Raw genomic sequence first — 57,671 nt, 5'->3', positions numbered from 1 at the left:
CCGAGCCCGTCCTCCTGGACCCAACGGGCGACGGCCCCGCACAGGAAGGCCTTGCCCGCGTAGTACACGTCGGCCCCCGCGTGAGGCGCGAAGGCCTCGGCGAAGGCATCGCGGAACTCGCGGGCGCGGGCGCGGAAGTCGTCCTCGTCGAGGACGAAGGCCGGGGTCCCGACCTCCTCGGCGATGCGCCGCACATCCACGCCGCCCACCTCGACCGCGCCCTCGGCGTTGCGCCGCGTGGTCTGCGACCACAGACCGTCGATCAGCGTGTTGACGTCGGCGGGATACGGGAGCCACGTGGGGGCGGCGTCGTTGCCGTGAAGGGCTCCGGCCTCATGGGCGCGCATGTCTGCTCCTGGGGTGGTGCGGGTGGGGTGGTGCGGGGGTCCGGCCGGGGCCGGACGGGTTCGGGCTGCTGGTCGACCTTAGACGGGGCCGCGCCCCCCGTGACGCCGTGTCCGGCGTGCGGTCGCCCCCGCCCGTCGGCGACGGCCGCCTGTCCGCCCGGTCAGCACCCCTCCGCACAGGTCAGCGTCCCTGGTGAGAGCGCTGCGGGGTCCAGACCAGGCACAGCGGGTGATCGATCGCACTTGGTAGTCTCGGGGCATCGGCCCGAGAGACCTCGCGGCATCCTGTGGTGGCACGATCGCGCCGCCTCGCCGCGCAGCTCCCGTCGCCCGCCCCACCCGACCGTCGTCAAGGAGTTCTCGTGCCCGGTCCTGCTTCCCATCCTTCGTCGAGTTCTGCGTCCGTCGCTGATCCCGATCCTGCCTCCGACACCGTGCCCGGTCCTGCATCCGCATCCGCATCCGATCCTGCGTCCGAACGGGCGTCGGCGGCCGCCGCCGAGGGCCACGACCTCGTCGTGGTCGCGAACCGTCTGCCGGTCGACTCCCGCACCCTCCCCGACGGCGCGACCGAATGGGTCACGAGCCCGGGCGGGCTCGTCACCGCCATGGAATCGGTGATGCGCACCGTCGACTCCGGCGCATGGGTGGGCTGGGGCGGTTCGCCCGGCGAGGCGCCCGAGCCCTTCGAGGCCGACGGGATGAGCCTGTACCCCGTCCGTCTCGACCAGCAGGACGTCGAGCGGTACTACGAGGGCTTCTCCAATGCCACGCTGTGGCCCCTCTACCACGACGTCATCGTCGATCCCGAGTTCCACCGCACGTGGTGGGACTCGTACGTGACGGCGAACCGGCGCTTCGCCCGCGCCGCCGGGGCCGTCGCGAGCAAGGGCGGCACGATCTGGGTCCACGACTACCAGCTGCAGCTGGTGCCGCGCATGATCCGCGACGACCGCACCGATGTGCGGATCGGCTTCTTCAACCACATTCCCTTCCCCTCGGTCGAGCTGTTCTCCCAGCTGCCCAAACGCAATCAGATGCTGCGGGGACTGCTCGGCTCCGACCTCGTCGGCTTCCAGCGCGAGAGCGATGCCCAGAACTTCCTGGGCGCGGTGCGCAAGCTGCTGGGCTACCAGGTCGATGGTCAGGTCATCTCGGTGCCCGGCCTCGGCGCAGCGCCGGTGCGCGAGGTGCTCGTGCAGACCTTCCCGATCTCCATCGACTCCGAGGCGGTCTCCGCGCTCACCGAGGACGCGGAGGTCCGTGAGCGCGCGGTCCAGCTGCGTCGGGACCTCGGCGATCCGCACAAGGTCGTGCTCGGGGTGGACCGGCTGGACTACACCAAGGGCATCCGCCATCGCCTCAAGGCCTGGGGGGAGCTGCTCAACGACGGCTCGATCGACCCGCACGACACCGTGATGATCCAGGTCGCGACCCCGTCGCGCGAGCGCGTCGAGGCCTACCGCCAGCTGCGGGACGAGGTCGAGCTCACCGTGGGTCGCATCAACGGCGACCATGCGCCGATCGGCCGTCCGGCGGTCTCCTACCAGCACCGTTCCTTCGATCGTCGCGATATGACCGCCCTGTTCATGGCGGCCGACGTGGTGCTCGTGACCGCGTTGCGCGATGGCATGAACCTGGTGGCCAAGGAGTACGTGGCCTCCCGGCCCGATCTGCGCGGGGTGCTCGTGCTCAGCGAGTTCGCCGGGGCGGCGGATGAGCTGAGGGCGGCCGTCATGGTCAATCCCCACGACATCGACGAGCTGAAGTCCGCGATCCTGCGTGCGCTCGCGATGCCGGAGGAGGAGCAGGAGGACGCGATGCGGTCCCTGCGCCATCAGGTGATGGAGAACGACGTCCAGGCCTGGGCCCACGACTTCCTGCAGCACCTGGAGCAGTCGGGGGATCCCGCGTACGGGACCCGGCCCACGGTGCGGCTGGCGGGCGACGACTCCACCGACCCGGAGGCCTTCGACCAGGCGCTGGAGGACTTCTCCGACGTGCCTCGGATCCTCATCGCCTCGGATTTCGACGGTGTGCTGGCTCCGATCGTGGACGATCGCGATGCCGTCCAGCCCGATCCGCGAGCGCTGTCGACCCTGCGCGAGCTCTCCGAGCTGCCGGGGGTCGCCGTCGCCCTGGTCTCCGGACGGGCGCTGGAGGATCTCGACTCCCACACCACGATGCCCAGCTCCGTGGTGCTGGTGGGTTCCCACGGCGCCGAGGTCGGCGCGCTGCCGCCGTGGATGCAGTCCGAGGTGCTCGACTCCGCGGCGCTGTCGATGACCCCGGAGAAGGAGGATCTGCTCCGGTCCATCACGGAGAACCTGCGGAGGATCGCGCGGGCGCACCCCGGCGTCGAGGTCGAGACCAAGCCCTCGGCCGCCGTGCTGCACACCCGCAACGCGAAGGGCCGCGGGTCGCTCAACGCGACCGACTCTGCGCTCGAGTACGCGGTCACGCTGCCCGATGTCACGGTCACCCCGGGCAAGGAGGTCGTCGAGTTCTCGGTGGTCCACACCTCCAAGGGCGCCGCGATCGATGCGCTCGCCCGGGCGAGCGCGGCCGACGCGTGGCTCTACCTGGGTGACGACGTGACCGACGAGTCCGTCTTCGCCCGACTGGGCGACCGGGACGTGGGCATCAAGGTCGGCGAGGGCGACACCGCCGCCGGCTACCGCGTCGCGGGGACCGACGAGGTCGCCGCGGCGCTGAAGCGCCTCAGCGAGCTGCGCCGGGAGAGCTGAGCACGGCGGGCCGCCATCCACGCACCGAGCTGAGCAGTGCGATGCGGGAGGCGGCCCGCAGCTCGGCGACGGTGATCTCGCGCTCGCGGACCTGCCCGGCCTCGAGCGCGAGGCGCCGCCCGACGCCGGCCAGGCAGCCGTCCTCGACCGGTGGCGTGCACCAGCTGCCGTCGATCTGGACGAGCAGGGTCGCGATCGTCGTCTCGGTGACGCGGCCGTCGCGTCCTCGCAGCACGACGTCGTCGACAGCTGCAGGTCCTCGGGCGTCTCCGTCGCGGCCGAGGTCGCCAGCACGAGCACGAGCACGGGCGAGCGCTGCCACGAGGTGGGCCCTGTCGGTCGTCTTATGACGTACCGCCGGCGCACCGGGGTCCTGGGTCCGGTCGTCCAGCGCGAGGACCACGGGGCCGGCGCCGGCCACCGGGATCGGGCGATCGGTGAGATCGAACTGGCCATCCATCCCGAGGGCGAGGCGCAGCACCGCATCGCGTCCGCCTGCCGCGAGCTGCGACGCCCGTGCTCTCACGGCATCACGCACCTGCTCGCGATCGCACGGAAGGGCGAAGGACCTCGCGGAGTCCTCCAGACGGTCCAGATGCTCCTCGAGGTTGCGGGGCAGTCCGTCGACGACCGCGAGGGTCTCGAGCAGGGCGAACTGCGTGGAGTCCCGGGAGGGGTCCGGTGCACGAGTCGCGTCGTGGCCCGGTCTGTCCCGACGGTCCAGCCCGTCCTGCCTGTCCAGTCTGTCCAGGACTCGCATCTTGACTTCGAGCTCGGCGTGCTCCGCCGCCGCCTCGGACGGCCAGGTGATCCCGCTGCCCACGCCGTACACGGCGGAGCCGTCGGACCGGTCGACGACCAGAGTGCGGATCGCGACGCTGAACGAGGACGACGCCGGCACCGGACCAGTCGAAGTGCTGCGAGCCGGGGCGAGCCATCCGATGGCACCGCAGTACACGCCGCGCGGGCCGGTCTCGAGGTCGCGAATCAGGGCCATGGTCGAAGCCTTCGGGGCGCCGGTGATGGAGCCGCACGGGAACATCGCGGCCATCGTCTCCTCGAGGCCGACGCCCGGGGCCGCCTCCGCCGTGATGGTGCTGGTCATCTGCCAGACGGTCGGATACCGCTCGACGTCGAGCAGAGAGGGAACGGCGACCCCTCCGGGGCGTGCGAGGCGAGCGAGGTCGTTGCGCAGGAGGTCCACGATCATGATGTTCTCGGCGCGTTCCTTGGCGCTGCTGAGCAGGTGGGCGCGGGATGCGGCATCCGCGGCAGGGCCGGGCTGCCGGGCCGCGGTCCCCTTCATCGGCGCCGTCGTGAGCAGATCTGCGCTGCGCGATATGAACAGCTCAGGGCTCGCGCTGAGGACCGTCGTGCGCCCCAGGTCGAGGTAGGCGCCGTACGGGGCCTCTTGCGCGGCGATCAGATCCAGATAGCAGGAGAGCAGGTCCCCGGTGATGTGCCCACGGCGTCGGGTGGTGAGGTTCGTCTGATAGGTCTCCCCCGCGGCGATCGCGGCCTGCACCGTCGCCATCGCCGCGGCATGCTCCGCAGGGGTCCACTCGTCGGCCCACGGGCCGACCTCGTAGCCTCCCCGCTCGGACGACGGCGCACCAGAGGTGCCGAGAGGATCGGGAACATCCGGAGCATCCGCGATGCCGAACCACAGCAGGGGCAGGCCCTCGCTCGGCGTCTGCGTGGCCAGGGCGGGATCGAGCCCGGAGGCGGCCTCATAAGTGATCAGCCCGGCCGCCCAGCGGCCGGCGTCGACCCGGTCCTGCACGGCGCGCAGGGCAGGACGGACCTCGTCCGGGGTGCGAGCTGTGATCTCCTCGCGGAAGGAGGAGAACTGCCGTGAGGTGCCGCCAGGGATGTCGTCGAACCGGACGAACGGGCGGTGCGTGGGCATGCGATCCTCCCCGATGCATGAGCCGGAACGACGACGTCCCCGGTCAGGGGCCACAAGGGCCTCGGACCGGGGACGTCTGACGTGCCCGCGACAGGATTCGAACCTACGACCTTCTGCTCCGGAGGCAGACGCTCTATCCACTGAGCTACGCGGGCCGACCGTGCGAGTCTAGCAAGTCCTCGGGGCCCGGCGGGACACCGCGGCGGCTGGTGAGCCGAGGTGTGAGGCGGACCTCACCTCAGGCGGTCCTCATCTCAGGAAGTCCTCATCCCGGCAACGGCAGCTGAGCCCCGTGCAGGACCGCCGAGGGGTCCGCGGCGATGCGCAGGCCGCTGGGGTCCGCGCCGAAGCGCACCAGGAGGTCTCCGACGGCACCGATCATGGCGCCGTTGTCCGTGCACAGCGCGGGCGGCGGGATCCGCAGCTCGATGCCGGCGGCATCGCAGCGCTCCTGTGCCACGGCGCGCAGCCGGGCGTTGGCCGCGACGCCGCCGACGATGACCAGGGTGCTCAGGTTCCTCTCGCGCACGGCCCGGAGTGCCTTGGTGACCAGCACGTCCACCACAGCCTGCTCGAAGGAGGCCGCGATGTCAGCGACGGGGACCGACTCGCCGGCGCGCTCGATGCGTTCCACGGTGCGGGCGACGGCGGTCTTCAGCCCGGAGAACGAGAAGACGAACGGCGCATCGCCGGATCGCAGCATCGCGCGCGGGAACCGGAAGGCGGTCGGATCCCCGCCGACCGCGGCGCGGGAGATCGCCGGCCCCCCTGGGTACCCGAGACCCAGCAGGCGGGCGACCTTGTCGAAGGCCTCCCCGGCGGCATCGTCCAGGGTGTCCCCGAGATGCTCGATCGGATCGCGCACGAGGTCCCCGACCGCCAGGATCGAGGTGTGGCCGCCGGAGACGATCAGCACGATGCTGCGTTCGGGGAGCGGGCCGTGCTCGAGGGTGTCCGCGGCGGCGTGGCCGGCGAGGTGGTGGACGCCGTACAGCGGCTTGTCCAGCGACCAGGCCACAGCCTTCGCGGCGGCGAGGCCGACGTGGACCGCGGTGGCGAGCCCCGGGCCGGAGGTGACCGCGACGTGGGTGATGTCGCCGAGCTCGACCCCGGCGTCCTCGAGGGCGAGGTGCAGCGTGGGGACCGCGGCATCGAGATGAGCTCGGGCGGCGATCTCGGGGACGACTCCCCCGAAATCCGCGTGCTGAGAGGCGCTGGAGGCCAGTCCCTGACCGAGCAGGACTCCCTCGGAGACGAGCCCGAAACCGGTCTCGTCGCACGAGGACTCGACCCCGAGCACGAGGGGTGCCCCGGAACGGATCACCGCAGGATCGACATCGGGTTGGAGTAGTTGCCCGCCTCGTCCATCGTCGCGAAGTGCAGGTGGCAGCCGGTGGAGCGGCCGGTCGACCCGACGTAGCCGACGGTGTCGCCCTGCTGCACGGTGGCACCCACCGAGGTGTTGAAGCCCTGCAGGTGGTAGTAGCCGGTGATGACGCCGTTGCCGTGGTCGACCTTGACCCGATTGCCGGAGGCGGAGTTGTACTCGACGGCCACGACCGTGCCGGCCTTGGCAGCCTTCACAGGGGTACCGCAGGACGCACCGAAGTCGACACCGTTGTGACCCTTGAAGTAGCCGAGGACGGGGTGCATGCGGCCGCCGAAGCCGGAGGTGATCGGGGCGTTCACGGGGTCGATGTAGCCGCCGCTGGAGGCCGGCGCGGCCGCGCCTTCTGCCGAGGCGTCCGCGGACGCGCCCTCCGCGACAATAGGCTCGGGCTCGGGGGCCGGGGCTGCGACCTCGATGCCGGTGCTGCCGGCGGCCTCCGCCTTCGCCGCGTCGGCCTTCGCGGTGTCAGCCTTCGCGTCGTCTGCAGACTTCTCGCCCTTCGCGGGGGAGGTGCGGTCCGTGCTGCGCGTGGAGTCGGAGTCGTCGGTGCGGGTCTCGAGCGCAGCCGTCCCGGCGTTCGCGGAGAGGTCCGCGGTCGGCAGGGAGACGGGCGCTGCAGGGACCTCTGCGGGCTCGGCGACCGACTGCGGCGCCGGCGCTGCGGTGGCGTCTCCGACGGCGGCGGTCTCGTCGATGCCGGCAGCGGCTGCCGCCAGAGGTGCGGCGATCGTGGCGGTGGCGAGGACGCCGAGCACGCCCACCTTCACCGCGCTGGCGGGAAGGGCGGCGTCACGGTGAGTGCCTCCGATTGCTCGGAGCTTGCGCACCGAGGCGCGTCCATCGGCGCGGTGATTCGCCACGTGAAGACCTGCTTCCAGTTCGACTGCGTATTCCGGTTCGTACGTCTGTCCGAGCGCGACGCCGGACAGGGGAAGGACGCGTCGCCGAACAACCTCGAACAACCTACGGCCCCGTCGCCCGAATGGACCAGCAGGTCACCCGTGACATTGCCAAGTTTTTGCCCTAAAGCCCCAAAGGTTGCCCGGTCTTGACGGGAGCGGGTCCTCGACGTGCGCCGCGCCACCTGTGGAAGCGACCAGAAGGCGTCGACGGTCATGTCGCCGGCGGCGCGGAGCACGCGCCGTGCGTCGTGATATCAGGGTCGTCGCAGACGCCGCGCACTAGAGTGGCGGCATGTCGAACCCGGACCAGGCAGCATCCCCATCGGCCCCGCCGCGCGTCGTGGTGATCGAGGACGAGCCGACGATCACCCGTGCCATCGCCGACCGGCTCACCGCCGAGGGCTGGGAGGTCTCCACCGCGCTCGACGGGCCCTCCGGGGTGCGGACGGTGGCCGAGGTGCGCCCTGACGTCGTCGTCCTCGACGTCATGCTCCCGGGCTTCGACGGCCTCGAGGTGTGCCGTCGCATCCAGGCCGACGAGCCGGTCCCGGTGCTCATGCTGACCGCCCGCGACGACGAGACCGACATGCTGGTCGGTCTCGGCGTCGGCGCGGACGACTACATGACCAAGCCGTTCTCCATGCGCGAGCTCGCCGCCCGCCTCAAGGCCCTGCTGCGGCGGGTGCGCCGCACGACTCCCCCGCCCACCTCGGAGACCGAGCAGAACGTCGCTCTGCAGTTCGGTGACCTGGTGATCGACCGAGCCGGCCGCCGTGTGATGCGAGCGGGCGTTCCGGCCCACCTCACGCCGACCGAGTTCGACCTGCTGCTGTGCCTCGCCAACGCCCCCGGCACCGTCCTCACCCGGGAGCAGCTGCTCGCGGACGTCTGGGACTGGATCGACGCGACAGGCACCCGCACGGTCGACTCCCATGTCAAGGCGCTCCGACGGAAGCTCGGCGCCGATCTGGTGCGCACGGTCCATGGCGTGGGATACGCCCTGGAGATCCCGGAGGACGACCTCGATGAGGACGGCACCCTCGCTGAGGATCCCGCGGACATCTCCTCCCTGCGCACTCCGGCCGACCCCCCGACCTCCCCGTGACGACGGAGCATCCACCGGCCGACGGGTCCTCGCCGCCGGTCGCACGCCGCAGGGTCCCCGAGCGGCTCGACGTGCGCCCCCTGGACCGCTTCCGCTCCTTCAAGGTCAAGCTCGGGATCCTGGTCGGTGCCGTCGTGCTGGTCGCGGCCCTGCTGACCCAGGTCAGCATCCGCGCCGGCATCGAGCCCCTGCTGGCCATCCCTCTCGTCGTGATCGCCGCGCTCGTCTTCACCCAGCTGCTGGCCCGCGGTATGACCTCTCCGCTGCGCGAGATCACCGCGGCGGCGCGCGCCATGGCACGTGGCGACTACACCCAGCGGATCCGATCCAGCAGCCGCGACGAGATCGGCCAGCTCGCCGAGGCCTTCTCCACCATGGCCTCGGAGCTGGAGCAGACCGATCGCATGCGCCGCGACCTCGTCGCGAACGTGTCCCATGAGCTGCGCACCCCGGTCGCGGGCCTGCGCGCCCAGCTGGAGAACCTCGTCGACGGCGTCACCGAGCCGGACCCTGCGGCGCTCGAGGTGGCCCTCACCGAGACCGAACGGCTCTCGCTGCTGGTGAACCATCTCCTGGACCTCTCCCGGCTGGACGCCGGGGTCGTCGAGCTGGACCTCGAGGACATCGAGCTCACCCCCTTCCTCCATGAGGTGGTCGACGCGGCGACGCTCGCCTCCGGCGGCCGCGACGTGCGCTGGATCGTCGACGTGGAGCCGGCCGACCTGATGGTCACAGCCGATGCGGCCCGCATCCATCAGGTGATCCACAACCTGCTCGAGAACGCCGCCCGCCACTCCCCCACCGGCGGCCGGATCCACATCAGCGCCGCCTGTCTCGAGGACGGCGACGGCGTACGGATCGATGTGCACGACGAGGGTCCCGGCATCGCCCTCGAGGATCGCTCCCGGGTGTTCGAGCGCTTCCAGCGCGGCGGATACGCGGACAGCTCAGGAGGAACCGGGCTGGGATTGGCGATCGCGCGCTGGGCCGTGGGACTGCACGGCGGCACGATCGAGGTGCTGGACGATCCGCGCACCGAGGTCGACGGCGACGGCCGCTCCTCGTTGATCCGGGTGGTCCTGCCCCAGGCCCGCCCCACGACGTGACGTCCCACACCACAGGGCCGTCAATCACCCCCGGGACCCCCGAGCGGCGCATGCGAGGAGTCCTGCTCCGTTAGGCTGTGGCTATCCGTATCACTCGACCGTGAGAAGGCTGGCGATCTCAGAGTGTCACAGCAGACACAGGGCCCCGAGAACTCGGAATTCGGCCCGAATCAGTGGCTCGTGGACTCGCTCCGCGAGCAGTGGCAGCAGGATCCCTCGAGCGTCGACCCCAGTTGGGCGGAGTACTTCTCCTCCCGTGGTGACCTGACGCCCGCGGCACCCGCTGCCGACGAGCCCTCCCCGGGCAGTCCTCCCGCTGCGATGGAGCAGCAGGAGAAGACCCCGGAGGACGCGTCACCGCAGGCGGCCCCCGCCACGCAGGCCGACCCTCCGCCGGCCGCTCCCGAGCCGGCACCGGCTCCCGAAGCACCCTCATCCCAGGCCGCGCCCGCCGCGGCATCCCCTCAGCGCGCGAAGGAAGCTGCTCCTGTGAACGACGAACCCGCGAAGGCCGCACCCCAGCCGACGCCCTCCGTGTCGACCACCTCGGACCGCCCGGCGAAGATCCCCACCACCACCGCGCAGATCCCCGTCGTCGAGCTGCGCGAGCCGGAGACCGTCAAGCTGCGCGGCCCCGCCGCCGCCGTCGTGCGCAACATGAACGAGTCGCTCGAGGTGCCCACGGCGACCTCCGTGCGCGATGTGCCCGTGAAGCTCCTGTTCGACAACCGCATCGTCATCAACAACCACCTCAAGCGCAATCGCGCCGGCAAGGTGTCGTTCACCCACCTCATCGGCTGGGCGATGATCGAGGCGATCACCGAGATCACCGACATGAACAACGGCTTCGCGGTCGACGAGAAGGGCAAGCCGCTGCTCCTCAAGCGCGAGGACATCAACTTCGGCCTCGCCATCGACATGCCGCGCGCCGATGGCAGCCGCGGCTTGGTCGTGCCCAGCATCAAGGGCGCCCAGCGCTTCGACTTCCTGGGCTTCTGGAAGGCCTACGAGGAGGTCGTGAAGAAGGCCCGTGGCGGCAAGCTCACGATGGACGACTTCGCGCACACCACGGTGTCGCTGACCAACCCCGGCGGCATCGGCACCGTCCACTCGATCCCCCGGCTCATGCAGGGCCAGGGCACGATCGTGGGCGTCGGCGCGATGGACTATCCCGCGCAGTTCCAGGGCGCCAGCCCCGCCACCCTCGCGGACCTCGCGGTCTCGAAGGTCATGACGCTGACCTCGACCTATGACCACCGCATCATCCAGGGCGCCGCCTCCGGCGAGTTCCTCAAGCGCATGGGCGACAAGCTCCTGGGCAAGGAGGGCTTCTACGACCGCGTGTTCGCGGCGCTGCGGATCCCGTACCAGCCGATCCGCTGGGTGCCGGACAACCCTTTCAAGGACTCCAAGTCCGAGCGTCTCGCACGGGTCATGGACCTCATCCACTCCTTCCGGGTGCGCGGCCACCTCATGGCGGACACCGATCCGCTGCAGTACCGGGTGCGCAACCACCCCGACCTCGACGTGGAGACCTATGGACTCACGCTGTGGGATCTCGATCGCACCTTCCCCACGCGGGGTCTGGGCGGCAAGGACGAGATGCCGCTGCGCGACATCCTCGGGGTGCTGCGCGACGCGTACAGCCGCACCATCGGTGTGGAGTACATGCACATCTCCGATCCGGACGAACGTGCCTGGATCCAGGACCGGATGGAGACCCCGCGGCGTCCCTTCGACAAGGTCGAGCACACGCACATCATGGATCGCCTCAACGCCGCCGAGGCGTTCGAGACCTTCCTGCAGACCAAGTTCGTGGGTCAGAAGCGCTTCTCCCTCGAGGGCGGCGAGTCGGTCATCCCGATGCTCGACGCCGTCCTGCACGGCGCAGCGCATGCCGGGGTCGACGAGGTCTGCATCGGGATGTCGCACCGCGGCCGCCTGAACGTCCTGTCCAACCTCGCCGGGAAGAGCTACGGCCAGATCTTCCAGGAGTTCGAGGGCAACTTCGGCCAGAACCCCGGCTCGGGCGACGTGAAGTACCACCTGGGCACGGAGGGCACCTACACGTCCCACGACGGGGAGACCACCAAGGTGTACCTCGCCGCGAACCCCTCGCACCTGGAGGCGGTCAACCCCGTCCTCGAGGGCATCGCCCGGGCGAAGCAGGACCGCCTCGAGCGCCCCGAGGAGTTCCCCGTGCTGCCGATCCTCGTGCACGGCGATGCGGCCTTCGCCGGCCAGGGAGTGGTCACCGAGACCCTGAACCTGTCCGAGCTTCGCGGGTACCGCACCGGCGGCACGGTGCACGTGGTCATCAACAACCAGATCGGCTTCACGACGCTGCCGGACTCCTCGCGCTCGTCGTTCTACTCGACCGATGTCGCGAAGTCGACCCAGCTGCCGATCTTCCACGTCAACGGCGATGACCCCGAGGCCTGCGTGCGCGTCGCGGAGATCGCCTTCAGCTACCGCCAGAAGTTCCACCGCGATGTCGTGATCGACATGGTCTGCTACCGCCGCCGCGGGCACAACGAGGGCGACGACCCCTCGATGACGCAGCCGCAGATGTACTCGCTGATCAACGACAAGCCCTCCACGCGCAAGCTGTACATGGAGGCCCTCATCGAGCGGGGCGATCTCACCGAGGACGAGACCGAGGGCCTGGTGCGCAACTTCCAGGAGCACCTCGACGAGGCCTTCGCGGCGACCCGCGCCGGTGCCTCCGAGGTCGATCCGGACTCGAGCGTGCAGGGCCTGGAGCTGCCGGCCTCCCAGCGCATGCCGAGCTCCGAGCACGGCGCCGTCGAGACCGCGGTCAGCACCGACGTGCTCTCGCACATCGGCAGGTCGTTCGGCGAGGTGCCGGACTCCTTCTCGGTCCACCCCAAGCTCATGACCGTGCTCACGCGCCGCCAGCAGATGTCGACCGACGGGAAGATCGACTGGTCCTACGGCGAGCTGCTCGCCTTCGGCTCGCTGCTCATGGAGGGCCGACGGGTGCGCCTGGCCGGTCAGGACTCGCGTCGCGGCACCTTCGTGCAGCGCCACAGCGTGCTCATCGACCATGAGAACGGCGACACCTGGACGCCCCTGTCGTACCTGTCCGACGACCAGGGACGCTTCAACGTCTACGACTCCTCGCTCTCGGAGTTCGCCGCGCTCGGCTTCGAGTACGGCTACTCGGTGGAGAACCCCGAGTCGCTCGTGCTCTGGGAGGCGCAGTTCGGCGACTTCGTCAACGGCGCACAGACCATCATCGACGAGTTCATCTCGGCCTCGGAGCAGAAGTGGGGCCAGAACTCGAGCGTCGTGCTCCTGCTCCCCCACGGTTACGAGGGCCAGGGACCGGACCACTCCTCCGCACGCATCGAGCGCTTCCTGCAGATGTGCGCCGAGAACAACATGCGGGTCTCGGCCCCGTCGACCCCGGCGAGCTACTTCCACCTGCTGCGCCGGCAGGCCAAGCTCGAGCCGAAGCGACCGCTGATCGTCTTCACCCCGAAGTCGATGCTGCGCAACAAGGCCGCCGTCAGCTCCGTCGAGGACTTCACCACCGGTGGCTTCGAGCCCGTGCTGGCCGACACCACCGTCGACCCCTCGGCGGTCAAGCGCGTCCTGCTCACCTCGGGCAAGGTCTACTGGGATCTCGCCGCCTGGCGGGAGAAGCAGGAGGTGACCGATACCGCGATCGTGCGCATCGAGCAGCTCTACCCGCTGCCCACCGAGGAGATCCTCGAGGTGCTCGCGGCCTACCCCGACGCCGAGCTCACCTGGGTCCAGGAGGAGCCGCAGAACCAGGGCGCCTGGACCTTCATGGCCGTGAACTTCGCGGTCGAGGTGGGGCGCACGTTGAAGGTCGTGGCGCGTGCCGCCTCGGCCTCCCCGGCGACCGGCTCCAACGCCACGCACAAGGCCGAGCAGGAAGACTTGATCGTCCGAGCTTTCGAGTCCTGAGCGCCGGGTGGGGGTCGCGGGTTCGCCCGCGACCCCCACCGTCGTTACAGTTGACGTTCCCGTCCCAGGCCCAGGAGGTCCCGGTGCAGACTGTGCCCACATCGAACGCCACGGATCCGGATCCCCGGATCCGGATCATCGCGCTCGGAGACGAGCTCCTCGCCGGAATCGGTGACGCCCGCGCTCTGGGCTGGCTCGGCCGTGCCGTCGCCAGCGAGCAGGGGGCACGCAATCGCATCGACGTGTTCACCTCTGCCCTGCCCGGCGAGTCCTCCGCATCCCTCGCGGACCGCTGGGACGACGAGGTGCAGCGTCGGATGGACCAGTCCGCGCAGTCCGACGGCAGCATCGACCACCGCATCGTGCTGGCCATGGGGCGCGCCGACGTCGGCGCCGGGCTCTCCCTGGCCCGTTCCCGCCTCAACCTGGCCAAGGTGCTCGACGGTCTCGAGCGGCTGCGGATCCCGGCGTTCGTGGTCGGCCCGCCGCCCAGCAGCGATCCGGGGATCACGCAGGGCGTCCGGGAGCTGTCGGGCGCCTTCGAGGACGTCTGCTCGCGCCGTCGCATCCCCTACGTGGACCTCGTCAGCGGGCTCGTCGGGCACGAGCAGTGGGAATCCGATGTCGCCCGGGCGCCGGGAGACCATCCGGGACAGACCGGCTACGGACTCATGGCCTGGCTGGTCCTGCACGGAGGCTTCGGCTCCTGGCTGGGGACATCCTCCTGACGACGTGACCTCCGCCTCAGCGGGGTCGACCGGCCCGTTCCACGAGGGGACGAGGTCACACGATGTGGCACAATCGTCGGGTTACCCGGGCGAAGGAAGGAGAACGTGATGAGCAAGCGAGGACGTAAGCGCAAGTCTCGCCGTAAGAACGGCGCGAATCACGGCAAGCGCCCCAACTGCTGACCGTGATGCCGCTGTTCGCGGCATGACAGAGGGCCCCTCCCGTCTCGGGAGGGGCCCTCTGTCATGCCCGGCCGTACCGAGCTCAGCTGCCCGGGATCTCCCGCTCGACGCTGGTGGAGGTGATGCGCACGCTGGTCGTCCCGTCGACCTCGGTGGTCCGCGTGACAGAGACGGTGCGGCACTGCACGGCGATCCGCTCCCGGAGGGAGGTCGGCGCGCGGTCCTCGGTGCAGCTGCGGCGCACGAGCTCCTTGATGCGCCGCACGCGCTCCCATTCGTCGGCGCACTCGGGGCAGTCCTCCGTGTGCCGCGCCATCCGCTCGACGGTCTCGCGCGGGAGCTCACCGTCCAGAGCTTCGTCGAGCCGATAGCGCGGGTCGCGCCGGCTCTCCGGCGTGGGTCCGTCCGCGCTGGGATCGGCGTCGCGTGCCGTCTTCTCGTCCTGGTTCATCGTTCCTCCTCCCGGTCCATCGATCGGGTGTCGTCCTGGTCGGTCCCGCTCGTGGCGGGGGCCGAGGGATCCTCGCGCAGGTATCCGCTGCGATAGGCATAGTCGGAGAGCATCTCGCGCAGCTGGCGCCGACCGCGATGCAGCCGGGACATCACGGTGCCGATGGGGGTGCCCATGATCTCCGCGATCTCCTTGTAGGCGAAGCCTTCGACGTCCGCGTAGTAGACAGCCATGCGGTAGTCCTCCCGCAGCTCGCCCAGCGCGTCCTTGACCGCGGAGTCCGGCAGGTGGTCGAGCGCCTCGGTCTCCGCGGAGCGCAGTCCGCTGCTGGTGTGCGAGCCGACCTCGGCGAGCTGCCAGTCCTCGACCGTGTCGCTCCAGGCCTCCTTGGGCCGGCGCTGCTTCTGCCGGTACGTCGAGATGTATCCGTTGGTCATGATCCGGTACAGCCAGGCACGCATGTTCGTGCCGGGCGTGAAGCGGTCCCGGGCGCGGAAGGCCTTCATGAAGGTCTCCTGGACCAGGTCCTCCGCATCGTGGGGATTGCGGGTCATCCGGAGCGCGCCGCCGTAGAGCGAATCGAGGTGGGACAGGGCCTCGGACTCGAAATCGAAATCGGCGACATCACCGACGGCGTCACCATCCGGCGCGCCGTCCGGAAGGCCCGTATCAGGGCTCGGGGCGGAATCTGTCTGGGTCATCGCCCTCCAACCTACGCCAGGTCGACGGGGAGCACCCTGCCTCAGCACCGCTGTCGCCATACGCGCTCCATCACTCCGGTCCGCTGTCGTCTCGTCCCTGAGCTCCGTCCGGTGCGTTCCGGCACCTTCGGGGAGCATGCTCTGGGGAACCGAGCTCTCCGGTTCACCAGGGTGCAACGCTTCGGGCATCACGAATGTTCCCCGGGCGGTAGTCTGGATGCCGGTGACCTACCGGACAGTGCGCCCCGCCCTGTCCCGGCACCACCGGAACTGCTTGCCCCCGTACAGAACGTGAGGACACCATGGCCCTGGTCCGACGCATCGCTCGTCCCCTGCTCGCCGCTCCCTTCATCCTCGAAGGAGTGCGCACCGTCATGCGCCCCGAGCGCGAGATCGACGTCTACCCCCAGGCGTTCGACGCGTTCGACTCGACGCTAGCCAAGACGTCGGCCCCGAGCTTCCTGGACGCCCGCACCGTCGTGCGAGCCGCCGGAGCCGTCGCCGCGGGCGCCGGTGTCCTCTACGCCACCAACCGCTACCCGCGAGCCGCCGCTGCGGCCCTCCTGATGACCACGTCGGTCGGTTGGGCCGGCCGCAAGAAGGTCTGGGAGCTCCGCGGCGAGGAGCGCACCCAGGAGATCCAGTCGATCCTCACCGACGCCGGCCTGCTCGGCGGCGTGCTGCTGGCCGTGGTCGACCATGATGGGCGCCCGTCGCTCGGCTACCAGGTCAACCAGTTCGTCGAGCGCAGCCAGAAGAAGGCCGCCGCGAAGCAGCGCGAGCTGGAGAAGAAGTCCGAGCAGCTGGAGAAGAAGGCGAGGAGCGCGGTGGGAACCGCCCAGAAGCAGCTCGCCGCCCAGCGAGGCTGACGCCCGGTGGTCTCCGAGGTGCTGTGGACCGCTCCGGTCGCTGATCGGCCCGTCGACGCCCTGGTCCGGGTGCCGGGGTCGAAATCCCTGACCGCACGGTGGATGCTGCTGGCAGCCGCCGCGGACGAGCCGTCCGAGCTGCGAGGAGCCCTCGTCTCCCGCGACACCCGCCTGATGAGGGATGCCCTGGAGCGTCTCGGAGCGACCCTCGAGGTGCGGGACGACTCCCTGCTGGTGACCCCGCTCCCGCCTCCGTCGGAGCATCCGGAGCCGCCGGTCGAGATCCACACCGGTCTGGCCGGCACCGTGATGCGCTTCGTCCCGATGCTCGCCGCCCTGCACCACGGGGATGTTCGCTTCACCGGTGACGAAGGTGCCCTGGCCCGCCCCATGGGGCCGGTCATCGACGTCCTGCGCCAGCAGGGGGTCGAGGTCACAGAGCACGGCGAGCCCGGCCACCTCCCCCTGACCGTGCACGGCACGGGCCGCCTCAGCGGCGGGACCGTCGAGGTCGATGCGTCGGCCTCGAGCCAGTTCATCTCGAACGCCCTGCTGGTCGCGGCCCGCGCCGAGGCGGATCTCGAACTGGTGCACGTGGGCGCGACGCTCCCCTCGCTGCCTCACATCGAGATGACGCTGGAGACCCTTCGTCAGGTCGGCATCGACGGATCGCACAGCACGGACGACCAGGGACGTCATCGGTGGCATGTGGGCACCGGCGCGATCCGGCCCGTCCGCATCGTCGTCGAGCCCGATCTCTCCAATGCCGGGCCCTTCCTGGCCGCAGCACTGGTCACCGGCGGCACGATCGCGGTGGACGACTGGCCCGAGACCACCACGCAGCCCGGCGATGCCTACCGCGACCTGCTCACCCGGATGGGTGCGGAGGTCTGGCGCGAGGACCGGTCGATCTGCGTGCGCGGCACCGGCTCCCTCCACGGGATCGACGCCGACCTGTCCGCGGTCGGCGAGCTGACACCCACCATCGCGGCTCTCGCCGCGCTGGCCGATTCCCCCTCCACCCTGCGCGGTGTGGGCCATCTGCGCGGCCACGAGACGGACCGGTTGAAGGCGCTGGCCACGGAGCTCACCAAGCTCGGTGCCCGCACCCTCGAGCTGGAGGACGGTCTGGAGATCCATCCGGGCGAGCTCACCGGCACCGTCTTCGAGACCTACGAGGACCACCGGATGGCCACGGCCGCCGCGATCATCGGGCTGCGCGTGCCCGAGCTGCGCGTGATCAACATCAGCACCACCCAGAAGACCCTCCCGGACTTCGTGGGGATGTGGCTGTCGATGCTGCACACCGAGCCGGCGGCGGACGGCGACGCGTGAGCCGCTCGGCCCGCGAGTACGACGAGTCCGACGTCCGGGTGCGGCCCAACCGCCGCGGCTCCCGGCCTCGCACGAAGGATCGTCCCAAGCACGAGGACGCGATCACGGCGCGCGTGGTGTCGGTGGACCGCGGCCGCTGGCGCACCGTCGTCGCGGCAGGGACCCCCGAGGAGCGCACCGTCACCGCGATGCGCGCCCGGGAGCTCGGCCGCTCCCCCGTCGTGCCCGGCGACCTGGTCGCGCTCGTCGGGGACACCTCCGGCCGCGACGGCTCCCTCGCCCGGATCGTGCGGATCCTGGAGCGCACCTCCTTCCTGCGGCGCAGCGCGGACGACGACGACTCCACGGAGCGCCCCCTGGTCGCCAACGTGGACCTCATGGTCATGGTCTCCGCGGTGGCTGATCCGGAGCCTCGCGGCGGCATGATCGACCGCTGCCTGGTCGCCGCCTATGTGGCCGGGATCGATGCTCTGCTGGTGCTGACCAAGGCCGATCTGCGCTCCCCCGAGCAGTTCCTGCACGCCTACGCACCGCTCGGGCTCGAGCACGTGGTCACCCAGCGCGAGGACTCCGGCGAGATCATCGGGCTCGAGGAGGTGCGCGAGCGTCTCGACGGGCGGGTCAGCGTTCTCATCGGCCACTCGGGCGTCGGCAAGTCCACCCTCATCAATGCTCTGGTCCCGGGAACGGACCGCGCCATCGGCGTGGTCAACGACGTCACCGGGCGCGGCCGGCACACCTCGTCGTCCGCACTCGCGATGCAGCTCCCCGGCGCCGAAAGCTCCGAAAGTTCTGACAGCGCCGAAGGCACTGAAGGTTCTGAAGGCGCTGCACGGTCGGAAGGCGCCCGGGGCTGGGTGATCGACACCCCCGGCGTCCGGTCCTTCGGCCTGGGACATGTCGACCCCGACGAGCTGCTCGACGCCTTCGCCGACCTCGCCGCGCTCGCAGAATCATGCCCCCGTGGTTGCACCCATCTCGAGGACGCCTCCGATTGCGCCCTCGACGCCCTGGTCGCCGAGGGGAAGGCCGGGAGCGCCGGGGCCGCCCGTCTGGTCTCGTACCGGCGCCTTGCCGTCACCCTGCGGAAGAACGATCCCTGGGCCCTCTGACGGACTTCCGGCAGGGGCTCAGGTAGACGCTCAGAACGGCACCACCTCATGTGTGCTCTCCCGCCGCGGCCTCCCCCGGGATCCGCGACGGGGCGCACTCGACCGCCGGAGCGCAGACCACTCCGCGTCGCTGCGCGGTCGGAGCGATCCATCGCTCTAAGGTGGGCTCATGTCCAGCCGCTATGCCGATGATCTGCGCCTCGCCCATGTGCTCGCCGATGCCGTGGATCAGCTGACCATGTCCCGCTTCAAGGCGCAGGACCTCGAGGTCACCACCAAGCCGGATCTCACCGAGGTCACCGATGCCGACAAGGCCGCCGAGCAGCTCGTGCGCTCGCAGCTGTCCCGTTCCCGGTCCCGCGACCAGGTGATCGGCGAGGAGTTCGGCAGCACCGGATCCGCCTCGCGGCAATGGGTGATCGACCCGATCGACGGCACCAGCAACTTCGTGCGCGGGGTGCCCGTGTGGGCGACGCTCATCGGCCTCATCGAGGACGGCCGCCCCGTCGTCGGCCTGGTCTCCGCGCCCTCGCTCTCCCGCCGCTGGTGGGGCGGGACGGATGCAGGCGCCTGGACCGGTTCGCGGATCAACAATGCGTCCCGTCTCCAGGTCTCCCAGGTCAGCCGGGTGGAGGAGGCCTCGCTGTCGTACTCCTCCCTGCACGGCTGGGCAGATCACGATCGTCTCCCCCAGATGCTCAACCTCATGCAGCGCTTCTGGCGCACCCGGGCCTACGGCGACTTCTGGTCGTACATGCTGGTCGCCGAGGGCGCGGTCGATGCGGCCTGCGAGCCCGAGCTCGCCCTGCACGACATGGTGGCCCTGGCCCCGATCCTCACGGAGGCCGGTGGTCGCTTCTCCTCGCTCGAGGGCGAGGACGGCCCCTTCGGGGGCAGCGCGGTCGCCACCAACGGCCTGCTGCACGAGGAGCTCCTCACCGCCCTCGCCCCGCGCGAGCGCTGACCCGGCCCGGTCCCTCGGCTGACCGCCTGCTGGTTCCGCGGCCCGGAGCGGCTGGGGCGGACCTCCCAGACCGCGGTCCGCGCGCATCGGTAGACTCGGGATGTTGTGACCTCGAACCGTGAAGGGATCCCCATCCACATGACCGTCAAGCGCGTCGCCCTGCTGACCGCAGGTGGCTATGCCCCCTGCCTGTCCTCCGCCGTCGGCGGCCTCATCGAGCGGTACACCGAGCTGGTGCCCGATGTCGAGATCATCGCCTACAAGCATGGCTACTGGGGCCTGCTCTCCGGCGAGAAGATCGTCATCGACGACGAGGTGCGCGCCGGCGCCCACGTGCTGCACAACTACGGCGGCTCCCCGATCGGGAACTCGCGTGTGAAGCTCACCAACACCGCGAACCTCGTCGAGCGCGGACTGATCCAGGAGGGTGAGAACGCCCTCGAGGTCGCGGCGAACAAGCTCATGACCGACGGCGTGGACGTCCTGCACACCATCGGCGGCGACGACACCAACACCACTGCCGCGGATCTCGCGAAATATCTCCACGAGAACGGTCACGAGCTGCAGGTCGTGGGCCTGCCCAAGACCATCGACAACGACATCGTGCCGATCCGTCAGTCCCTCGGCGCGCGGACCGCCGCCGAGCAGACCAGCATCTTCGCGCAGAACATCATCGCCGAGCACGGCTCGAACCCGAAGATGCTGATCATCCACGAGATCATGGGCCGTGCCTGCGGTTACCTGACCGCCGAGGCCGCCGCGTACTACCAGACCTGGCACTCCCAGCAGGAGTGGCTGCCCGGGATCGGCCACCGCGCCGAGCGCTGGGACGTGCACGCCGTATTCCTGCCGGAGCTCGCCCTGGACATCGAGGCCGAGGCCGAGCGCCTGAAGGCGGTCATGGACGACGCCGGCTGCGTGAACATCTTCCTGTCCGAGGGCGCCGGCATCCCGGAGATCATCGCGGAGATGCAGGCTCGCGGCGAGGAGCCCGAGAAGGACCCCTTCGGCCACGTCAAGATCGACCAGATCAACCCCGGTCAGTGGTTCGCGAAGCAGTTCTCCGAGAAGCTGGGCGCAGAGAAGGTCATGGTCCAGAAGTCGGGCTACTTCTCGCGCTCCGCGAAGGCCAACGCCGATGATCTGCGCCTGATCAAGTCCATGACCGACTACGCCGTGCAGGTCGCCCTCGAGGGCGGCTCCGGTCTGGTGGGCCACGACGAGGAGCGCGGTGACGTGCTGCGCGCCGTGGAGTTCGAGCGGGTCGCCGGGCACAAGGCCTTCGACGTCTCCCAGCCCTGGTTCCAGGACGTCATGGAGCGCACCGGTCAGACGATCGTCCCGGTCCAGGGCCACTGAGCCGACTGAACCGACAGCACCTCTGAGCCTGGAGTCCACTCCCGTGAGCGCCGCCGATCCGCAGCACATCGCCCGGCGGCCTCGGGTGCGGACCTGGCGCCGCACTCTTCGCGCGCTCGCCCGTCCTGGGCGGGCGCGCGACCCGTTGGGAGGCGCCCCAGCTGACGCGACCGACGGGCCCGACGGGCGATCCCGCCTCGCACAGATCGCCCCCGGGCCTGCCGGCACGGGCTGGAAGCTCGACAACGGTCCCCTGCGACCACCACGTCCGCTCCGCCCTCAGCAGGGCCGACTGGGCGACTGCTGGGTCATCGCCTCGATGCTCGCGATCCACGAGACCGCACCGGAGCGGCTCGAGGCACTGCTGTCAGCAGCGCAGGACGGCACGGTGGAGGTTCGCCTCCCCGCCGTCACGGCCCCGATCCGGGTGGGTCGACGAATGCCTATCGATGACGGAGGCCGCTTCGTCTACGGCCGACGGGAGGGCGCGAACCCCGGCTGGGTCGGCGTGCTCGAGAAGGCCGTGGCCGCGCACGTGGCCGGCGGCTACCGCTTCCTGCAGCGCGGCGTAGCCCGCTTCGGGCTCGAGCTGCTGCTGGGGATGCCGGTGCGGACCCGCCTGCGCCTCCCGTCAGCGCGCCGGATCAAGATCTGGCGGCAGGAGCATCGCGCGATCGCCGCGTCCACCCATCCGCTCAGCGGCCGCGTGATGACGCAGCACGGCCCGCTGCCGCCCAACCACGTCTTCGCCGTCGTCGGGGCGGACCCTCGCAGCGGGCACGTGCACCTGCGCAACCCCGTACGTCCCGGACGAGTGCTCGTCGTCGACGCCCGCAGCTTCCGTCGCGGCTTCCTCTCGATCGACGTCACGCCGCCCTTGCGCTGAGCCCGGCCGCTCAGCGACGTCCCCACGACGACGCCCCAACGACTCAGCGGCGACTCAGCTACTCAACGACTCAGTGACGGCTCGGATCGACCTCGGCGAAGGTGCGCAGCCACTCGTCGGCGATCAGGCGGTGCCCGGCGATGGTGGGGTGCACGCCGTCGTTCGCGAGACCCGCCGGGGTGTGCCCCACGGTCCATGCCGACTCGAGCACCTTCTCGAGGTCCACCACGGCGTGCTGGAACTCGCGGGCGAGATCGCGGATGATCGCGACCTTGGCGTCGAGGTCGTCATGGATCTGCGCCGTCTCGCCACTGACGTCGGCGACGAAAGGGATCACCAGGAGCACCGGCGCGGCCGGACGGGTTGCGGAGAGCTGATCGAGCAGGTACCGGTATCCGGCCTCGAAGTCCTCGTCGGTGACGTGCTCACCCCGGGTGTAGCGGTGCCAGGAATCGTTGACCCCGACATAGATGGTCACGACCTGGGGGTCGTGCTCGAGACAGTCAGAGCCGAATCGCTCCACGAGGTCCTCGACCTTGTCTCCACCGATCCCCCGGTTGACCACGCGGGCGGTGGGTTCGTGGGCAGCGAAATGCTCGGCGAGCAGCCGCACATAGCCGTATCCGAGGCCGTCAGGGTCCTCGGTGCGGGAGCAGTCGGTGATCGAGTCCCCGATGAACAGCAGCGTTCGGGGCTCGGGAAGGGATGGCGTCGTCGTCATGCGGAGATTCTGTCAGACCATGCCCCGGCCAGCGTCGCAGCGCCAGGGCGGCCCCTCCTCGCCCTACCGGTCTCGCACACCTGGGAGTCGGGCGGCACAGCGATAGTGCCTCCACGCACCGCACCCTAGACTGACGATCGACCGATCGCGGGATCGATACCGACCGCGGCTCGCGACCGTTCCGTCCGCGGATGACTCGTAGGAGTTCTGTGATGTCTGCCCTCATGCTGCCCGCGCTCCCTTTCCCGCTCGACCCGTTGCACGTGCCGTTCGAGGTCGTCGGCGAGGACGGGCTGCGGGCCACCTCCCAGGCCAGAACCGACATCTTCGCTCCGCCCTTCCCCGGCGCGGAGCCCACGCTCACTGCGGGGACGTTGTTCGGCACCGCGCCCGAGGGTGACTTCCAGTTCAGCTCACGGATCACGGTCGACTTCCGTTCGACCTTCGATGCCGGGGTGCTGATGCTCTGGCACGACGAGGAGCACTGGGCGAAGCTGTGCTTCGAGTCCGCTCCGGACGGCAGCCCGACGGTGGTGTCAGTGGTCAACCGCACCGTCTCCGATGACGCGAACGCGCAGGTCGTCAAGGCCGAGCACGTGTGGATGAGGATCAGCCGGGTGGATGGCATCTACCTGTTCCACAGCTCGTTCGACGGGCAGCGGTGGGACATGGTGCGCCTGTTCGCCCTCGAGTCCCCCCGTCCTCTGCAGATCGGCTTCGAGGTGCAGTCGCCGACCGGCGACGGGTGCGATGTCGTCTTCGACCAGATCTCCTTCGCGGCAACACGCCTGGAGGGCCAGCGCGACGGCTCCTGAGAACTTCTGGCGCCAGGAATCGGGCATCTGAAGCATCCCTGGTTCGCCGCCAGCACAACACACGAGGGCCCCTGATCAGTGTTTCCACTGGCCAGGGGCCCTATCTCGTAGCGGGGGCAGGATTTGAACCTACGACCTCCGGGTTATGAGCCCGGCGAGCTACCGAACTGCTCCACCCCGCGTCGATAACCAGTACTTTACGGTGATCGCCCCATGACGTCCAACCAGGGGAAACAGAATGTCAGAGTCATCACGGCGGCAGTGGCCAGCACATCTGTCGCCACCAGGAGCACAGATCGATACTGCCGATGAGGATTCCACGGATTCCGGACCACATGAACCGGCACTGGACGTGCTTCGGAAGGGAATAGCGAAAGGCCCCCGGTCAGTGTCTCCACTGGCCGGGGGCCTTCTCTTCGTAGCGGGGGCAGGATTTGAACCTACGACCTCCGGGTTATGAGCCCGGCGAGCTACCGAACTGCTCCACCCCGCGTCGATGATCCCTACTTTACGGGGATCCCCTGCCAGCGTCCAACCAGACCCCTCCCGACGTGTGCCATGACACGTTCACGGTCCGTTCACCTGGGTGGACACGCATGGACAGACGGCAGGACGCCCGGCGCCCCCGGTCGTGGACCAGAGATGCCGGGCGTCCTGAGAGAGGCTCGGTACCCTCAGCCGGTCAGCCTTCGCCGCCGTCCGATGGGGCCGGCGTGCCGGTCCCTCCGAGTTCCCCATTGGCCGCCACGGCCCGGTTCAGAGCATCGGCGAGACGATCCTGAGCCTCACCGTAGGCAGCCCAGTCGCCCTCGGCCATCGCCTTCTCGGAGTCGGCCACCGCGGTGTCCATGTCCGTGAGCGCCTTGTCGAGCTGCTCCTGCGTGGTGCCGGCGTCCGCTGCCGGCTTCTCCCCGTCAGCAGGCTCCTCGCCGTCGGCCGGCTCCTCGCCCTCAGCAGGAGCGTCGACCGCGCCCTCACCGGTCTCGGTGTCGGCCGTCCCGGCGACCCCGTCGGGATCGGAGACCGAGGCGTCGCCGGCGGTCGCGCCGGAGTCGCCGCCGAAGACGAGGTCCAGGGCTTCGTCGAGCGTCGGGGCGAACCCGATCTTCTCGCCGAAGGAGACCAGCACCATCTGCAGCAGCGGGTACTGCGTACCGCCGCCGGAGGCGGAGGACTGCAGGTAGACCGGCTGCACGTACAGCAAGCCGCCGCCGACCGGCAAGGTGAGCAGGTTCCCGTTGATCACCTCGGAGTTGCCGGACTTCAGCAGGTTCAGGGCCTGCGAGACGTTCGGCTCCGAGTTGAACGTGGCCTGCACCTGGCCGGGCCCGTTGACGGGGTTCGTCGCGGGCAGCACGAGCAGGGTCATGTTGCCGTAGGTGTCCGCCGGGTTCCCCTCGTCCTTGCCCGTCTCCGAGTCGACGGCGAGGAAGCCCGTGAGCACGTTCTGGCCCTGAGCCGGGATGTAGCTCGAGGAGAGCGTGAACCCTGGTTGCTCCATGCCGGGAATCTGCATGGTGAGGTACATCGGCGGCTGCGTCGCCTGCGCCCCCGTGGAGCCGTCAGGGTTGGTGGGCGCCGGCTTGGTGGGATCCGGGGGCGTCTCCCAGAAGTCCTGGGCACCGAAGAAGTCATCGGCCTGGGTCACGTGATACGTGCCCAGCAGCTCACGCTGCGCCTTGAAGTAGTCCGACGGGTAGCGCAGATGGCTCATCAGCTCACCGCTGATCTCGCTGGCCGGGTGGATCGCCTCGGGGAACACCTCGGACCACGCCTTGAGGATCGGGTCCTCCGTGTCCCAGGCGTACAGGGTCACCGAGCCGTCGAAGGCGTTGACGGTGGCCTTGACCCCGTTGCGCATGTAGTTCGCGCTGTTCTCGCGGTTCTGCGAGGTCTCGCCCGGGTCGGTCTGCGAATCGGCGATCGCCGTGTCGAGATTGAGGGTGCGCGAATAGGGATAGGCATCGGTGGTGGTGTAGCCGTCGACCACCCACACCAGCTCATCGTCGACGACCGCGGGGTACATCTGCGAGTCGAGCGAGAGGAAGGGGGCGACCTCCCGGACACGCTGCTGCGGATCGCGGTCGTACAGGATCTGCGACTCCTCGTTGAGGTAGCCGGAGATCAGGACGTTGGGATCACGGAACTTGATCGAGTAGAGCAGCTGGTTGAAGAACCCGCCGACGGAGGGCCCACCATCGCCCTGGTAGGTGTTGTTGACCTGCTGGCCGCCCTCTTCGCCATCCGTGCCCGACTGGTAGTCGAACTCCTCGGGCTCCGACCCTTCGGGGGCGCCGACGATGGAATAGTCCGGTGAGTGCTTGCCGAAGTACACCCGCTCCTCGTACTCGCCGAACGCACCCTTGCCCGGGACTCCGGACTGCAGGAAGCTCGGTTCGCCGTCAGCATTGCGCTGATTGCCGTACGCGGCCGCCGCGCCATATCCATGGGTGTAGATGATGTGCTGGTCGACCCAGGATCGAGTGTTGAGCTCGAACTTGTCCGGCCGCAGCTCGCGCACACCGACGACGGTGTCCTGGAGCTCGCCCTCCATCTCATAGCGGTCCACGCTGAGGACCTCGTCGAAGCCCCAGTACCGACGGTTCGCCTCACGCTGCTCGAAGGTCGGCGAGATGATGTTGGGATCCATCAGACGGATCTGCGTGGTGGTCGAGGCGTCCTCGCGCAGGGCTCCGGGCTCGGCGTCGGTGGTGGCCGTGTACGGGACCTCCTCGACGTCGTCGATGTTGAAGGCGGCGCGGGTCGCGTCGATGTTCCGCTGGATGTAGGGCTGCTCGAGCGTGCGCTCGTTGGGCTGGACCTTGAACTGCTGGATGGCCCAGGGGTACAGGCTGCCGACGGCGAGCGTGGACAGGATCATCAGGCCCGCACCGATCGCGGGGATCCTCCAGTCCGAGCGGAAGATCCACAGCACGAACAGCGCGGCCACGGCCACGGAGGCGATCGCGAGGATCGTCTGCGCGGGAAGGATCGCGTGGACGTCGGTGTACGACGCCCCGTGGAAGCGATCGTTCTGGTTCACGAGCATGTCATAGCGCTGGAACCAGTGGCCTGCGCCGAGCAGCAGCACGTAGATCGCCGCGAGCACGCCGAGATGCCTGCGTGCAGATCGTGTGACCTCGAGGCCGTTCTCCTGGCCCCAGGCGACGCCGCCGTAGATGAAGTGACCGATGAGGGCTCCGACGATCGCCACCAGCATGACGAACTGCCCGAAGGAGATGATCAGGTCGATCACCGGGAGTGTGAAGACGTAGAAGCCGACATCATTCCCGAAGATCGGATCGGTCTCCCCGAACTTCTGGGGATGCAGGAACAGCTGCACGGCCTGCCAGCTGCGGGAGGCAGCCAGACCGCCGAAGGCGCCGATGATGAGGGGCGCTGCGATGGTCAGCCCCTTCCGCAGGGGATCCACCGCGGCGCGGAACTGCTCGAGCGCCTCCTGCTCGCGGGTGACCGGCGGATAGATCGGACGCTTGGCGTAGCCGATGCGCAGACTGAAGAACAACGGCACCGCGAAGAGGATGAACCCGATGACGAACAGGATGCCCTGCGTGAGCCAGCGGACGGTGAGCACATCGGTGAAATCGAGCTGATCCATCCAGAGGTACTTGGTCCACACCTCGGAGGCGACAACCAGCAGCACCACCAGCGCTGCGATGACGATCGCGGTGATCCCGAGCGGGGAGATCCTCCGGGTCGTGGACGTGCTCGAATCAGGGGCCGGACGCGGGCGCGGCCGGGGTGCATCGCCGAATGGGGCGGAGAAACTCACGGATAACCTCGGGTGCCTCGGTGTCGGAGAGCACGGGTCCGCTGCGCCAACGCAGGAAGGGCGACCGGTCTCCGGGTACAGTGTGGTGCCGCCGCGTACAGAGCGGTGACGCGTCCATTCTGTCAGGCGAACCTGTAAGGGACCTCTCGATCCGATGACGACTCCCGATACGGACCCTCTCGACGCTCCGACGGCGGCCCTCGCCGCTGCGGTGCTCGACATCTCCCGTCACATCGAGGGCGCATCCCTCCCCGCGCCGCGCCTCTATGCACTGGCCCGCAGTGCAGAGCTGATGGCCGCCTCCCCCGCGCTCGCCGGCCTGCTCGGGGTCGGCGCGGACGGCACCGGCGCCCCGGACGATCTGCATCTGACGCCGATTGATCTCGACGATGGCGCCTCCGACCAGAACGACATCTCTGCATCCCAGGACCCCTTGGCTGCGCTGCAGGTCGTGGAGTGGCCGGATCTGGCGGCCGGCGGTGCGATCGCCTGCGAGCTCTCCCCCTCCACGTGGGCACTGCACGAGAATGATTCCCGGGCCACGATTCCCACGGACCGGGCTCTGCGCGTGGTCGTCGCCGCCCTGCCCGACGGGACGACGTGGTCCGCGGTGCATCGCGGCGACAAGAACGGTTATGTCCTCGGCGCCGCGCTGCTCCCGGACGTCGCCACCGCTCTGGTGCAGACGCTGCAGCCCCTCGACTGAGCTACGTTCAGGGCGGTTGCTGCCCGCTCAGGACGCGCCGGCCAGCACGGAGTCCTCCGCCGAGCTCCCCGTGAGCTCCTCGGCGACGTCGGGATCGCCGGTTCCCGTCCCGAGAAGCTCTCCCGTGTCGCGGTTGAGGTCGGGAACCTCGTCCGCCCGCATCGGGCGGGTGAAGGCCGTGGTCCCGAAGGTGAGGTCATGGCCGATCGCCTCGGCCTGCAGTGTCAGGGTGTGTCGCTGGGTGCCGTCATCCGCCTGCCATTCCGAGCTGCCGAGCCGACCGGTGACCACCAGCGGCTGCCCCTTCTTCACGGAGGCCAGCACATTGCGGGCCAGCGCACGGCGGGTGTAGACGCTCACGAATTCCGTCTTGCGATCGGTGAAATCGCTCTTGGCGGAGTCGTAGTAGCGCCCGGTGACGGCGATGCGCACGATGGTCGTGGTGGTGCCGTCCTCGTGCTGACGGGAGCTGGGATCCGCCGTCGCGTTCCCCATGAGGGTCGTCTGGATATCGCGCATGGTGATGTCCTTCCTGGAGTGCCGGGGACCTCCCGGCGTCGGCTCCGTGCCGATGGATCCAGGGTTGCCGTTCACGCAGGCGCCTTCCAGAGCGGCGTCGTCGTTGTGGACGACGGGGCACTGGGGAGGAAGGGTCGCCTCTCCTCTGCGGGGACCGAAGGTGCTGGACACCTGGACACATGGAACGGCCGGCCCCACGAGGGGACCGGCCGTTCGCGCAGCGATGCTGCAGCTCAGCGACTGCAGAACGAGCGCTGCAGATCAGATGCTGAGGATCAGGCGGTGGGGATGACCAAGCCGGAGCCCGTCGCGCGAGCCGTCTCGAACCGCTTCTGGACGTCGGCCCAGTTCACGATGTTCCAGATCGCCTTCACATAATCAGCCTTCACGTTCTGGTAATCCAGGTAGAACGCGTGCTCCCACATATCCAGCTGGAACAGCGGGATCGTCGCGACCGGCACACCGTTCTGCTGATCGTAGAACTGCTCGATCACCAGGTTGCCACCGAGCGGCTCGTACGCCAGCACGGCCCATCCGGAGCCCTGGATCCCCAGAGCCGCGGCCGTGAAGTGCGCACGGAACGCATCGAAGGACCCGNAGTGGTTCGTGTGACCACCGAGGTTGAACGCCAGATCCTTCGAGAACTGGTTCACCGTGGCGAAATCACCGGACTCACGAGCCGCCGCCAGCTTCTCCAGCGCCGTGTTCGCGCCCTTGACATAGGTCGCATGGTGCTTGGAGTGGTGCAGCTCCATGATCTTGCCGGAGATCGAAGGATCCAGCGCGCCGTAGTCATAGTCGAGATCGGGAAGCGTGTAGTCCGCCATGGGGGTCATCCCTTCGTCGTGGGGTGTGCGGGACCCGCCTGCGCGGGCCCTGCCGTGCCTCCCATCCTGCCACGATGCCCCGGGAGTTGGCAGGGTGGGCTCTGCTCCGGAGTCGCTCGAGGCCCGCGCCTGACGTATTCCGGCCCAGCATCGGTGCCGGCGCGGTCGCCTGTCGGGGCGGCGGTCCACAATGGGGTGATGGCCGGAACTCGCCACGCCCTCCCGTCCTCGTTCTCCCCTGCCACGGCCACCTGGTTCGCGGAGGCCTTCGAGGCGCCCACCCCTGCCCAATCGGCGGCCTGGGAGGCGATCGAGCGCGGGGACGACACGTTGGTCGTGGCGCCGACCGGCTCCGGCAAGACCCTGGCCGCCTTCCTCACAGCGATCGATCGCCTCGCCACGGCGGATCCGGCTCCCGCAGGCAGCTCCGGCATGGACAGCTCGATCCCGCAGCGCGGCGGCCGCGGGCGAGCAGCCCGCGGGACCACCAGCGTCCTGTACATCTCGCCGCTCAAGGCCCTCGGGGTCGACGTCGAACGGAACCTGACGTCCCCGCTGGTGGGGACGGCGCGGATGGCGGAGCGTCTCGGGCTGCCCCGTTCGTCGGTCAGCGTGGGTGTGCGCACCGGGGACACCCCGCCCGCCGAGAGGCGCCGGCTCGTGACGCATCCGCCGGACATCCTCATCACCACCCCCGAATCGCTGTTCCTCATGCTGAGCTCCCAGGCCAGGGAGTCGCTGCGGGGCGTGCGCACGGTGATCCTGGACGAGGTGCATGCCGTCGCCGGCACCAAACGCGGCGTGCACCTGGCACTGTCCCTCGCGCGGCTCGATGCGATGCTCGAGGCGCCGGCGCAACGCATCGGGCTCTCCGCGACCGTCGAACCGATCGACGAGGTCGCCGCGTTCCTCACGGGCTCCGGCCGGCCCCGCGAGGTGTCCGTCGTGCGCCCCGCGTCGACCAAGCGCTGGGATCTCACGGTGACGATGCCGGTCTCGGACCTGCAGGCGATCGAGCCGCCGTTGGATGCCGTCGACGACGAGGACGTCTCCGGCACGATCTGGCCGCATGTCGAGCGAGCCGTGCTCGCCCAGATCCTCGCGCACCGCTCGACGATCGTCTTCACCAACTCCCGCAGCCAGGCGGAGCGGCTCACCGGGAAGCTCAACCGTCTGCATGCGCGTCGCCCGTCCGCGGCGACCGGCCGCGGCGCGGAGCTCGGGGGTGCCGCGCAGTCGGAGGCACCCGAAGAGATCCAGGAGATCGAGGACATCGCCCGCGCCCACCACGGGTCGATGTCCAAGGAGATCCGCGCCCAGATCGAGGATCAGCTGAAGTCGGGCACGCTGCGGTGCGTCGTGGCCACCTCGTCCCTCGAGCTGGGGATAGACATGGGCGCCGTCGACCTCGTGCTGCAGGTCGCCGCCCCGATGTCCGTCTCGAGCCTGCTCCAGCGGGTGGGGCGCGCCGGGCACGACGTCGGCGCCGTCTCCGAGGGCTCCCTGCATCCGTTGCATGCCGCGGACGTGCTGCGCTCCGCGGTCGCCGTGCAGGAGGCCGTCGCCGGTCGTATCGAGCCGCTCTCGGTGCCCCGCAACGCGCTGGACGTCCTCGCCCAGCACACGGTCTCCGCCGCCGCCATGGACGACCTCCAGATCGACGACTGGTTCGACCTGGTGCGCAGCGCGCACCCCTATCGCGCCCTCCCCCGCTCCGCCTTCGACCAGACCATCGACCTGCTCGCCGGGCGCTACCCGTCGACCGCCTTCTCGGAGCTGCGGCCGCGCCTGGTGCACGACCACGACACCGGCCTGCTCACGGGTCGGCCCGGGGCGCAGCGCCTCGCAGTGACCAGCGGCGGCACCATCCCCGATCGTGGCCTGTACCCGGTGCACCTGGTGGCCGGGGATGACGACACCCAGCCGCGCCGGGTGGGCGAGCTCGACGAGGAGATGGTCTACGAATCGCGACGCGGGGACGTCATCACCCTGGGCACCACCAGCTGGCGGATCGAGGAGATCACCGCCTCCCGGGTCACCGTCTCCCCCGCCTTCGGCCTCACCGGCCGCATTCCGTTCTGGCACGGCGACGGGGATGGCCGCCCCGCGAGCCTGGGCCGCGCCATCGCCTCCGCCCAGAGCGAGCTCGCCGACCTCGAGCGGACACAGGCCGACGAGCGCCTCGCCGACCTGGGCCTCGACGGCAACGCCCGCACCGTGCTGCTGGACCATCTCGCCGAGCAGAAGCAGATCACCGGGGTGGTGCCCGGGCCGCAGCAGCTGGTCGTCGAACGCTTCCTCGACGAGCTCGGCGACTGGAGGGTGATCCTCCACTGCTCCTACGGCCAGCGGATCACCGGCCCGTGGGCCCTCGCCGTCGGGGCCCGGGTCGAGGAGCGGTACGGACTGGACGGCCAGGTCATGGCCGCCGACGACGGCATCGTGCTGCGGATCCCCCACGGGGAGCAGCCGCCTGGCGCCGATCTGTTCGTCTTCACACCCGAGGAGATCGACGAGGAGGTGCGGCGCCTCGTCGGATCCTCCGCACTGTTCGCAGCCCGCTTCCGCGAGTGCGCGGCACGCGCCCTGCTGCTCCCCCGGCGGGACCCCAACCAACGGGCGCCGCTGTGGCAGCAGCGTCAGCGCTCCTCGCATCTGCTCGAGGTCGCCCGCCCCTATCCGGACTTCCCGATCATGCTCGAGGCCGCCCGCGAGTGCCTGCAGGACGTCTACGACCTGCCCGCCCTCATCGACCTCATGACGCAGATCGGGCGGCGCCGCCTCGAGGTCCGCGAGATCGAGACCCCCACCCCGTCCCCCTTCGCGCGCTCGCTGCTGTTCGGCTATCTCGCCCAGTTCATCTACGACGCCGACGCCCCGCTCGCCGAGCGCCGCACCGCCGCCCTTGCGCTGGACCAGTCCCTGCTCGCCGAGCTGCTGGGATCGGTGAGCCTGCGGGAGCTGCTGGATGCCGAGGTCATCTCCGAGGTCGAAGGCCGGCTCCAGGGGCTGAGCGAGGATCGTGCGCTGCGCGGGGCGGAGCAGATCGCGGACGCCCTGCGCCGTCTCGGGCCGCTGACCCGGGACGATCTGGCCGCTCGCTCGGCCGACGGGGTCGATCTCGAGGCCGAGCTCTCCCAGCTCCACGACGCCCGAAGGATCCTCACCGTGCGGATCGCCGGCCGCGAGCACCTCGCCGCGATCGAGGATGCCGGGCTGCTGCGCGACGCGCTCGGAGTCGCCCTCCCGCCCGGAGTGCCCCAGGCCCACCTCACGCCGGTGGATCGGGCCGTCGCCCAGCTGCTCTCCCGGTGGGCACGCGGCCGCGGGCCCTTCCTCGCGACCGGTCCGGTGGACGCCTTCGGCCTCGCCCCCGGCGTGGCCCGCGGCGCGCTCGAGCAGCTCACCGCCGAGCGGGTGCTGCAGCAGGGCGAGTTCAGTCCCGGCCGCGAGGGCGAGGAGTGGGTCGATGCCGAGGTGCTGCGGCGGATCCGCCGGGCCAGCCTCGCCGCGTCCCGGCGGGAGATCGCCCCGGTCCCCGGCCCGGTCTACGCCCGTTTCCTCGGGCAGTGGCAGCACCTGACGGGGCGCCGCCCTGACGGCACGCGGGATCGGGCTGCGTGGCAGGGCCGCGACGGCCTGCTCTCCGTGATCGACCAGCTCGCCGGGGTGTCGCTGCCGCTGTCCGCCTGGGAGGAACAGGTGCTGCCGGCGCGGATGCCCGATGCGAGCCCCGCCCTCCTGGACGCGGCCTTCGCCGCCGGTGACGTGGTGTGGACAGGGCACGGGCGGCTCGGCGCCGACGACGGATGGATCCGCCTGCACCTCGCGGACGCCCTGCCGCTCGGGCTCGACGCCGAGGCGCTGGAGGAGTCCGCCTCGGCCCTGGCCGAGGGGTCCCTCGCCGCCCGGCTCCTGGCACAGCTGCGCGGGACCCCCGGTGCGCTGCGGCACGGAGAGATCTTCACCGCCCTGGCTGCGGACGGCGACGCGGTGCCGCCTCCCGACCTGCACGACGCCCTGTGGGACCTCGCGTTCCAGGGGCTGATCACCAACGACTCCTTCGAGGCGCTGCGCACCTACGGTCGAGGACCGGCACGGTCCTCCCGGTCGACAGGACGGTCGCGCCCGCTGACCCGGCGCGGTGCCGCGCGACTCTCGGCCGCGATGATGCGCCAGGGCGCGAGCTCCGTCTCCGAGCTCGTCACGGGACCCACCGGGGCAGGACGGTGGTCCGCCGTGCGCGTCGAGGCGGTCGATCCCTCGGCCCGGGCCGCGGCGCTCGCGACCCTGCTCCTGGACCGGCACGGCGTGGTCACCCGGGGCGCGATGGACGTCGAGGACATCCCCGGCAGCTTCGCCGCCGTGTACCGCGTTCTCGCGGTGCTCGAGGAGAACGGCAGCTGCCGCCGCGGCTACTTCGTCGACGGGCTCGGTGCCTCCCAGTTCGCCCCGGTCGAGGCGGTGGACCTGCTGCGCGATCGCGACCGGGAGGCCGAGGCGCAGCAGGATCCCGACGCGGGATCCGTCGGTCCCTCCCCCGAGGCGTCGACCGTGGCGCTCGCCGCGATCGACCCGGCGAACCCCTACGGCGCAGCGCTCCCCTGGCCGTCCTTCACGATCATCCCGCCCGAGGGCACGACCGTCCGGCCCGCGCGTCGCGCCGGGGCGCTGGTGCTGCTGGCCGACGGGCATGTCAACGCCGTGGTCGACAAGGGTGCCAAGCACCTCCTGTGGTGGGCCGACGAGACCGTGACCACCCTGGTCGCCGGGCAGCTGGTGAGGGCGATCGTCGAGGACTCCCGCCTGCCCCAGCTGCGGATCGAACGGATCAACGGGCACCCGATCACCAGCGCCCCGGTCGCCGCGATCGGCGAGGCCCTGGTCGCCGCCGGCTGCTATCGCTCCCCGAAGTCCATCCGCCTGCGCGCAGGAGGTCGCTGATGCCCGAGGGCGACACGGTCGCCCGGCAGTGTCGGGCGCTGCACGGTGCGCTCGCGGGGGCGATCCTCACCACGAGCGATCTGCGGGTGCCCCGTGCCGCGACGGCGAATCTCGTGGGCTGGAGCGTGCGGGAGGTGCGGCCTCGCGGCAAGCATCTGCTGATCCGTCTGGAGCCGCCCGCGGCAGGAGGCGTGCCTCTCACGCTCCATACCCACCTGATGATGGACGGGATCTGGCACGTGGACGGGAAGGCGCTGCGCTCGAGCGACACCAGTGCCGGACCACGCCCGGCGGACACGATCCGCGTCGTCCTCGCAGCCCGGCACCCGGACGGGCGCGAGGCCCGCGCCGTCGCCTACGACGTGAAGCAGGTGCGCCTGGTGCGCACCGCCAACGAGAGCACCCTCGTGGGCCATCTGGGACCGGACCTGCTGGACCCGTCCTGGGAGGACGAGCCGGCACTGCGCGCACAGGCCGTCGCACATCTCGCGGCCGAGCCGGAGCGACCGATCGGCCTCGCCCTGCTCGATCAGCGCAACCTCGCCGGGATCGGCAATATCTACCGCAGTGAGCTGTGCTTCCTGCGCCGCGTGCATCCGGCGGCGCCGACGCACGCCGCCGGGGACCTGGGTGCTCTGGTCGACCTCGCCCACCGCCTGCTCACCCTGAACCTGGACCGTTCCGTGCGGGTGACGACCGGCGGGATGCTGGGCCGCGACGGCGACCTGTGGGTGTACGGGCGCGGGGGACGGCAGTGCCGCCGCTGCCGTGCCCGGATCGAGCGCGGGGAGATCGGCGACCCCCGGCTCGAGGGCACGGAACCGCGAGTGCTGTGGTTCTGCCCCCGCTGCCAGCCTTGTCCGGGCGCCCCGGCAGGGGCGGGAGGCGGTGCGCCGCGAGGTGCACGACAACGTGCGCATCCTGATGCACGACGTCCCGGAACGGGTCGGTAGACTTCTCGCGGTGCTTCCGGCTCGGCCGCCCGAGCCCGCACTGACGCCCCCATAGCTCAATGGATAGAGCAACGGCCTTCTAATCCGTAGGTTGCAGGTTCGAATCCTGCTGGGGGCACCACCGCCCGTCGTCGTGTCTGGAGCCGCCCCATGGTGCTGAAGGTCGTCACGATCGGCGCGATCGTGCTCCTGCTGGGACTGCGCCTGCTGCGAGGCCGGTTCGGCACACGCCTGCTCGGCGTCTCGCGCACGGTCCTGAACGTCATCTACCTCGCAGCGCTCGTGCTCACCGGGGTCCTCGCCGGCGTCTTCGAGCAGTGGGTGCTGCTCGGAGTGGTCGTCGTGCTGCTCGTGCTCAGCGGCATCGAGGAGATCCTCCGACGGTCCGCACCGAAGAACGCTCCCGCCGAGCGTGCGTCGACCCGGCGCCGCTGACCGCTCCTCGCGCCGGTTGCGTGTGCTGTCCCGGCCGGCTCAGAGCTCGCGGCTGTGTTGCGAGGAGGCCTCGTTCCACTCAGTGACCCACGCCGGCACATCCATGTCGGGCGGGACGGAGCCGACAAGGTCGAGCACCTCCGGGATGCTCACGGATCCGCCTGTCCTCCGCAGGAACCGTGCTCGGATGATGGCGTCGGCGTAGACCACGTCCCCCACGCGGAAGACCTGCTCCATGTAGATCCAGCGATCGTCGTGCCCGAGCACCCGGGAGGCGATGTCGAACTTCTGCCACAGCACCAGCGACTTGCGGTAGGTGATGGACTGCCCTGCGACCACCGGATACCAGCCCTGGGCGGTCAGCCGCTTCCAGAACCCGGAGCGGAGCATGAGGTCCATCCGGCCCAGGTCCATGAGGGTGAGATAACGGCCGTTGTTCATGTGCCGCTGCACGTCGAGGTCAGCCGGATTCACGCGGAAGCTCGTGCGGGACGTGTCCCACATGCTCAAGCGGCTGCGGAAGCGCACGCGGATCATGAACACCAGCAGGCGGAAGTACAGGTTCACGTCGGGCTCCTCCATGAGTCACTCAGCGGGCTCGGCATCGAACCCCGATGACTGCATGGTAACCATGGTCGCGTCGCCCCGAACACCGTCGTCGTGTCCGACGGGACCTGCGGGCTCCCCGGCCGCAGGATCGCCGATCTCGCCGGGGATTCCGCCCCGATGCGGCATCCCCGCCGCGCTCATGAGATCTCGACTGGCAGCGTCAGGGCCGAATGGGCCGGCTCTCCGGCGGACGGAGGCATCGCGACCTGGCCGCGCAGTGCGGTGTTGCGCTGTTCCAGCGCGGAGGCCGTGATGGGGAACAACGGGGCGCCACCGGTGTCGACCAACGCCTGGTTCCGCGTCACGAAGTCCCGCGTGTCGCGTTCATAGGCTCTGAAGGCAGCAGCATGGTCCTGGTTCCCGCCCAGGGACGCGGCCAGCATGTAGGCGCCGACGATCGCCAGACTGGAACCCTGTCCGGTCAGGAACGAGGGCGCGTACGCAGCGTCGCCGACCAACGCCACTCTGCCCTTCGACCAGCTCGGCATGCGGATCTGGCCGGCCGTATCGAAGAACAGATCCTCGGCATCCTGCATCGCCCGGAGGATGGCCGGAATCTCCCAGCCCGCCTGCGCGTAGATCTCGGAGATCAGAGCCCGCTGGGCGTCACGGTCCCCGTGCAGGCCCCGCGGCGGTTCCGACCGATGGAAATTCACGAAGGCGTGCAGGACGTCCTCACTGCTCCCGGTGGCATACAGAGCGGCCGCCCGGCCCGGGGTGTTCCACAACGTGAGCTCGTGGAAGAGTCCGAGAGTGTTGGGCATCGTGAAGACACCGAAGGCGTAGCCGAGATAGCGGTGGAACTGCTCCTCAGCGCCGAACTGGAGCCGTCGGGTCCGTGAGTGCATCCCATCGGCTCCGATCACCAGATCGAATCTGCGCCGGCTGCCGCTGCGGAACTCGACATCAACCCCGTCGTCACGCTCCTCGAACGTGTCGATCGAATCGTCGAAGAGGAACTCGACGTCGTCCCGGACCGCTGCGTACAGGGCCGCGGTCAGGTCCCCTCGTCCCATCTCCAGATCCTGGCTCACGACGCTACCGGTCACCTCGTGCGGAGGGAGGGAGGCCACCGTCACGCCGTCGGCGTCCACGAAGGTGAATCGCTCGATATGGAGATTCGCCGCCTGCAACCGGGGCAGCACCCCCATCCGTCGGACCACCTCGATCGCGGTGCCCCGGACGTCGATCGGGTACCCACCTCCGCGTGGCGTGCGCGCCTTCTCCACGATCGTGACCTCGAAGCCGTACCGGTGCAGCCAGTACGCCAGCGTCGGGCCGGCGATGCTGGCCCCGGAGATGAGGACGGTCTCCGTCGAGGGGTGAGTCGGTGATGTCATGAGATGGTTCCCTTCAGATGTCGGACGACGAACAAGGACGCCGCGGCCACGAGGCCGGCGACGACAAATCCTGCGATGAAGGCCGGCTCGGCCGGCTGATCGGAGACCGGATCGATGCCCACGGTGAGGACCGAACCGGCAAGCTGAGCGCCGACGACGGCTCCGACCAGGCGGATCACCACGAGCAGGCTGGTGACGATGCCGGTGTCGGCTGCGGCGACAGCGGTGGCCGTGCTGGCGAGCAGCGCCGTGGTGATCAGACTGCCCGCGAACGCCACCACGGCCCGTAGCACGACCAGCTGCCAGGCCTCGTCGTGCACCAGTGCCAAGGTGAGCAATGCGCCCGCCGTGACTGCGGAGCCGGCTGCCACCACGGCCCGAGGTCCGTATCTCTGCACGGCCAGCCCGCCGACCGAGCCGGCCACCACGCCGGCGATGCTGGCCGGCAGCATGAGCAGCCCGATCTCGCTCGTGCCGAGGGCGAAGCCGTACCCGGTGCCGGACACCTCGAACATCTTCGGAACGAGCGTCTGCAGCACCGAGGAGATGGCCGCGACGGCGGCTGTGATCAGGGCGGCGCTCCACAGGGCGGGCGCAGTCAGCATCCGCAGCTCGACCATGGGCGACGCCGCCCTGCGCTCGACGGCTACCCACACCACGGCGAGAGCCGCCACGCCCAGCACGACGCCACCGACCACGAGCGGTGGCATCCCTCCCCCGGTGACCACCATGAGCGCAAGCATGAGTGCGAGCAGCGTGGCGCTCAGGAGGACGACGCCGGGCCAATCGATCGCGGTTCCCCGTTCGCTCGGGGTGTCATCCGGCATCGTGCGGAGGACGACCACCGTCGCCACGATGATCACGGCCGTCGGCGCTCCGAAGATCCAATGCCAGGACAGCCCTTCGGCCAGGGGCCCGGCGACCGCGGTCCCCGCGATGCCGCCGGCCGTGAACAGCGCGCTGACGACACCGATGGCCACCTGCGTCTGCCCCGGCGGCAGATGCTTGCGCACCAGGATGAAGGACAAGGGCAGCGCCCCCACCATCGCGCCCTGCAGCATCTGGCCGACCAGCAGCACGGGCAGGTTCGGGGCCGAGCTCGAGACCACTCCCCCGAGCGCGACCATCGCCATCAGCACGAGCAGCACACGTCTTCCTCCGTACCGGTCCCCGAGCTTGCCCGCGATCGGCGCGACCACCGCGCCGGTGATCAGCAGCGTGCTGACGATCAGGGCCGCCCCGGAGGAGTCGATGCCCAGCTCTCGCTCCAGCATGGGCCGAGCCGGGTCGACCACCGTCTGCAAGGTGCCGAGGGCCAGGGCCAGGACGCCGAGCGCACCGATCGCCGTCCGGCCGATGCGGGCCTGGGACACAAGAACGTCGGACATCGAGCCTCTTCCCTCGTCGCTCAGGAGCCGAGCACGAAGCGTGCCCCGACACGATCACTACACTACACCGTGCAGTGTAGTAACGGTAGAGTGGAGCAATGTCCACTTCGAAGACGTTGCGCACGGGGTCCCCGCAGAAGCGGTCCGCCATCCTCCTGGCCGCACGGGAGCTGTTCGTGACCGACGGTTTCGACCGCTCGAGCGTCGATGCCATCGCCGCCCTGGCCGGAGTGTCCAAGCGGACGGTGTACGACTACTTCGGGGACAAGCAGACCCTGCTGCGCGCCGTCTTCGACGGCCTGGGTCAGTCCCTGCTCGCGACGATCCGCAGCACGCTGGATGACACACTCGGCGACGTCGCCGCGGCGGATCAGCTCGAGCCTGCCCTCATCGACTTCTCGATGCGGATCGCGAACGACTGGCTCGACTCCGCGGACTACGCCACCCTGCAAGGGCTGGCACGCACCGACTCCGAGCGCCTGCCGAGCTCGAAGGACAGTCCGCTGTCCGACGAGCCGGAGGAGGCCATCGGTGCACGCTTCGCGACCCTGGCGGACGCCGGACTGCTGGAGGTCCCCGATGCCCGACTGGCCGCAGATCACTACATCGGGCTGACCTTCGCGGCCACCATCAACAGACTCGGCACCGCGAACGCGGCTGCGGATTCCCGGGTCCAGCCCCTCATCGTCGCCGGGGTGCGGGCATTCCTCCGGGCGTACCGCGTCGGCTGACGAGCGGAGCTCCGCGAACCCCGCTGACCGAGCCACGGTCGGATTCATGCCTGACCCTGCCGTACCGGCTGCGCTCCCGCGATACTGTTGCCTGGTGACTTCCAGCTCCTCCCGTGCCATCAACGACCGCATCATCTGGGTCGATTGCGAGATGACCGGCCTCGACAAGAAGCGCGATGCGCTCGTCGAGATCGCCGTGCTCGTGACCGACTCCGACCTGAACATCCTCGGAGACGGCGTCGACGTCGTCATCAAGCCGCCGGCCGAATCGCTCACCGGCATGGACCCCTTCGTGGTCAACATGCACACGGTCTCCGGCCTGCTCGACGAGCTCGACGGCGGGATGACGCTCGAGGAGGCGCAGGCACAGTGCCTGGCCTATGTGCAGCAGTACTGCCCCGAACCGGGCAGGGCGCCGCTCGCCGGCAACAGCGTGGGCACCGACCGGGTGTTCCTGGATCGCGACGTGCCCGAGTTCGCCCAGTGGCTGTCCTACCGCACGATCGACGTCTCCAGCCTCAAGGAGCTCGCCAAGCGCTGGTTCCCCCGCGTCTACTACAACATCCCCGCCAAGCACGGCGGTCACCGGGCGCTCGCGGACATCCGCGAATCGATCCAGGAGCTGAAGTACTACCGCGAGGTGTTCCTCGTCGACGCCCCCGGCCCCACCACCGCGCAGGCCCGGGACGCGGCCCGCACCTTCGAGCTGACCGACGAGCCCGAGGAGGAGACTCCGTCGGCGACCGCCGCGACCCCTGCGACCCCCGCGACAGCACCGGCGGCGACACCGACCGCGACCCCCGTCGCGACGCACGTCCCGTGGCTCCAGCGGGCATCACATCGCTCGTGGCTGGAGAGCGAGGGCGACGAGCTCCTCGTGTTCGGCTCGGAGTCGGTGCGTGAGGACGGTGGTTTCGCCTGGCTCGACGAGGAGGGCGACGCCGATCTGTCCCGCCCCTCGGAGCTGTGGATCACCTGCCGGATGACGCACAGCTTCGCCCTCGGGCACCTGCTGGGCCGCCCGGACTTCGGCCGTTTCGCCGACCATGGCATCGCCTCGCTGCGAGGGGTGTTCCACGACGCGGAGCACGGCGGCTGGTACGCGTCCGTCGCCGACGGGAAGCCCGTCGACGATTCCAAGCAGGCCTACGCGCACGCCTTCGTGGTGCTCGCGGCCTCCTCAGCGCTGGCCGCCGGCCGTCCCGGCGCACAGGAGCTGCTCGACGAGGCACTCGCCGTGCTCGATACGAGATTCTTCGACGAGTCCGCGGGCATGAGCGTGGACACCTTCGACCGCACCTTCACGCAGTGCGAGGAGTACCGCGGCATCAACGCGAACATGCACACGGTCGAGGCGCTCCTCGCCGCGGCCGACGTCACCGGGCAGCGCCGTTGGCTCGATCGCGCGGTGGGCATCATGACCCGTGCCATCGACGAATTCGCGCGCGGCAACGACTGGGCCCTGCCGGAGCACTTCGACACCGACTGGAACCCGCTGCTGGAGTACAACCGCGACGAGCCGAACCACCCGTTCCGCCCGTACGGCGCCACGGTCGGCCACTGGATCGAGTGGTCCCGCCTGGTGCTGCACGGTCGTGCCGCACTGATCGCGGCCGACGGCTCGGCACCGGACTGGATGCTCGAATCGGCGACCGCGCTCATGGAGAAGTCGGCGGCGAGCTTCGGTGCCGACGGAGCCCCCGGGTTCGTCTACACCGTGGACTGGGACGGAGCCCCCGTCGCCTCCGAGCGCATGCACTGGGTCGCCGCAGAAGCGGTCGGCGCCGCCGCCGTGATGTACGAGGTGACCGGGGACCGGGTCTGGGCTGAGCGCTACGAGCAGTGGTGGGAGTACATCTCCACCTACCTGCTCGATCCCGAGAACGGCTCCTGGTTCCACGAGCTCGACGCGGACAACGAGCCCCAGGGCGTGACGTGGCCGGGCAAGCCGGACATCTACCACGCCTTCCAGGCGACGCTGATCCCGCGGCTTCCGGTCACGCCCACCCTGGCCGCCGCTCTGCGCGACGGCCTGCTCGACCAGGAGAGCTGAGCCGACGTCGACAGCTCGTCGCTCGGTACTCGCTGAGTCAGCGCCCGCTGTCTCAGCACCTGCTGGCTCGGAACCGCGTCACGCGACGGGACGCACCTCGCGGCCGGCACCGGCCGCGAGGGCGACGATCTCCTCGACGTGGCCGATGTCCGCGACCACGAGAGGGCACGCGTCGGTGTCCTCCTCCAGCTGCAGCAGGCACAGGTCGAACGCGGCGAGGATCTCCTCCGCCCGACGGATCGCCGGTTCCAGCCCTGCGGTGATGTCGGCGACCGGCTCGAGATCAGCCCCTGAGCGGCACACCCGAGCGACCTCGCCCAGAGCCATGGCCAGTTCCGCCCCGATGTCCTCCGGGTCGAGGTAGGCCAGGGCGTCGGCCACGTCCAGCCCGTCGATCAGGGCGTTCCACGGATCGACGGGCTCCGCAGCACCGGCTCCGGCCTCGACGCCGAGGAGTGGATCCGCCTGCGTCGCCAGGTAGGCCTGTGGGTCGGTGGCCGCGAGGTGCACCGACCCTGGGAGCTCAGGGTCGTCCGCGAGGAGCGTGCACAGCCGCGTCCAGTCCGGCACGGCTCATCCCTGGTCGTCGAGGTGGGAGACCGCAGTCTCGAGCCGGTCGATCTTCGCGTCGAGCTGCCCCTCGTGGCCGGGACGGATATCAGCCTTGAGGACGAGCGAGACCCGCGAGCCGTACCGCCCCGCCGCGGCGGTCGCACGCCGCACGACGTCCATCACCTCGTCCCAGTCCCCTTCGATCTCGGTGAACATCGAGGAGGTGCGGTTCGGCAGTCCGGAGTCCCGTACGACGCGCACCGCGGCGGCGACCGCGTCGTGAACGCCGGCGCTGTCCGTGCCGTCGACGAGCCCGCGCACGAGGGCTGGATCCGAGGGGTCACCGGTGGGCTGGACGGAGAAGGCGACGATCATGCGGCCAGTCTCCTCCTGCGCCAGGGGCCGTGCAACGTGTGGGCGGCACGGACGCCGTGCGACTCGACGGGACCCTCGACGAGCTCGGCCCCGGGTGTGATCCGTGAGTAGGATCTGCGGCAGCGTCCCTGGTCGGGACCACACTCTGCATCGACACGAAATGAGGACCATGACTGCGCTCCGGATCGGCATCGTCGGCTACGGGAACCTGGGACGGGGCGTCGAGATCGCCGTCTCGCTCCAGGAGGACATGGAGCTGGTGGGCGTGTTCACGCGCCGTGCGCCGTCCACGGTGAGCGCCGCGCACGAGCAGACCATCGTGCGCTCGATGGACGCGCTCGAGACGATGCAGGACGAGGTCGACGTGCTCGTGCTCTGCGGAGGCTCGAAGACCGACCTCCCCGAGCAGACCCCCTTGCTCGCCGAGCACTTCACCGTCGTCGACAGCTTCGACACGCACGCCCGGATCCCCGAGCACTTCGCGCGGGTCGACGCCGCCGCCAACGCAGCCGGCACCACGGCGCTCATCTCCACCGGCTGGGACCCCGGCCTGTTCTCCATCAACCGCGTCTACGGGGAGGCCATCCTCGCCACGGGCTCCACCTACACCTTCTGGGGCCGCGGCCTGTCGCAGGGGCACTCCGACGCGCTGCGCCGCCTGGACGGGGTCGCCGACGCCGTCCAGTACACGATCCCCTCCCAGGAGGCGATCGCTCGAGTCCGCGCCGGCGATCGGCCCGAGCTGAGCACTCGCGAGAAGCACACCCGTGAATGCTTCGTGGCGCTCGAGGACGGGGCCGACGCCGACGCCGTGCGCGAGGAGATCGTGACGATGCCGCATTACTTCGAGCCTTTCGAGACGTCGGTGACCTTCCTCAGCGCCGAGGAGCTCGCCCGCGACCACCAGGGAATGCCCCACGGCGGCTTCGTGATCCGCGCCGGAGAGTCCAGCCCCGGAACGACCCAGACCATCGAGTACCGCCTGCAGGAGGATTCGAACCCCGAGTTCACCGCGAGCGTGCTCGTCGCCTACGCCCGCGCGGCGGGACGACTGGCCGCCGCCGGTGAGCATGGGGCGAAGACCCCCTTCGACGTGGCACCGGGCCTGCTCTCACCGAAGTCTCCCGAGCAGCTGCGCGCCGACGATCTCTGAGGGCGCATTCCCTGAGGGCACGCGCACCGGATCGATGCCGGCACGGCACCCCATGACCGGGCTCCCTGTGCGCTGTCCGATGCAACGTGTCTCACACTCCCGGAGTGCCGTTCGTGGAGGCGAACGCTGCTGAGAGACGGTATGGTTATCTCTCGTTGCGGGATTCGTTCCGCACATGGTGGTCGTAGCTCAGTTGGTAGAGCTCCTGGTTGTGGTCCAGGCGGTCGCGGGTTCAAATCCCGTCGATCACCCCAAGAAACGCCCTGGCGACAGGGCGTTTTTCTTTTCCCCTCCCCGGGCACGCGCACTCGTCGGCTCGCGCGGCGAGCACCTGCTCACCCGACGAGCACCTCTTCATCCCACGAGCACCTCGCGCATCTCGTGCCAGAACTCGGTGACGTGCGCACGAGCGGCCTGCTCGGCAGCGGCGCCGTCGCCATCCAGCACGGCCGTGAGCAGATCCTGGTGCTCGGTGACCGCCTCGTCGAGGTGACGGACCCGCTCGAGTCCCAGGAACCACAGCCGCAGGCTGAGGGTCAGGTAAGTGCCGAGCGTCTCCTGCAGGTATCGATTGTGCGAAGCACGGTGGACGCAGTGATGCACGCGCTGGTCGGTCCGGATGAGCGCACGCACGGCCTGGGCGGTGGCACCCCGACCCGAGTTCCCGGATCCGGCGGTGTGCACCTTGAGTTCGGCACGCAGCTGCCGAGCCAGCCGGCGGTCCTCATCGTCCGCCCGTTCGGCCGCGAGCCGGGCCCCGAGACCCTCCAGCTCGACGCGCGTCTCGGAGACATGGGTCAGGTCCCGGACGTCGATGGGAGCGACGGCTGTGCCGCGCCGGGCGTACACGGTCACCAATCCCTCATCCGCGAGACGGCGCACTGCTTCCCTCACCGGAGTGCGCCCCAGGTGCAGCCGTTCCCTGAGCATGCGCTCGTCGAGTCCGGATCCCGGGGCGAGCTCGAGCGTGACCAGCAGGTCCCGGATCCGGTAGTAGGCGACCGCGGACAGCGAGGAGACGTCCGCCCCGGCAGGCACCAAAGTGGTGAGACCCGCCAGCGCATCCGTCGAGGCGGATGCCGTCTCCCGTTCCGGCACGCGCACCCGGTACCTGGGCTCCTCTGAACCCGTTCCGGCCGGTCCAGACCCAGCCCCGATCCCTCCGTCGCCGCCGACCATGGCGTCACCCCGCTCTCTGATATATCGTGAGGATACTCACATCGTGGTCGGGAGGCCGTCATGGCAGCGCTGCCGGATCGTGCAGACATCGTCGTCATCGGAGCCGGGGTGGTCGGCAATGCCGCGGTCAATCACCTCGCGGAGCTCGGATGGCGCTCCATCGTGCAGATCGACAAGGGCCCGCTGCCGGATCCGGGCGGCTCGACGGGGCACGCCTCCAATTTCGTCTTCCCGGTGGATCACTCCCGCGAGATCACCGATCTGACGGTGGATTCGCTGCGCCAGTACGAGGCGCTGGGGGTGCTCTCCACCTGCGGAGGGATCGAGGTGGCGCGCAGCCCGGAGCGGATGCAGGAGCTGACGCGCCGGATGAGCTCGGCCCTCTCCTGGGGCGTCGAGGCGCATCTGCTGTCCCCGGCCGAGATCCAGGAGCTCGTCCCCTACTGCGACGCGGGTCTGCTGCTCGGCGGCTTCCACACGCCGACCGGGGCGATCGTGGACCCGCTCGCGGCGGGGGCCCTCTTCCGGGAGCGCGCCGAAGGGCTGGGCGCGCTCACGCTCTGCCCGGAGACCGAGGTGATCGACCTCGAGGTCTCCGGCGGTCGCGTGACCCGGGTCGTCACCGATCACGGCGAGATCGACACCGAGATCGTGGTCATCGCGTGCGGGGTGTGGAGCCCGCGCGTCGCCGCCCTCGCCGGCGCGGCGATCCCGCTCACCCCTGCTGTGCACCAGATGCTCGACGTCGGTCCCATTCCCCAGCTCGAAGCGACCAAGGAGTGGATCAGCTTCCCGCTGCTGCGCGACATGGATCGCCTGATGTACGAGCGCCAGCGCGGGCCCGATCTCGAGATCGGCTCCTACGCCCACCGGCCGCTGCTGCACCGCCCCGAGGAGATCCCTGCCTACGGCGCGCCCGGCCAGGCCTCCCCCACGAGCTTCCCCTTCACCGACGAGGACTTCACCGCGCAGCTCGAGCACGCGAGGGAGATGTTCCCGGGCCTCCTCACCGATCCCGACCCGCCGCGGAAGGCCGCGATCAACGGGCTCCTCTCCCTCACCCCGGACGGCGGCGCCCTCATCGGCGAGACCCCGGAGGTGCGCGGGCTGTGGTCCGCGGCGGCGGTCTGGATCAAGGAGGCCGCGGGCGTGGGCCGCCTGCTCGCCGAGCTGATCTCGACCGGCGACAGCGAGATCGATCCCCATGAGTCCGATATCGCGCGCTTCCACCCCTCCGCCCGCACCGACGCCCATGTGCGGGCCCGGGCGGCCGAGGGCTTCCCCAAGATCTACGGGATCAGCCATCCGCGGGAGCAGTGGCTGAGCGACCGCCCCTCCCGCACCAGCCCGTTCCATCCGCGCACCGATGCGCTCGGTGCGGTGTGCTTCGAGGCCGCCGGCTGGGAGCGACCCCAGTGGTACGCCTCCAACGCTCCCCTGCTGGAGGAGTTCGCTGAGCGGATCTCCCCGCGGGAGCACGAATGGGATGCCCGTTGGTGGTCCCCGCTCATCGAGGCGGAGCACCTCGCGATGCGCGAACGGGTGGCGATGGTGGACCTCGGGGCATTCGCGATCCTCGACGTCACCGGCCCGGGGGCCCTCGCCGTCCTCGAGAGTCTGGCGGTGGCACGGATCGACGTGCGCATCGGCCGCGTGGTCTACACCCCGCTGCTCACGCCCGCCGGTGGGTTCCGCTCCGACCTCACGATCGTGCGCCGGGGCTCGGAGAGCTTCCGGGTGATCACGGGCGGCGCGGAGGGCGGTCGGGACCTGGTCTGGCTGCGCGACCACCTCCCGGCCGACGGATCCGTCCAGCTGGCCGATGTCGGCTCTGCGGTGACCACTCTCGGCCTCTGGGGCCCTCGCGCCCGGGATCTGCTCGCCGAGATCACCGCCGCCGACGTCTCCGACGCGGCGTTCGGCTTTGGCACGGCCCAGGACGTCGAGCTGGTCGGCATCCCGGCCTCCTTGCTGCGCATCTCCTATGTGGGAGAGCTGGGCTGGGAGATCCATGTCGCGACCGAGCACGGGCTGCAGCTGTGGGACCTGTTGTGGGAGGCAGGCCAGGGACACGGCGTGCTCCCCGCCGGTATCGGCGTGTACGGGACCACGGGCCGGCTGGAGAAGGGCTACCGGTTGATGGGCGCGGAGCTCACCGCCGAGTACGACCCGGTCGAGTCCGATCTGGCGCTGCCGAAGGTGAAGAAGGCGGACTTCCTGGGTAAGCAGGCGTACCTGGAGTCGAGAGAGCGGGGGCCGGCGACGATGCTGTGCACCCTCGCCCTGGAGCCGGCCGACGGGACGGACCACGGCGCGCAGGAGGGAACGGGTGACGGGCGCGCGCGGTGCATGACCGGCGGCGAACCGATCCTCACGCAGGACGGTGCGACGATCACGGATGCCCGCGGACGGCGATCCTTCGTCACCTCCGCAGGCCCGGCCCCCTCGCTCGGCCGCTACCTGCTGATGGCCTATCTCCCGCCCGAGCACGCGCAGGTCGGGACGCGCCTGCAGGTGGACTACCTGGGCGCCCGCCACGCGGCGAGCGTGCTGAGCGTGGGCCGTACGCCCCCGTTCGATCCCGAGGATGCCCGGATGAAGGCCTGACCCCGACCCGATCAGCCGGTGACGTCGGCCCGGTACCCGAGGCGGCGCGAGATCTCTTCTGCGGCCCTCCGCAGGGCCTGTGCGGCGGCGGGCAGCGACTCGGGCGCGAGGCGGTACGTCGGCCCGGCCGCGGAGAGCGCGGCGACCACGGCGCCCTCGGGGCCGCGGATCGGGGCGGCGACCGCGTTCAGCCCCTCCTCGTACTCCTCGACCGCCTGCGCCCAGCCGCGCTCCCGTACCTGCTGCAGCTGGTCCCGCAGCACGGCGACCGACGTGATCGTGTGCCCGGTGAAGCGCTCCAGGGGCGCCGCCAGCAGAGCCTCGATCTCGCTCTGCTCCAGATAAGCGAGCAGCATCTTGCCGCTCGAGGTGGCATGCAGGACGGTCCTGTCCCCGATCCAGTTGTGCATCGCCACAGTGCTGGTCCCCTGAGCCTGATGCACGTTGATCGCCGCGCCATCGCGATACACCGCCACGTTCACGGTCTCCCCCAGCTCCTCGGCGAGCGCATCGCACACCGGGCGCGCCTGGGCGGTCAGATCGAGCCGCGAACGGGTCGCCGCAGCAAGACGCAGGACGCCGACGCCGAGCCGCACCGTGCCGGAGTCCTCGAGTCGTTCCACGAGATCATGCGCCGCGAGCGAGGCGAGCAGGCGGGATGCCGTGGAGCCGTGGACCTCCAGCTCACGACCGATCCGCCCCACGCTCGACTCCCCGTCACGGGCGATGATCTCCAGCACGCGAGCGGCTCGATCCACCGATTGCACAGTCCCCGGCTCCACCATGTCCCACGCCCCGTCCGCTCGACCACACCATCAGCTCTCTGCGCATTACGCAGACCATTGCGCAATGCGCACCACAATGCCACAGTAGGGTACGGACCGCCTTTGGAGGCCACCATGAGCGTCAACCAGCACCCCCGAGTTCTGCTCTACCCCCGCATCCGCAAATCCCCGTTCTTCTACGCCTCGAGGCGTCACGGGGTCGCGATGTACAGCGTCTACAACCACACGTACCACCCCCGGCACTACGGCGACCCGATCGCCGAGTACTGGGCGCTGCTGGAGGGCGTCACCCTCTGGGACGTCGGCGTCGAACGTCAGATCGAGATCTCCGGCCCCGACGCCTTCGACTTCACCAACCTGCTGATCACCCGCGACCTCTCGAAGTGCGCGGTCGGCCAGTGCAAGTACGTCTTCCTCACGGACCAGCACGGAGGGATCCTCAACGATCCGATCCTGCTGCGCCTCGAGGAGAACCGCTTCTGGCTCTCCCTCGCCGACAGCGACATCCTGCTGTGGGCCCGCGGCGTCGCCACCCATGCCGGGATGGACGTGAGCATCGAGGAGATCGATGTGGGCCCCGTGCAGGTGCAGGGGCCGAAGTCCTATGCCGTCATGCGGGACCTGCTCGGCGACGCCGTCGCCGACATCCGCTACTACTACCTGCATGACTTCCAGATCGACGGGATCGACGTGACCGTCTCCCGCACCGGGTACACCGGCGAGATCGGCTACGAGATCTACGTTCACGAGGCGTCCAAGAACGCCGTGCGGCTGTGGGAGAAGGTCTGGGAGGCCGGGCAGGCCCACGGGCTGCAGGTCATCGGGCCGTGCCATATCCGTCGCATCGAGGGCGGCATGCTCGCCCACGGAGCGGACATCACGGTGGACACCAATCCGTTCGAGATCGGCATGGGCTACGACTGGATGGTGGACCTCGACCAGGAGGCGGACTTCATCGGCAAGCAGGCCCTCACCCGGATCAAGGCCGAAGGCCCCAGGCGCAAGCTCGTGGGGCTCGAGATCGACGGCCCGGACCTGGGCACCTACAACGACGGGTCGATGATCGACGTGCTCCCCGTCCATGCCGGCGGCACCCGCATCGGCGAGGTCACCTCGGCCTGCCGATCCCCGCGCCTGGCGAAGAACATCGGGTTGGCCATGGTCTCGGTCGAGCACTCCGAGGTGGGCACGGCGCTGCAGGTCGACGTCGGGGCCCGGGACGACTCCGGCTCCGATCTGGTCTCCGCAGTGGTGGTCGCCAAGCCCTTCATCGACCCGACGAAGGAACAGCCCAAGAGCGATGTCACCGCCCTGGACGCCTCAGCCCCTCGCCGCACGGGACCGGTGGCAGGCGGCTGAGATGCCCGGCGACCAGAGCCCGCGCCGCGAGGGTCCGTGGCCCGACGCCCTGGTGCGCGGCACCCGCTTCGAAGTGATCCCGGTGCCCGGGATCATCGCGACGGTGGCCGCGCACCTGCCGCCGGGCATGCGCGTGAGCGTCACGGCATCCCGCAAGCACGGCCTCGATGCCACGCTCGCCGCAGCCCGCGCCCTGGCCGAGCAGGGCTATGTCGCGATCCCCCATCTGGCGGCCCGGCAGATCGCCGATGAGGCCGAGCTCCAGCGGATCCTGGACGACCTCGCCAGCTCCGGAGTGCAGGAGCTGTTCGTCATCGCCGGCGACGCCCCGCATCCCGCGGGGGATTTCGAGGGGTCACTGCACCTGCTGGAGGCGATGGGCACGAGTGGCCGGTCCTTCGAGATCGGGGTGGGCGCATATCCGGAGGGCCACCCGTTCGCCCCGTCCGAGGCGGAGTCGATGCGCCTCCTCCAGGAGAAGGCGCGGTACGCGTCCGTGCTCGTCACCCAGCTGTGCTTCGACGCCGGCGCACTGCTGGACTGGGTGCGGCGGTTGCGCGAGCACGGGGTGCGGACGCCCGTGCGCCCCGGTATCGCGGGTCCGACGGACGTCGCCCGGCTGCTGCGCATCGGGGCTCGCGTCGGCGTCGGACCGTCGCTGCGCCTGCTCACGCGGCAGGGGTCAGGGATCCGGCACCTGCTCGGACCGGGCGGCTGGTCCCCGGACACGCTGCTCGAGGAGCTCGCCCCGTCGTTCGCCGACCCCCGCTACGGACTCGAGGGGCTCCACGTCTATACGTTCAACGCCGTGGAGGCGAGCGCGGCCTGGTGGCACAGCGGGGACGGGAGGCGCGGTGGGGACGAGTCCCCGGCCGTCTCCCGCTGAACTCGCCCCGTCGGGAGCTGTCGGCCGCCTCCCGGAGCGCCCGGCCCCGTTGTGCATCGTCGGGACCTGTTGTGCATCGCAGCCTCAGCGATCTCTGCCATGATCGTGCGGTCTGCGAACCGATCACGGCAGGAGATCTTCGATGGAGACACCGGACCCTCAGGACGACCAGTGGCAGGACCGCGTCCGGGAGATGGTCGCGACGCGTCAGGATGAGCTGACACGCCCCGATGCCGACCAGGGGCTCCTCGCCGCGCAGATGAAGCAGGTCCACGACGAGCTCGTCCAGCTCCGGATGCACTACCAGTTCGGCATCGATGAGGTGCAGACGAAGGTCAACATCCTCCGCCAGGAGTTCGAGCAGATCCACGACTACAGCCCGATCGAGCACGTGCGCTCGCGCCTGAAGAGCACCGAGAGCCTGATCGAGAAGGCCGTGCGCACCGGCGGCGAGATGACGGTTCCGGCGATCAGGGCACGGGTCCACGACATCGCCGGGGTGCGGATCACCTGCAGCTTCGTCTCCGACGTGTACTGGATCGCGGACATGCTGCGCCGCCAGCCGGACCTCGAGACGCTCACGGTCAAGGACTACATCGCCGAGCCCAAGCCCAACGGGTACCGCTCGCTGCACCTGATCGTGCGGGTCCCCGTCTTCCTCTCCGAGCACACGGAGTACGTGCCCGTCGAGCTGCAGCTGCGCACGATCGCCATGGACTTCTGGGCCAGCACTGAGCACAAGCTGAGCTACAAGTACCGCAAGAACCTCCCGGGCCGACTGCGCGCCGAGCTCGACGACGCGGCCCGCGTCGCCGCGGATCTCGACGAGCGGATGGAACGCATGCGCGACGAGATCCGCCCGATGCCCGACCGCGGGGAGACCGTCTCCGCGTCACCGTCCCCGCCCGCGTCCCCGTCTCACTCGTCTCCCTGACGCAGCGCTCCCGGACTGCCGGGAAGGCTGCCGGGCAGATCACCCAGCGGTTCCACCCCGCACCTGGCCGGTGCTCATAATGGGCTCATGAGCAACTCCAGGAGACGCGTGCTGATCACCGGCGCCGCAGGCGGCGTCGGCTCCCGACTGGCGGAGGGACTGCGGGAGGACTACGACCTGGTCCTCCACGACCGCAGCCGCGAGAACGCCCCGCCGGGCACCGACTTCCGCACTGCCGAGCTCGGAGTGCTCGACGAGGTCCTCGACCTGATGGACGGCGTCGACACGGTGGTGCACCTCGCCGGCGCCGCGTCACCGGAATCCCCGTGGGATGCCGTGCTCGACGCCAACATCGTGGGGCAGCGGAACATCCTGGAGGCGGCTCGCCGAGCGGGCGTGCGACGTGTGGTCCTGGCCTCCTCCAACCACGCCATGGGCATGTACGACCGGAACGAGCAATGGCCCGTGTATCCCGACCAGATCCCCCGGGCGGACTCCCTCTACGGCGTCTCCAAGATCTTCGGCGAGGCCATCGGCCGCTACTACCACGACGAATACGACCTCGACGTGATCGCCCTGCGCATCGGGTGGGTGAGCGATGATCCCCTGGAGGCCCAGGAGGACATCCTGCGCGCCATGTGGCTCAGCCGCGAGGACTGCGAGCAGGTGGTGCGCTGCGCGATCGAGGCCGAGGTGCGCTTCGGGATCTACTACGCGATCTCGAACAACCCCAACCGCCGCTGGTCGCTGACCAACACCACGCTCGAGCTGGGATATCGACCCGAGGATTCCTGGACCGATCTGGCCGGAGCCACCGAGCACGTGGTCGAAGGCGGTGCCGACGTCCGCGACACGTGGCCGCTGGGTTCATGACCTCCTCCCCCACCGGGGATCCCGTCACGCGGTCGTCCGCGCGGCACGTCGGCCCGTCCTCCACGGCCTCCCGCGGGTGCTCCTCCGGGTCGCGCCGGCAGGCGCTGGTGCACGCCGCGTCCGCCCTGCGGATGCTGGTCGCCCTGCTGGTGCTCGCCGCCCTGGTCGCGAACGCCGCCGGGGCGCTGCAGGACGGCCTGTTCGCCCAGAACATCTCGTACTTCACGAATCAGTCGAACCTGATGTTCGTGACCCTCGTGATCGCCGGCACGATGTGGACCGCCCGGCATCCGGTGTGGTTCGACGACGTGCGCGGCGCGGTCGCGTTCTACCTCGCGATGACCGGGATCATCTATGCGCTGCTCGTGGCACCGCTCGACGAGCTGCTGCGCTGGGACATCGGATGGACAGGGATCGTGCTGCATCGTCTGGCCCCGGTGGTCGCCGTCGCCGACTGGCTGCTGACGCCCCGCTCCCGGCCGCCAGCCGCCCGCAGGATCCTGTGGTGGCAGCTCTACCCGGTCCTCTTCCTCGCCCTCACCTGGGTGCGGGGCGGAATCACCGGCTGGTACCCCTACGGCTTCCTCGATCCGACGCTGTCCTCGTGGTCGCAGGTGCTGCTGACCACGGTCGTGGTGCTGGTCGCCTTCTTCGCGGTCGCGACACTCCTGCACCTGCTCGGCGGGCGGCTGCGGACGGGTTCGTCGGCGCACCGGGAGGCAGCTCGCTCCCGAGCGTGAGGTCGCCGGGCGTGACGCCGGCGAACCGCTCACCGCCTGGGACGACGACCTGCGGGATGAGGCCCTGGGCGTCAGTCGAGCCCTTGGGCGAGCAGTGACTCCAGCTGGGCGATGGCCTCGGAGTCGCCGACGATCTCGACCCTCTCCGACCCGCCGGCACAGTGCTCGAGGGCGAGGCTCCGCCCCCATGCCCAGAGATCCAGAGCGGTCGCCGATCCGCTGACTGCGGCGCGCGGGAGGGAGTCGAGGTCGGCGTCCGGGCCCGAACCTGCGCCTGCGCCTGCGCCTGCGCCTGCGGGAGCGTCGAGCAGGCGGCCGACGGGGGCGTCGAACTCCTTGCCGTCACGGGGCCGGGTGCCGGACCACCGGCTGATGAGCAGGGACTGCACGGCGCCGCCCTCGGCCGTGATCTCCACGAGCGCGACGGGCGCGGTGGTGGCCCAGTCCGGGATCCAGTCGAAGGCGGCCGGCCACATCACCTCCAGCACATGCTCGAGACCCGCATGGGCGATGTCCTCGCGGATCGCGGTCACGGGCCGTCCCGCGGTGAGCTCGGCATCGACGCGGTGGATCGTCACCTCATGGAGCTGCATCCTGCGGATGACGCCGACGTCCTGCCGCGCCGAGAACCAGAACCAGGCGGGCTCCTGATCGGAGTGCGCTCCGAGCTGCTCGAGGAGGCCGTCCACCGCCGCCGCACGACGCTGGCGGAGCTCCTCGAGATCGTCGGGCCGCGGGGTCGCGGACTCCTCGATCTCCGTAGCCCCCTCGTCGGTCGTGACCCCCTGCGCGAGGACCGCGGACCAGAACTCGGGGACCTCCGTCGCGTGCCACAGCAGGTCCGCGGCGTTCCAGTCCGGGCAGGTGGGGACCCTCTGCTCGGGGTCGGCGGCGGCGAGGGCTGCGGCCAGCCGATCCGCCTCGTCGCGGATCGCGGTCAGGGCATCGATGCTCATGGAGCCATCCAAGCACAGCGGACGGACAGCCGACAGGTCACCTGCTGCCGCCGAACCGATCGCGGGACCGAGATCGCGGGCCTGCCCCGCCCGCAGCCGGACCGCCGTTGACCCACATACCCCCATGGGGTATAAATGGCCGTGTATCCGGCCTCCCTCGAGGCACCCCACGACGTCACGGAGAACCCCATGAGCGCCACCACGAGCACCTTCCAGGTCACCGGCATGACCTGCGGCCACTGCGAGATGTCCGTCCGCGAGGAGGTCAGCGAGATCCCCGGCGTACAGAACGTCGATGTCAGCCATGAGACCGGCTCCCTGGTCGTCTCCTCCGAGCACCAGCTCGAGGATGCGGCGGTGCTCGCGGCCGTCACCGAGGCCGGATACTCGGCGACTCGCGCCTGAATCCGTCGGGTCGCAGTCAGGCCTCAGGCCGCACCGATATCGTCTCTCCAGTCCCCGAACCGCGAGAGAAGAGCCGAATGCCTGCTTCGACCACCCTGACTGCCACCTCCCTGCACGCCGGATATCCCGGCGAACCTGTCCTGGCCGGGGTCGATCTGTCGATCGCCGCCGGTCGGCCCCCGCAGGGGCTCCTCGGGGCATCCGGCGCCGGCAAGACAACTCTGATCGGCGTGCTGCGCGGAGACATGAAGCCGAGCTCCGGGCAGGTCACCCTGGATGGTCGCAATGTGCACAAGCTGCGCGGCAAGGATCACAGGACCTTCCGGGCCGCGGTGCGCTTCGTCTCGCAGTACGCGATGACGGTCGTCGAGCCCCGGGAAACCGTCTCCGGCCGTCTCGACCATGCCTCCAAGGTGGCCCGGAAGGGCGGTCGCACCCACGCGGTCTCCCCCGCCGAGATGCTCGAGACCGTGGGCCTGGGTGAGCACTTCCTGGGCCGGCGCATGATGACCCTCTCCGGCGGCGAGAAGCAGCGCGTCGCCCTGGCCACCGCGCTCGCCACCCGCCCCGAGATCCTGATCCTCGACGAGCCGCTGACGGCCGTGGATCCCGGCATGCGCGGAGAGATCAGCTCGACCCTGCGTGACGTCATCGAGCGCCTCGGGATCGGCGTGCTCATCGCCTCCCACGACATCGAGCTGCTGCAGCGGCTGTGCCCGCAGATCTCCTTCCTCGGCGAGGGCCGCATCCTGGCTCGGGGCTCCCTGGAGGAGGTCCTCGCCCATACCGAGCACGGGGAGATCCGCGAGCTCGCCGAGAGCGCCCCGCAGGCCGTGCAGCGCTTCCGCTGAGCCCGCGCCGCTCGCGACACCAGCGTCCTGCATCATGCCGCCGGTCCCGGCGGCCCTGTCACCTCACGAAGGGCGCCAGATAGCCGCCGTCCGGGTCGAGGAGGCCGATGAGCAGCCGGGCCGGGCGCCAGTGCGCGGCACGCTCCTCAGCGCTGTCGCAGGCGAGAAAGATGTCGAGGTCGCGCAGCTGGTCGAGGATCGCCGCACCGTGGAGGAGCACTCGACCATGACTCGGGTCCAGCTGACGAGCGGCGATCTCGACCGCGGCGTCGGCCGCCTCCGAGTCGACACGCTCGCCCTCCTCGGAGACGCAGGCCTCGCAGACCAAGCGGCACAGATCGATCGCGACCGGGCCGCGCACCGCGAACTCGAGATCCAGCAGGGCGACGACCCCTCCGTCCCAGAGGGCGTTCATCAGGGCGAGGTCGCCATGGTTGACGACGTGCTCCACCAAGGGTGCAGTCCGGAAGTAGTCCGCGAGGAGGTCGTGGAGCCGCGACCGACGGGCACTGGACAGCCCGAGCGCGACAGCGGCGCGTTCTGCCGATGCCGTGGCATCGCCGAGCGTCGCCGGCACGAAGCCTCCGTGCGAGGAGACGTGCGCGGCGAGGGTCCGGCTCGCCTCGTGCACGAGCTGGCACCGCGTCCACAGCTGCTGGATCGCCTCCCGCCGCTCTGCAGCTGACAGCGTCGGCCATGCCTCGTACAGGTTCTGGCCGTGCATTTCCCGGGTCACGATCCAGCCATGCCCCTCAGACGTGCCATCCGCGAGGATCTCCGGGTGTCCGACGGCGTCCGGGAGAGCACGCACCAGGGCGACCTCACGAGCCATATCGACCGGTGTATGCGCGATTCGCACCGCGATACCGCCACCGACCCAGGTCGCGTTCGAGATCCCGTTGGCTCGCCGCATCTGCGAGAGGTCACCACCGTGGCGGGCTGCGACCTCGGCAGCCAGATCCCGGACCAGAGCGGCACTGGACGGGTCGCGGTGCTGATCGAGCGGATGGATCGTCGCAGAGGGGTCGAGCATCATGCGGTCATGATTCCACGGTCGCGTCGGAGCGGATCGAGCGGTGCGGCATCGGGCTCCTCAGCAACCTCCGACCATCCCGGGACACGACGAAGCCCCACCGGAGAACCGGTGGGGCTTCGAGCGTCGGTGCGCCATCAGGGATTCGAACCCCGGACCCGCTGATTAAGAGTCCCGAGGAACGTCACCTCGGCTCAGTGATCGAGGTCGACTTCAGCGAAGGCCGAGGTCGGCGCGCGATGGTTGGGTGACTCTTGCATGCCGCTTCGAGCAGAGAAGATCAGGTAGCTGTTCACCTAGGCCTCCTTTCCTCCACACAGTCCAGTCATCCCCAACCACTCGCAATGGCGCGAGATCAGCGGTCCAGGTGGGGCACGGTGTCCTGCATGGACGCCATCGCACAACTCCCTCTTTGGACCGCCTGGCTACGTGCCTCGGAACGGTCCGAGACGACTGTGCGACTGCGCGAATACCACGTCCGTCGGTACCTCAACGGAGTCCCGGCTGAAACCGACCCCCTCGATCTCGAGTGGATCGTTGGGCATCTCGCGAACCCTCGGTGGAAGGCCGCAACACGGCGCAGTGCAAGGACATCGCTTCGGGTCTGGACCACATGGCTGCACCGAACCGGCCGGATCCTCTCAGATCCGTTGTCACTGGTTCCGCCGGCTCCTGCTCCAACATCTGTGCCGCGACCGTGTCCAGACCCCGTGATCCGGAGGGCGCTCCTCAGCTCGAGCACTAGGGTCCGAGCGATGATCACTCTCGCAGCCGAGGCAGGGCTGCGGCGTGGCGAGATCGCAGGAGTATCTCGCTCCGATGTCATCGATGAACGCGGTGGAGCGTCGCTCATCGTCCGCGGTAAGGGCAGGCGCGAACGCACTGTGCCTTTAACTCCCGCCGCAGCGGACGCCGTCGCACGACAGTTCAACAGTGTCTCGCCCGAGCTACCATGGCTCTTCCCGTCAAAGGGGAGCTATGCCGACGCGCATATCCAGCCAATACGGGTTGGCGAACCGGAAATTGTCAAGGTGGATGAGACCAGTGGGAGTTAGGCGGCGATCTCGTAGTTGGGCTGGTGCTGCTCTTGTTGGTGGG

General features: G+C 69.9%; 48 protein-coding genes and 5 tRNA genes (1 of these 53 running past the window's edge). 31 read left to right on the top strand and 22 right to left on the bottom strand.

All coding sequences use genetic code 11. From position 1 onward, the window contains the following. On the bottom strand, positions 1-347 hold the beginning of the coding sequence (gene lysA / locus ABD093_RS04230) for a diaminopimelate decarboxylase (protein ID WP_193116089.1). The gene continues 1,066 nt to the left of window position 1, outside the view; 347 of the gene's 1,413 nt are visible here — the first part of the coding sequence; its start codon is at positions 345-347; its stop codon lies beyond the left edge, outside the window. Between the two features lie 518 nt (positions 348-865). Between lysA and ABD093_RS04225 the strand changes: the two genes are divergently transcribed. Continuing rightward, positions 866-3,094, top strand: coding sequence for a bifunctional alpha,alpha-trehalose-phosphate synthase (UDP-forming)/trehalose-phosphatase (locus ABD093_RS04225; RefSeq protein WP_319021479.1), 2,229 nt, complete (start codon positions 866-868; stop codon positions 3,092-3,094). Here the strand turns inward: ABD093_RS04225 and pabB are convergent. The 4 genes from pabB to ABD093_RS04205 all read right to left on the bottom strand — a co-directional run bounded on the left by pabB (position 3,069) and on the right by ABD093_RS04205 (position 7,253). After that, entirely contained in the window at positions 3,069-5,003 is a 1,935-nt protein-coding gene (pabB, locus tag ABD093_RS04220) for an aminodeoxychorismate synthase component I (RefSeq protein ID WP_343922650.1), read from the bottom strand. The genes ABD093_RS04225 and pabB overlap by 26 nt on opposite strands. Positions 5,004-5,085: 82 nt before the next feature. Next, a tRNA-Arg gene (locus tag ABD093_RS04215) sits at positions 5,086-5,158 on the bottom strand. A 110-nt stretch (positions 5,159-5,268) separates the two neighbouring features. Continuing rightward, on the bottom strand, positions 5,269-6,327 hold the full coding sequence (gene tsaD / locus ABD093_RS04210; protein WP_193116091.1) for a tRNA (adenosine(37)-N6)-threonylcarbamoyltransferase complex transferase subunit TsaD: 1,059 nt from the start codon (positions 6,325-6,327) through the stop codon (positions 5,269-5,271). Further along, a complete protein-coding gene (locus ABD093_RS04205) occupies positions 6,324-7,253 on the bottom strand; it encodes a M23 family metallopeptidase (protein WP_319021472.1) in 930 nt (309 codons plus the stop codon). Before ABD093_RS04205 ends, tsaD begins: the two co-directional genes overlap by 4 nt. A gap of 334 nt (positions 7,254-7,587) precedes the next feature. Between ABD093_RS04205 and ABD093_RS04200 the strand changes: the two genes are divergently transcribed. The 5 genes from ABD093_RS04200 (at position 7,588) to ABD093_RS19695 (ending at position 14,374) form a co-directional block, all read left to right on the top strand. Beyond that, positions 7,588-8,400: a response regulator transcription factor gene (locus ABD093_RS04200; RefSeq protein WP_226849616.1), complete on the top strand. Its 813-nt coding sequence runs from the start codon at positions 7,588-7,590 to the stop codon at positions 8,398-8,400. Continuing rightward, a complete protein-coding gene (locus tag ABD093_RS04195) occupies positions 8,397-9,506 on the top strand; it encodes a sensor histidine kinase (protein WP_319021473.1) in 1,110 nt (369 codons plus the stop codon). Before ABD093_RS04200 ends, ABD093_RS04195 begins: the two co-directional genes overlap by 4 nt. 123 nt (positions 9,507-9,629) lie before the next feature. Then, positions 9,630-13,463, top strand: a complete 3,834-nt coding sequence (locus ABD093_RS04190; RefSeq protein ID WP_343922645.1) for a multifunctional oxoglutarate decarboxylase/oxoglutarate dehydrogenase thiamine pyrophosphate-binding subunit/dihydrolipoyllysine-residue succinyltransferase subunit — start codon at positions 9,630-9,632, stop codon at positions 13,461-13,463. Positions 13,464-13,546: 83 nt separating this feature from the next. Then, positions 13,547-14,191 carry a GDSL-type esterase/lipase family protein gene (locus ABD093_RS04185; protein WP_193116093.1) on the top strand — a complete coding sequence of 215 codons (645 nt, stop codon included), beginning with the start codon at positions 13,547-13,549 and terminating at the stop codon, positions 14,189-14,191. 108 nt (positions 14,192-14,299) lie between these two features. Continuing rightward, positions 14,300-14,374, top strand: coding sequence for a 50S ribosomal protein bL37 (locus ABD093_RS19695; RefSeq protein WP_370696128.1), 75 nt, complete (start codon positions 14,300-14,302; stop codon positions 14,372-14,374). An 82-nt stretch (positions 14,375-14,456) separates the two neighbouring features. Here ABD093_RS19695 and rsrA read toward each other — a convergent pair whose 3' ends face one another. Together rsrA and ABD093_RS04175 are read right to left on the bottom strand one after the other, a co-directional pair. Then, entirely contained in the window at positions 14,457-14,825 is a 369-nt protein-coding gene (gene rsrA / locus ABD093_RS04180) for a mycothiol system anti-sigma-R factor (RefSeq protein WP_193116094.1), read from the bottom strand. Continuing rightward, positions 14,822-15,526: a sigma-70 family RNA polymerase sigma factor gene (locus ABD093_RS04175; RefSeq protein ID WP_193116095.1), complete on the bottom strand. Its 705-nt coding sequence runs from the start codon at positions 15,524-15,526 to the stop codon at positions 14,822-14,824. The genes rsrA and ABD093_RS04175 overlap by 4 nt, the downstream gene beginning before the upstream one ends. 302 nt (positions 15,527-15,828) lie before the next feature. Here ABD093_RS04175 and ABD093_RS04170 point away from each other — a divergent pair, with 302 nt between their 5' ends. The 6 genes from ABD093_RS04170 (at position 15,829) to ABD093_RS04145 (ending at position 22,051) form a co-directional block, all read left to right on the top strand. Beyond that, positions 15,829-16,395, top strand: coding sequence for a DoxX family membrane protein (locus ABD093_RS04170; RefSeq protein WP_193116096.1), 567 nt, complete (start codon positions 15,829-15,831; stop codon positions 16,393-16,395). A gap of 6 nt (positions 16,396-16,401) precedes the next feature. Then, positions 16,402-17,730: a 3-phosphoshikimate 1-carboxyvinyltransferase gene (gene aroA / locus ABD093_RS04165; protein ID WP_193116097.1), complete on the top strand. Its 1,329-nt coding sequence runs from the start codon at positions 16,402-16,404 to the stop codon at positions 17,728-17,730. Then, complete coding sequence (rsgA, locus tag ABD093_RS04160; protein WP_193116098.1) at positions 17,727-18,842, top strand: ribosome small subunit-dependent GTPase A; 1,116 nt, start codon at positions 17,727-17,729, stop codon at positions 18,840-18,842. The genes aroA and rsgA overlap by 4 nt, the downstream gene beginning before the upstream one ends. Positions 18,843-19,011: 169 nt before the next feature. Beyond that, positions 19,012-19,806, top strand: a complete 795-nt coding sequence (locus tag ABD093_RS04155) for an inositol monophosphatase family protein (protein ID WP_343922640.1) — start codon at positions 19,012-19,014, stop codon at positions 19,804-19,806. A gap of 138 nt (positions 19,807-19,944) precedes the next feature. Further along, on the top strand, positions 19,945-21,165 hold the full coding sequence (locus ABD093_RS04150; protein WP_343922657.1) for a pyrophosphate--fructose-6-phosphate 1-phosphotransferase: 1,221 nt from the start codon (positions 19,945-19,947) through the stop codon (positions 21,163-21,165). A 43-nt stretch (positions 21,166-21,208) separates the two neighbouring features. Then, the gene (locus ABD093_RS04145; protein ID WP_343922639.1) at positions 21,209-22,051 is read left to right on the top strand and encodes a C2 family cysteine protease; all 843 of its coding nucleotides are present in this window, start codon (positions 21,209-21,211) and stop codon (positions 22,049-22,051) included. Positions 22,052-22,121: 70 nt separating this feature from the next. Here ABD093_RS04145 and ABD093_RS04140 read toward each other — a convergent pair whose 3' ends face one another. Beyond that, a complete protein-coding gene (locus ABD093_RS04140; RefSeq protein ID WP_193116100.1) occupies positions 22,122-22,772 on the bottom strand; it encodes an SGNH/GDSL hydrolase family protein in 651 nt (216 codons plus the stop codon). Positions 22,773-22,984: 212 nt separating this feature from the next. Here ABD093_RS04140 and ABD093_RS04135 point away from each other — a divergent pair, with 212 nt between their 5' ends. Next, the gene (locus ABD093_RS04135) at positions 22,985-23,587 is read left to right on the top strand and encodes a DUF1349 domain-containing protein (RefSeq protein ID WP_343922638.1); all 603 of its coding nucleotides are present in this window, start codon (positions 22,985-22,987) and stop codon (positions 23,585-23,587) included. A 108-nt stretch (positions 23,588-23,695) separates the two neighbouring features. Here the strand turns inward: ABD093_RS04135 and ABD093_RS04130 are convergent. The 3 genes from ABD093_RS04130 to ABD093_RS04120 form a co-directional block, all read right to left on the bottom strand. Next, positions 23,696-23,769, bottom strand: a tRNA-Met gene (locus ABD093_RS04130). Positions 23,770-24,006: 237 nt separating this feature from the next. Next, positions 24,007-24,080: transfer RNA gene (locus ABD093_RS04125), tRNA-Met, on the bottom strand. Positions 24,081-24,269: 189 nt separating this feature from the next. After that, complete coding sequence (locus tag ABD093_RS04120) at positions 24,270-27,380, bottom strand: UPF0182 family membrane protein (RefSeq protein ID WP_193116102.1); 3,111 nt, start codon at positions 27,378-27,380, stop codon at positions 24,270-24,272. A 154-nt stretch (positions 27,381-27,534) separates the two neighbouring features. Here ABD093_RS04120 and ABD093_RS04115 point away from each other — a divergent pair, with 154 nt between their 5' ends. After that, complete coding sequence (locus ABD093_RS04115; protein WP_193116103.1) at positions 27,535-28,086, top strand: PPA1309 family protein; 552 nt, start codon at positions 27,535-27,537, stop codon at positions 28,084-28,086. Between the two features lie 27 nt (positions 28,087-28,113). Here ABD093_RS04115 and ABD093_RS04110 read toward each other — a convergent pair whose 3' ends face one another. Further along, entirely contained in the window at positions 28,114-28,605 is a 492-nt protein-coding gene (locus ABD093_RS04110; protein WP_193116104.1) for a single-stranded DNA-binding protein, read from the bottom strand. 275 nt (positions 28,606-28,880) lie between these two features. Then, positions 28,881-29,432, bottom strand: coding sequence for a superoxide dismutase (locus tag ABD093_RS04105; RefSeq protein WP_343922637.1), 552 nt, complete (start codon positions 29,430-29,432; stop codon positions 28,881-28,883). 198 nt (positions 29,433-29,630) lie between these two features. On the opposite strand from ABD093_RS04105, the gene ABD093_RS04100 reads away from it, so the two are divergent. From ABD093_RS04100 to ABD093_RS04085, 4 genes are all read left to right on the top strand, one after another. Next, positions 29,631-34,376 (top strand): ATP-dependent helicase, encoded by a 4,746-nt coding sequence (locus ABD093_RS04100; RefSeq protein WP_343922636.1) that lies wholly within the window; start codon positions 29,631-29,633, stop codon positions 34,374-34,376. After that, positions 34,376-35,329 (top strand): DNA-formamidopyrimidine glycosylase family protein, encoded by a 954-nt coding sequence (locus tag ABD093_RS04095; protein ID WP_343922634.1) that lies wholly within the window; start codon positions 34,376-34,378, stop codon positions 35,327-35,329. Before ABD093_RS04100 ends, ABD093_RS04095 begins: the two co-directional genes overlap by 1 nt. A 45-nt stretch (positions 35,330-35,374) precedes the next feature. Then, positions 35,375-35,450 (top strand) — tRNA-Arg (locus ABD093_RS04090). 29 nt (positions 35,451-35,479) lie between these two features. Continuing rightward, positions 35,480-35,764 (top strand): hypothetical protein, encoded by a 285-nt coding sequence (locus ABD093_RS04085; RefSeq protein ID WP_193116108.1) that lies wholly within the window; start codon positions 35,480-35,482, stop codon positions 35,762-35,764. 39 nt (positions 35,765-35,803) lie between these two features. On the opposite strand, the gene ABD093_RS04080 is transcribed toward ABD093_RS04085, so the two are convergent. From ABD093_RS04080 to ABD093_RS04070, 3 genes are all read right to left on the bottom strand, one after another. Next, positions 35,804-36,331, bottom strand: coding sequence for an acyl-CoA thioesterase (locus ABD093_RS04080; protein WP_343922632.1), 528 nt, complete (start codon positions 36,329-36,331; stop codon positions 35,804-35,806). Positions 36,332-36,510: 179 nt separating this feature from the next. Further along, positions 36,511-37,713, bottom strand: coding sequence for an FAD-dependent monooxygenase (locus tag ABD093_RS04075; protein ID WP_343922630.1), 1,203 nt, complete (start codon positions 37,711-37,713; stop codon positions 36,511-36,513). Then, on the bottom strand, positions 37,710-39,101 hold the full coding sequence (locus ABD093_RS04070) for an MFS transporter (RefSeq protein ID WP_193116111.1): 1,392 nt from the start codon (positions 39,099-39,101) through the stop codon (positions 37,710-37,712). Before ABD093_RS04070 ends, ABD093_RS04075 begins: the two co-directional genes overlap by 4 nt. A gap of 98 nt (positions 39,102-39,199) precedes the next feature. On the opposite strand from ABD093_RS04070, the gene ABD093_RS04065 reads away from it, so the two are divergent. Both ABD093_RS04065 and orn read left to right on the top strand, forming a co-directional pair. After that, positions 39,200-39,832 carry a TetR/AcrR family transcriptional regulator gene (locus ABD093_RS04065; RefSeq protein ID WP_193116112.1) on the top strand — a complete coding sequence of 211 codons (633 nt, stop codon included), beginning with the start codon at positions 39,200-39,202 and terminating at the stop codon, positions 39,830-39,832. A gap of 94 nt (positions 39,833-39,926) precedes the next feature. Next, entirely contained in the window at positions 39,927-41,885 is a 1,959-nt protein-coding gene (gene orn / locus ABD093_RS04060) for an oligoribonuclease (protein WP_193116113.1), read from the top strand. A gap of 78 nt (positions 41,886-41,963) precedes the next feature. Here orn and ABD093_RS04055 read toward each other — a convergent pair whose 3' ends face one another. Both ABD093_RS04055 and ABD093_RS04050 read right to left on the bottom strand, forming a co-directional pair. After that, complete coding sequence (locus ABD093_RS04055; RefSeq protein ID WP_193116114.1) at positions 41,964-42,455, bottom strand: DUF6630 family protein; 492 nt, start codon at positions 42,453-42,455, stop codon at positions 41,964-41,966. Positions 42,456-42,458: 3 nt separating this feature from the next. Then, positions 42,459-42,812 (bottom strand): thiamine-binding protein, encoded by a 354-nt coding sequence (locus ABD093_RS04050; protein WP_193116115.1) that lies wholly within the window; start codon positions 42,810-42,812, stop codon positions 42,459-42,461. Between the two features lie 169 nt (positions 42,813-42,981). On the opposite strand from ABD093_RS04050, the gene ABD093_RS04045 reads away from it, so the two are divergent. Beyond that, on the top strand, positions 42,982-43,965 hold the full coding sequence (locus ABD093_RS04045) for a diaminopimelate dehydrogenase (protein ID WP_343922625.1): 984 nt from the start codon (positions 42,982-42,984) through the stop codon (positions 43,963-43,965). 178 nt (positions 43,966-44,143) lie between these two features. Continuing rightward, positions 44,144-44,219: transfer RNA gene (locus ABD093_RS04040), tRNA-His, on the top strand. Positions 44,220-44,319: 100 nt separating this feature from the next. Here the strand turns inward: ABD093_RS04040 and ABD093_RS04035 are convergent. Beyond that, positions 44,320-45,063 (bottom strand): GntR family transcriptional regulator, encoded by a 744-nt coding sequence (locus tag ABD093_RS04035; RefSeq protein WP_193116117.1) that lies wholly within the window; start codon positions 45,061-45,063, stop codon positions 44,320-44,322. A gap of 141 nt (positions 45,064-45,204) precedes the next feature. On the opposite strand from ABD093_RS04035, the gene ABD093_RS04030 reads away from it, so the two are divergent. Continuing rightward, on the top strand, positions 45,205-47,751 hold the full coding sequence (locus tag ABD093_RS04030) for a GcvT family protein (protein ID WP_343922622.1): 2,547 nt from the start codon (positions 45,205-45,207) through the stop codon (positions 47,749-47,751). Positions 47,752-47,762: 11 nt separating this feature from the next. Here ABD093_RS04030 and ABD093_RS04025 read toward each other — a convergent pair whose 3' ends face one another. Beyond that, positions 47,763-48,509: an IclR family transcriptional regulator gene (locus tag ABD093_RS04025; protein WP_343922620.1), complete on the bottom strand. Its 747-nt coding sequence runs from the start codon at positions 48,507-48,509 to the stop codon at positions 47,763-47,765. Between the two features lie 141 nt (positions 48,510-48,650). Between ABD093_RS04025 and ABD093_RS04020 the strand changes: the two genes are divergently transcribed. The 5 genes from ABD093_RS04020 (at position 48,651) to ABD093_RS04000 (ending at position 53,328) form a co-directional block, all read left to right on the top strand. Continuing rightward, positions 48,651-49,895 carry a glycine cleavage T C-terminal barrel domain-containing protein gene (locus ABD093_RS04020; protein ID WP_343922619.1) on the top strand — a complete coding sequence of 415 codons (1,245 nt, stop codon included), beginning with the start codon at positions 48,651-48,653 and terminating at the stop codon, positions 49,893-49,895. A gap of 1 nt (position 49,896) precedes the next feature. Then, positions 49,897-50,781: a methylenetetrahydrofolate reductase gene (locus tag ABD093_RS04015; protein ID WP_343922618.1), complete on the top strand. Its 885-nt coding sequence runs from the start codon at positions 49,897-49,899 to the stop codon at positions 50,779-50,781. A gap of 142 nt (positions 50,782-50,923) precedes the next feature. Beyond that, entirely contained in the window at positions 50,924-51,715 is a 792-nt protein-coding gene (locus tag ABD093_RS04010; protein ID WP_343922617.1) for a GTP pyrophosphokinase, read from the top strand. A gap of 87 nt (positions 51,716-51,802) precedes the next feature. Further along, complete coding sequence (locus tag ABD093_RS04005; RefSeq protein ID WP_343922616.1) at positions 51,803-52,588, top strand: NAD-dependent epimerase/dehydratase family protein; 786 nt, start codon at positions 51,803-51,805, stop codon at positions 52,586-52,588. After that, entirely contained in the window at positions 52,585-53,328 is a 744-nt protein-coding gene (locus ABD093_RS04000; RefSeq protein WP_343922614.1) for a Pr6Pr family membrane protein, read from the top strand. Before ABD093_RS04005 ends, ABD093_RS04000 begins: the two co-directional genes overlap by 4 nt. Positions 53,329-53,399: 71 nt before the next feature. Here the strand turns inward: ABD093_RS04000 and ABD093_RS03995 are convergent, their stop codons facing one another. Next, positions 53,400-54,284 (bottom strand): maleylpyruvate isomerase N-terminal domain-containing protein, encoded by an 885-nt coding sequence (locus ABD093_RS03995; protein WP_343922612.1) that lies wholly within the window; start codon positions 54,282-54,284, stop codon positions 53,400-53,402. A gap of 189 nt (positions 54,285-54,473) precedes the next feature. On the opposite strand from ABD093_RS03995, the gene ABD093_RS03990 reads away from it, so the two are divergent. Both ABD093_RS03990 and ABD093_RS03985 read left to right on the top strand, forming a co-directional pair. After that, positions 54,474-54,689 (top strand): heavy-metal-associated domain-containing protein, encoded by a 216-nt coding sequence (locus ABD093_RS03990; RefSeq protein WP_193116148.1) that lies wholly within the window; start codon positions 54,474-54,476, stop codon positions 54,687-54,689. A gap of 77 nt (positions 54,690-54,766) precedes the next feature. Next, positions 54,767-55,540 (top strand): ABC transporter ATP-binding protein, encoded by a 774-nt coding sequence (locus ABD093_RS03985; protein WP_343922611.1) that lies wholly within the window; start codon positions 54,767-54,769, stop codon positions 55,538-55,540. A 58-nt stretch (positions 55,541-55,598) separates the two neighbouring features. Here ABD093_RS03985 and ABD093_RS03980 read toward each other — a convergent pair whose 3' ends face one another. Beyond that, positions 55,599-56,576: a phosphotransferase family protein gene (locus ABD093_RS03980; RefSeq protein ID WP_343922609.1), complete on the bottom strand. Its 978-nt coding sequence runs from the start codon at positions 56,574-56,576 to the stop codon at positions 55,599-55,601. Between the two features lie 341 nt (positions 56,577-56,917). Between ABD093_RS03980 and ABD093_RS19690 the strand changes: the two genes are divergently transcribed. After that, on the top strand, positions 56,918-57,628 hold the full coding sequence (locus ABD093_RS19690) for a tyrosine-type recombinase/integrase (RefSeq protein WP_425546210.1): 711 nt from the start codon (positions 56,918-56,920) through the stop codon (positions 57,626-57,628). Positions 57,629-57,671: the final 43 nt, after the last annotated feature.

The sequence above is a fragment of the Brachybacterium tyrofermentans genome (assembly GCF_039526165.1).
Lineage (GTDB): Bacteria > Actinomycetota > Actinomycetes > Actinomycetales > Dermabacteraceae > Brachybacterium > Brachybacterium tyrofermentans.
The sequence above is the reverse complement of the archived record's forward strand: the minus strand, read 5'-3'. Positions and strand labels throughout refer to the sequence as shown.

Excerpts from the sequence above, each read along its gene's own strand:
- pabB (WP_343922650.1), bottom strand. The coding sequence starts at position 5,003 with ATGCCCACGCACCGCCCGTTCGTCCGGTTCGACGACATCCCTGGCGGC.
- ABD093_RS04200 (WP_226849616.1), top strand. The coding sequence starts at position 7,588 with ATGTCGAACCCGGACCAGGCAGCATCCCCATCGGCCCCGCCGCGCGTC.
- rsrA (WP_193116094.1), bottom strand. The coding sequence starts at position 14,825 with ATGAACCAGGACGAGAAGACGGCACGCGACGCCGATCCCAGCGCGGAC.
- ABD093_RS04175 (WP_193116095.1), bottom strand. The coding sequence starts at position 15,526 with ATGACCCAGACAGATTCCGCCCCGAGCCCTGATACGGGCCTTCCGGAC.
- ABD093_RS04170 (WP_193116096.1), top strand. The coding sequence starts at position 15,829 with ATGGCCCTGGTCCGACGCATCGCTCGTCCCCTGCTCGCCGCTCCCTTC.
- ABD093_RS04155 (WP_343922640.1), top strand. The coding sequence starts at position 19,012 with ATGTCCAGCCGCTATGCCGATGATCTGCGCCTCGCCCATGTGCTCGCC.
- ABD093_RS04150 (WP_343922657.1), top strand. The coding sequence starts at position 19,945 with ATGACCGTCAAGCGCGTCGCCCTGCTGACCGCAGGTGGCTATGCCCCC.
- ABD093_RS04140 (WP_193116100.1), bottom strand. The coding sequence starts at position 22,772 with ATGACGACGACGCCATCCCTTCCCGAGCCCCGAACGCTGCTGTTCATC.
- ABD093_RS04135 (WP_343922638.1), top strand. The coding sequence starts at position 22,985 with ATGTCTGCCCTCATGCTGCCCGCGCTCCCTTTCCCGCTCGACCCGTTG.
- ABD093_RS04115 (WP_193116103.1), top strand. The coding sequence starts at position 27,535 with ATGACGACTCCCGATACGGACCCTCTCGACGCTCCGACGGCGGCCCTC.
- ABD093_RS04110 (WP_193116104.1), bottom strand. The coding sequence starts at position 28,605 with ATGCGCGATATCCAGACGACCCTCATGGGGAACGCGACGGCGGATCCC.
- ABD093_RS04100 (WP_343922636.1), top strand. The coding sequence starts at position 29,631 with ATGGCCGGAACTCGCCACGCCCTCCCGTCCTCGTTCTCCCCTGCCACG.
- ABD093_RS04095 (WP_343922634.1), top strand. The coding sequence starts at position 34,376 with ATGCCCGAGGGCGACACGGTCGCCCGGCAGTGTCGGGCGCTGCACGGT.
- ABD093_RS04085 (WP_193116108.1), top strand. The coding sequence starts at position 35,480 with ATGGTGCTGAAGGTCGTCACGATCGGCGCGATCGTGCTCCTGCTGGGA.
- ABD093_RS04075 (WP_343922630.1), bottom strand. The coding sequence starts at position 37,713 with ATGACATCACCGACTCACCCCTCGACGGAGACCGTCCTCATCTCCGGG.
- ABD093_RS04070 (WP_193116111.1), bottom strand. The coding sequence starts at position 39,101 with ATGTCCGACGTTCTTGTGTCCCAGGCCCGCATCGGCCGGACGGCGATC.
- ABD093_RS04065 (WP_193116112.1), top strand. The coding sequence starts at position 39,200 with ATGTCCACTTCGAAGACGTTGCGCACGGGGTCCCCGCAGAAGCGGTCC.
- ABD093_RS04050 (WP_193116115.1), bottom strand. The coding sequence starts at position 42,812 with ATGATCGTCGCCTTCTCCGTCCAGCCCACCGGTGACCCCTCGGATCCA.
- ABD093_RS04045 (WP_343922625.1), top strand. The coding sequence starts at position 42,982 with ATGACTGCGCTCCGGATCGGCATCGTCGGCTACGGGAACCTGGGACGG.
- ABD093_RS04030 (WP_343922622.1), top strand. The coding sequence starts at position 45,205 with ATGGCAGCGCTGCCGGATCGTGCAGACATCGTCGTCATCGGAGCCGGG.
- ABD093_RS04020 (WP_343922619.1), top strand. The coding sequence starts at position 48,651 with ATGAGCGTCAACCAGCACCCCCGAGTTCTGCTCTACCCCCGCATCCGC.
- ABD093_RS04015 (WP_343922618.1), top strand. The coding sequence starts at position 49,897 with ATGCCCGGCGACCAGAGCCCGCGCCGCGAGGGTCCGTGGCCCGACGCC.
- ABD093_RS04010 (WP_343922617.1), top strand. The coding sequence starts at position 50,924 with ATGGAGACACCGGACCCTCAGGACGACCAGTGGCAGGACCGCGTCCGG.
- ABD093_RS04005 (WP_343922616.1), top strand. The coding sequence starts at position 51,803 with ATGAGCAACTCCAGGAGACGCGTGCTGATCACCGGCGCCGCAGGCGGC.
- ABD093_RS04000 (WP_343922614.1), top strand. The coding sequence starts at position 52,585 with ATGACCTCCTCCCCCACCGGGGATCCCGTCACGCGGTCGTCCGCGCGG.
- ABD093_RS03995 (WP_343922612.1), bottom strand. The coding sequence starts at position 54,284 with ATGAGCATCGATGCCCTGACCGCGATCCGCGACGAGGCGGATCGGCTG.
- ABD093_RS03990 (WP_193116148.1), top strand. The coding sequence starts at position 54,474 with ATGAGCGCCACCACGAGCACCTTCCAGGTCACCGGCATGACCTGCGGC.
- ABD093_RS03985 (WP_343922611.1), top strand. The coding sequence starts at position 54,767 with ATGCCTGCTTCGACCACCCTGACTGCCACCTCCCTGCACGCCGGATAT.
- ABD093_RS03980 (WP_343922609.1), bottom strand. The coding sequence starts at position 56,576 with ATGATGCTCGACCCCTCTGCGACGATCCATCCGCTCGATCAGCACCGC.
- ABD093_RS19690 (WP_425546210.1), top strand. The coding sequence starts at position 56,918 with ATGGCGCGAGATCAGCGGTCCAGGTGGGGCACGGTGTCCTGCATGGAC.